General features: G+C 68.8%; 45 protein-coding genes (2 of these 45 only partly in view). 21 read left to right on the top strand and 24 right to left on the bottom strand.

From position 1 onward, the window contains the following. The 3 genes from WG898_RS09370 to WG898_RS09380 form a co-directional block, all read right to left on the bottom strand. Nucleotides 1–131, bottom strand: the beginning of a protein-coding gene (locus tag WG898_RS09370) for a transglycosylase domain-containing protein (RefSeq protein WP_339602508.1). 2,740 nt of this gene lie to the left of the window's left edge; the window shows 131 of its 2,871 coding nt (coding positions 1–131); the start codon lies at nt 129–131; its stop codon lies beyond the left edge, outside the window. A gap of 78 nt (nt 132–209) precedes the next feature. Further along, the gene (locus tag WG898_RS09375; RefSeq protein WP_339602509.1) at nt 210–1,439 is read right to left on the bottom strand and encodes a sensor histidine kinase; all 1,230 of its coding nucleotides are present in this window, start codon (nt 1,437–1,439) and stop codon (nt 210–212) included. Continuing rightward, nucleotides 1,429–2,751: a sigma-54-dependent transcriptional regulator gene (locus tag WG898_RS09380; RefSeq protein ID WP_339602510.1), complete on the bottom strand. Its 1,323-nt coding sequence runs from the start codon at nt 2,749–2,751 to the stop codon at nt 1,429–1,431. Before WG898_RS09380 ends, WG898_RS09375 begins: the two co-directional genes overlap by 11 nt. A gap of 229 nt (nt 2,752–2,980) precedes the next feature. Between WG898_RS09380 and WG898_RS09385 the strand changes: the two genes are divergently transcribed. From WG898_RS09385 to WG898_RS09395, 3 genes are read left to right on the top strand one after another with little or no spacing between them, the layout of a single operon-like run. Then, a complete protein-coding gene (locus WG898_RS09385) occupies nt 2,981–4,225 on the top strand; it encodes an efflux RND transporter periplasmic adaptor subunit (protein WP_339602511.1) in 1,245 nt (414 codons plus the stop codon). A 19-nt stretch (nt 4,226–4,244) separates the two neighbouring features. Beyond that, nucleotides 4,245–4,922 carry an ABC transporter ATP-binding protein gene (locus WG898_RS09390; RefSeq protein ID WP_339602512.1) on the top strand — a complete coding sequence of 226 codons (678 nt, stop codon included), beginning with the start codon at nt 4,245–4,247 and terminating at the stop codon, nt 4,920–4,922. A gap of 17 nt (nt 4,923–4,939) precedes the next feature. Then, the gene (locus WG898_RS09395; protein ID WP_339602513.1) at nt 4,940–7,345 is read left to right on the top strand and encodes an FtsX-like permease family protein; all 2,406 of its coding nucleotides are present in this window, start codon (nt 4,940–4,942) and stop codon (nt 7,343–7,345) included. Nucleotides 7,346–7,356: 11 nt separating this feature from the next. On the opposite strand, the gene WG898_RS09400 is transcribed toward WG898_RS09395, so the two are convergent. Further along, the gene (locus WG898_RS09400) at nt 7,357–7,818 is read right to left on the bottom strand and encodes a MerR family transcriptional regulator (RefSeq protein WP_339602514.1); all 462 of its coding nucleotides are present in this window, start codon (nt 7,816–7,818) and stop codon (nt 7,357–7,359) included. A 55-nt stretch (nt 7,819–7,873) separates the two neighbouring features. Here WG898_RS09400 and WG898_RS09405 point away from each other — a divergent pair, with 55 nt between their 5' ends. After that, entirely contained in the window at nt 7,874–8,932 is a 1,059-nt protein-coding gene (locus tag WG898_RS09405; RefSeq protein ID WP_339602515.1) for an MBL fold metallo-hydrolase, read from the top strand. A 239-nt stretch (nt 8,933–9,171) separates the two neighbouring features. Here WG898_RS09405 and WG898_RS09410 read toward each other — a convergent pair whose 3' ends face one another. Genes WG898_RS09410 through WG898_RS09440 form a run of 7 tightly spaced genes read right to left on the bottom strand, consistent with a single transcriptional unit; the run spans nt 9,172 to nt 17,015 of the window. After that, complete coding sequence (locus WG898_RS09410) at nt 9,172–10,077, bottom strand: M48 family metallopeptidase (RefSeq protein ID WP_339602516.1); 906 nt, start codon at nt 10,075–10,077, stop codon at nt 9,172–9,174. A 25-nt stretch (nt 10,078–10,102) separates the two neighbouring features. Continuing rightward, the gene (locus WG898_RS09415; protein WP_339602517.1) at nt 10,103–10,891 is read right to left on the bottom strand and encodes a lysophospholipid acyltransferase family protein; all 789 of its coding nucleotides are present in this window, start codon (nt 10,889–10,891) and stop codon (nt 10,103–10,105) included. Next, nucleotides 10,891–11,514, bottom strand: coding sequence for a D-glycero-beta-D-manno-heptose 1,7-bisphosphate 7-phosphatase (gene gmhB / locus WG898_RS09420; RefSeq protein WP_339602518.1), 624 nt, complete (start codon nt 11,512–11,514; stop codon nt 10,891–10,893). The genes WG898_RS09415 and gmhB overlap by 1 nt, the downstream gene beginning before the upstream one ends. A 55-nt stretch (nt 11,515–11,569) precedes the next feature. Next, the gene (gene glyS, locus WG898_RS09425; RefSeq protein WP_339602519.1) at nt 11,570–13,684 is read right to left on the bottom strand and encodes a glycine--tRNA ligase subunit beta; all 2,115 of its coding nucleotides are present in this window, start codon (nt 13,682–13,684) and stop codon (nt 11,570–11,572) included. 3 nt (nt 13,685–13,687) lie between these two features. After that, entirely contained in the window at nt 13,688–14,611 is a 924-nt protein-coding gene (gene glyQ / locus WG898_RS09430) for a glycine--tRNA ligase subunit alpha (protein WP_339602520.1), read from the bottom strand. A gap of 44 nt (nt 14,612–14,655) precedes the next feature. Then, nucleotides 14,656–16,131 carry an apolipoprotein N-acyltransferase gene (gene lnt, locus WG898_RS09435; RefSeq protein ID WP_339602521.1) on the bottom strand — a complete coding sequence of 492 codons (1,476 nt, stop codon included), beginning with the start codon at nt 16,129–16,131 and terminating at the stop codon, nt 14,656–14,658. Beyond that, nucleotides 16,131–17,015: a CorC family transporter gene (locus WG898_RS09440; protein ID WP_339602522.1), complete on the bottom strand. Its 885-nt coding sequence runs from the start codon at nt 17,013–17,015 to the stop codon at nt 16,131–16,133. The genes lnt and WG898_RS09440 overlap by 1 nt, the downstream gene beginning before the upstream one ends. A 119-nt stretch (nt 17,016–17,134) precedes the next feature. Here WG898_RS09440 and WG898_RS09445 point away from each other — a divergent pair, with 119 nt between their 5' ends. The 6 genes from WG898_RS09445 (at nt 17,135) to WG898_RS09470 (ending at nt 23,787) form a co-directional block, all read left to right on the top strand. Next, a complete protein-coding gene (locus WG898_RS09445; protein WP_339602523.1) occupies nt 17,135–18,187 on the top strand; it encodes a CobW family GTP-binding protein in 1,053 nt (350 codons plus the stop codon). Nucleotides 18,188–18,317: 130 nt separating this feature from the next. Next, nucleotides 18,318–19,052: an RNA polymerase-binding protein DksA gene (gene dksA, locus WG898_RS09450; RefSeq protein ID WP_444718931.1), complete on the top strand. Its 735-nt coding sequence runs from the start codon at nt 18,318–18,320 to the stop codon at nt 19,050–19,052. Nucleotides 19,053–19,097: 45 nt separating this feature from the next. Then, nucleotides 19,098–20,843: a hypothetical protein gene (locus WG898_RS09455; protein ID WP_339602525.1), complete on the top strand. Its 1,746-nt coding sequence runs from the start codon at nt 19,098–19,100 to the stop codon at nt 20,841–20,843. A 132-nt stretch (nt 20,844–20,975) separates the two neighbouring features. Then, nucleotides 20,976–21,542, top strand: a complete 567-nt coding sequence (hslV, locus tag WG898_RS09460) for an ATP-dependent protease subunit HslV (protein ID WP_339602526.1) — start codon at nt 20,976–20,978, stop codon at nt 21,540–21,542. Nucleotides 21,543–21,624: 82 nt separating this feature from the next. Further along, nucleotides 21,625–22,935, top strand: coding sequence for an ATP-dependent protease ATPase subunit HslU (gene hslU, locus WG898_RS09465; protein WP_339602527.1), 1,311 nt, complete (start codon nt 21,625–21,627; stop codon nt 22,933–22,935). Between the two features lie 69 nt (nt 22,936–23,004). Continuing rightward, nucleotides 23,005–23,787 carry a potassium channel family protein gene (locus tag WG898_RS09470; protein ID WP_339602528.1) on the top strand — a complete coding sequence of 261 codons (783 nt, stop codon included), beginning with the start codon at nt 23,005–23,007 and terminating at the stop codon, nt 23,785–23,787. Here WG898_RS09470 and WG898_RS09475 read toward each other — a convergent pair. Both WG898_RS09475 and WG898_RS09480 read right to left on the bottom strand, forming a co-directional pair. Then, nucleotides 23,779–28,629, bottom strand: a complete 4,851-nt coding sequence (locus WG898_RS09475) for a beta strand repeat-containing protein (RefSeq protein ID WP_339602529.1) — start codon at nt 28,627–28,629, stop codon at nt 23,779–23,781. The genes WG898_RS09470 and WG898_RS09475 overlap by 9 nt on opposite strands. Nucleotides 28,630–28,655: 26 nt before the next feature. Then, a complete protein-coding gene (locus WG898_RS09480; protein WP_339602530.1) occupies nt 28,656–29,429 on the bottom strand; it encodes a type III pantothenate kinase in 774 nt (257 codons plus the stop codon). Nucleotides 29,430–29,590: 161 nt separating this feature from the next. On the opposite strand from WG898_RS09480, the gene WG898_RS09485 reads away from it, so the two are divergent. Then, on the top strand, nt 29,591–31,063 hold the full coding sequence (locus WG898_RS09485; protein WP_339602531.1) for a methyl-accepting chemotaxis protein: 1,473 nt from the start codon (nt 29,591–29,593) through the stop codon (nt 31,061–31,063). Nucleotide 31,064: 1 nt separating this feature from the next. Here WG898_RS09485 and WG898_RS09490 read toward each other — a convergent pair whose 3' ends face one another. Genes WG898_RS09490 through nirB form a run of 5 tightly spaced genes read right to left on the bottom strand, consistent with a single transcriptional unit; the run spans nt 31,065 to nt 37,920 of the window. Beyond that, complete coding sequence (locus WG898_RS09490; protein ID WP_339602532.1) at nt 31,065–31,523, bottom strand: GNAT family N-acetyltransferase; 459 nt, start codon at nt 31,521–31,523, stop codon at nt 31,065–31,067. A 3-nt stretch (nt 31,524–31,526) separates the two neighbouring features. Then, the gene (cobA, locus tag WG898_RS09495) at nt 31,527–32,294 is read right to left on the bottom strand and encodes a uroporphyrinogen-III C-methyltransferase (protein ID WP_339602533.1); all 768 of its coding nucleotides are present in this window, start codon (nt 32,292–32,294) and stop codon (nt 31,527–31,529) included. Continuing rightward, nucleotides 32,291–35,047, bottom strand: coding sequence for a nitrate reductase (locus WG898_RS09500; protein WP_339602534.1), 2,757 nt, complete (start codon nt 35,045–35,047; stop codon nt 32,291–32,293). Before WG898_RS09500 ends, cobA begins: the two co-directional genes overlap by 4 nt. A 1-nt stretch (nt 35,048) precedes the next feature. Next, nucleotides 35,049–35,426 (bottom strand): nitrite reductase small subunit NirD, encoded by a 378-nt coding sequence (nirD, locus tag WG898_RS09505; RefSeq protein WP_339602535.1) that lies wholly within the window; start codon nt 35,424–35,426, stop codon nt 35,049–35,051. Between the two features lie 13 nt (nt 35,427–35,439). Beyond that, a complete protein-coding gene (gene nirB, locus WG898_RS09510) occupies nt 35,440–37,920 on the bottom strand; it encodes a nitrite reductase large subunit NirB (RefSeq protein ID WP_339602536.1) in 2,481 nt (826 codons plus the stop codon). A gap of 134 nt (nt 37,921–38,054) precedes the next feature. On the opposite strand from nirB, the gene WG898_RS09515 reads away from it, so the two are divergent. Further along, complete coding sequence (locus WG898_RS09515; protein ID WP_339602537.1) at nt 38,055–39,761, top strand: bifunctional protein-serine/threonine kinase/phosphatase; 1,707 nt, start codon at nt 38,055–38,057, stop codon at nt 39,759–39,761. 19 nt (nt 39,762–39,780) lie between these two features. On the opposite strand, the gene WG898_RS09520 is transcribed toward WG898_RS09515, so the two are convergent. Then, on the bottom strand, nt 39,781–41,064 hold the full coding sequence (locus WG898_RS09520; RefSeq protein ID WP_339602538.1) for an MFS transporter: 1,284 nt from the start codon (nt 41,062–41,064) through the stop codon (nt 39,781–39,783). A gap of 245 nt (nt 41,065–41,309) precedes the next feature. Here WG898_RS09520 and WG898_RS09525 point away from each other — a divergent pair, with 245 nt between their 5' ends. Genes WG898_RS09525 through WG898_RS09535 form a run of 3 tightly spaced genes read left to right on the top strand, consistent with a single transcriptional unit; the run spans nt 41,310 to nt 45,952 of the window. Further along, nucleotides 41,310–42,488 (top strand): efflux RND transporter periplasmic adaptor subunit, encoded by a 1,179-nt coding sequence (locus WG898_RS09525; protein WP_339602539.1) that lies wholly within the window; start codon nt 41,310–41,312, stop codon nt 42,486–42,488. Next, nucleotides 42,488–44,506, top strand: a complete 2,019-nt coding sequence (locus WG898_RS09530; RefSeq protein ID WP_339602540.1) for an ATP-binding cassette domain-containing protein — start codon at nt 42,488–42,490, stop codon at nt 44,504–44,506. The genes WG898_RS09525 and WG898_RS09530 overlap by 1 nt, the downstream gene beginning before the upstream one ends. Before the next feature lie 27 nt (nt 44,507–44,533). After that, complete coding sequence (locus tag WG898_RS09535) at nt 44,534–45,952, top strand: TolC family protein (protein WP_339602541.1); 1,419 nt, start codon at nt 44,534–44,536, stop codon at nt 45,950–45,952. Between the two features lie 285 nt (nt 45,953–46,237). Here WG898_RS09535 and WG898_RS09540 read toward each other — a convergent pair whose 3' ends face one another. The 4 genes from WG898_RS09540 to WG898_RS09555 form a co-directional block, all read right to left on the bottom strand. Then, the gene (locus WG898_RS09540; protein WP_339602542.1) at nt 46,238–46,567 is read right to left on the bottom strand and encodes a c-type cytochrome; all 330 of its coding nucleotides are present in this window, start codon (nt 46,565–46,567) and stop codon (nt 46,238–46,240) included. A 99-nt stretch (nt 46,568–46,666) separates the two neighbouring features. Continuing rightward, on the bottom strand, nt 46,667–47,947 hold the full coding sequence (locus WG898_RS09545) for a TRAP transporter large permease (protein WP_339602543.1): 1,281 nt from the start codon (nt 47,945–47,947) through the stop codon (nt 46,667–46,669). Nucleotides 47,948–47,965: 18 nt separating this feature from the next. Next, entirely contained in the window at nt 47,966–48,517 is a 552-nt protein-coding gene (locus tag WG898_RS09550) for a TRAP transporter small permease (protein ID WP_339602544.1), read from the bottom strand. Between the two features lie 218 nt (nt 48,518–48,735). Beyond that, nucleotides 48,736–49,731: a TRAP transporter substrate-binding protein gene (locus WG898_RS09555; RefSeq protein ID WP_339602614.1), complete on the bottom strand. Its 996-nt coding sequence runs from the start codon at nt 49,729–49,731 to the stop codon at nt 48,736–48,738. 182 nt (nt 49,732–49,913) lie between these two features. Here WG898_RS09555 and WG898_RS09560 point away from each other — a divergent pair, with 182 nt between their 5' ends. The 6 genes from WG898_RS09560 to WG898_RS09585 all read left to right on the top strand — a co-directional run bounded on the left by WG898_RS09560 (nt 49,914) and on the right by WG898_RS09585 (nt 56,475). Further along, a complete protein-coding gene (locus WG898_RS09560) occupies nt 49,914–51,902 on the top strand; it encodes a sensor histidine kinase (protein ID WP_339602545.1) in 1,989 nt (662 codons plus the stop codon). After that, a complete protein-coding gene (locus WG898_RS09565) occupies nt 51,889–52,500 on the top strand; it encodes a response regulator transcription factor (RefSeq protein ID WP_444718929.1) in 612 nt (203 codons plus the stop codon). The genes WG898_RS09560 and WG898_RS09565 overlap by 14 nt, the downstream gene beginning before the upstream one ends. A 295-nt stretch (nt 52,501–52,795) precedes the next feature. Next, on the top strand, nt 52,796–53,110 hold the full coding sequence (locus WG898_RS09570) for a hypothetical protein (protein ID WP_339602546.1): 315 nt from the start codon (nt 52,796–52,798) through the stop codon (nt 53,108–53,110). Between the two features lie 369 nt (nt 53,111–53,479). Then, a complete protein-coding gene (locus WG898_RS09575; protein ID WP_339602547.1) occupies nt 53,480–54,220 on the top strand; it encodes a hypothetical protein in 741 nt (246 codons plus the stop codon). A 446-nt stretch (nt 54,221–54,666) separates the two neighbouring features. After that, nucleotides 54,667–55,005: a hypothetical protein gene (locus WG898_RS09580; RefSeq protein WP_339602548.1), complete on the top strand. Its 339-nt coding sequence runs from the start codon at nt 54,667–54,669 to the stop codon at nt 55,003–55,005. A 3-nt stretch (nt 55,006–55,008) separates the two neighbouring features. Next, nucleotides 55,009–56,475, top strand: coding sequence for a hypothetical protein (locus WG898_RS09585; RefSeq protein ID WP_339602549.1), 1,467 nt, complete (start codon nt 55,009–55,011; stop codon nt 56,473–56,475). A 115-nt stretch (nt 56,476–56,590) separates the two neighbouring features. Here WG898_RS09585 and WG898_RS09590 read toward each other — a convergent pair whose 3' ends face one another. Next, a protein-coding gene (locus WG898_RS09590) for an MFS transporter (RefSeq protein ID WP_339602550.1) crosses the window boundary here: on the bottom strand, nt 56,591–57,671 show its 3' portion. The gene runs 314 nt beyond the window's last position; the window shows 1,081 of its 1,395 coding nt (coding positions 315–1,395); its start codon lies off the right edge, out of view; the stop codon is at nt 56,591–56,593.

Here is a 57,671-nt window from a genome sequence, read left to right on the forward strand (position 1 = left end):
GCCGCGCCGGCCTCGCGGCTCCACAGCGCGGATTGCAGGTTGGAGCGCTGCAACTCGTCCAGGGCGCAGGCCACCAGGGTTGCCAGCAGGGCGACCCCACCAACACGCCAGATCCAAGGCCTGCGCTTCACCGTACACCTCGCTTAACGCAGCTTCAGTCTGGCATCGCGAGGCCGCCCTGTGCAAGTGAAATAAGCGCTGTTTGCCCCCTAAAAACTCAGCACGAAACAGGCCCCGCCGGCGGGCTGCTTCACATAGCGCACCGTGCCGCCCATGCCGTGCACGAGGTTGCGCACCACCGCCAGGCCGATGCCCGCCGCGGCGCCGCCGCCGGCCTGGCTGCGCGCGCTGAAAAAGGGCATGAAGATCTGCTGCTCCAGGCCCTGGGGCACGCCGGGGCCGTTGTCGCGCACGCTGATGGTCAGGCGGCCGCCGCGCGTCAGCCGCGCCTGCAGCTGCAGGCTGGGCCGGGCCAGCTCGGCGGTGGCCTCGGCGGCGTTCTTGATCAGGTTGATGAGGGCCTGCTCCAGCTGGCCGGGGTCGGCCATCAGCGTCAGCGTGGCGGGTTCGACCTCGAAGCGCGCCTGGCCGCCGCGCGCCCGCCAGGATTCGCCCACCAGCTGCTGCAGGCGCGCGAACAGGGCCTGCAGTTCGACCGGCTCGGGCCGCGGCTCGGGCCAGTCGCTGACGCGCCGGTAGTCCGCCACAAAGCGCGCCAGCGCCTCGGCACGCCGCGCCACTGTGTCCAGCGCCAGGGTCAGGTCTTGCGCGCGCTCGGCATCGCTCTGCAGCTCCTGCGCGCTGCGCGCGAGCGAGGCGATCGGGGTGAGCGAATTCATGATCTCGTGCGTCAGCACATGCACCAGCTGGCGCCAGGCGCGCAGCGTCTCGGCCTCCAGCGCCGACTCCAGCGGCAGCAGGGCCAGCAGGCGCACCGGCTCGCCCTGCAACGTCATGGCACTGCCGGCCAGCAGCCAGCGCTCCAGGCCGCGTTCGGTGGCGATCTGCAGCAGCTCGCGGCCGGACTCGCCGCGCGCCTCGGCCAGCTCCTGCAGCAGCTGTGCGGGCTCCTGCGCGCCACCGGGCGCCAGCAGGCGGCGCGCGCGCGCATTCAGCGCCCGCGGCTGGCCGGCGCCGCAGCGGAACAGGGCCACCGGCACATGCTCCAGCTCGCCCTCCAGCAAGAGCAGGCGCTGCTGCAGCTCCTGCTGTTGTTGCTGCAGCAGCAGCGCCGGCCCGGCCGGCGGCGCCGCTGCCTGCCACTGCAGGCGCGCCAGCGCCCGCCAGCCCCAGCCGGCCAACCCCGCCATCGCCAGGCCCAGCAGCGCCTGCACGCGCGGCGAACCCGCGGCGGCCAGCAGGCCGGCGCTGCCCAGGGCCAGCAGCAGGGCCGCCAGGCAGACACAGGCGCGCAGCACACGGCTGCGTTTAGAGCTCATGCTTTTCCATGCGGCGGTACAGGGCCGCACGGCTCAGACCCAAGAGGCGCGCGGCCTGGCTGATATTGCCCTGGGCCTGGCGCAGCGCCTCGTCGAGCGCGGCACGCTCGCGCTGGTGCAGGGTCAGGCCTTGCGTGGGCTCCGGCGCGGATGGCGCCGGCCCGGCGCGCAGGCCGAAGTCGGCGCACTCGTAGCGATCGCCCTGGGCCAGGATCACCGCGCGCTCGCAGGCATGGCGCAGCGCGCGCACATTGCCATGCCAGTCATGCGTCCGCAGGGCCGCCAGCGCCGCCTCGCTGCAATGGCGCGGCGGCTTGGCGTATTGGGCCGCGTATTGCGAGAGGTAGTGCTGACACAGCAGCGGGATGTCTTCGCGGCGCTCGCGCAGCGGCGGCACGCGCAGCACGATGGTGTTGAGGCGGTAGAGCAGGTCGGGGCGAAAGCGCTGCGCATCGAACAGCGCGGCCTCGTCGAGATTGGTGGCGCTGACGATGCGCACATCGATGGCCTGTGGCTGGTCGGCGCCCAGCGGCGTGACCTCGCGGCGCTCCAGCGCGGTGAGCAGCTTGGCCTGGCTGGCCAGCGGCAGGTTCGCCACCTCGTCGAGGAAAAGCGTGCCGCCGGCCGCCGCCTGGAAGCGCCCGGCGCGCTCGCCCTTGGCATCGGTGAAGCTGCCGCGCTTGTGGCCGAACAGCTCGCTCTCGAGCGTCGATTCGGCCAGCGCGCCCAGGTCCACCGCCAGGAAAGTGCCGGCCGCGCGCGCCGACTGCGCATGCAGCTCGCGCGCCACCAGCTCCTTGCCTGAGCCCATCTCGCCCAGCACCAGCACATTGGCCTCGGTGGGCGCGACGCTCTGGATCAGCGCGCGCAGTTCCTGCATCGGGCGGGCCTCGCCCAGCAGGGCCGAGGCACTCGCAGGCGCGGCCGGCCGACGGCTCGCCAGCGCGGCGGCCACGGTGGCCACCAGTTTCGCGTTGTCCCAGGGCTTGGTGATGAAGTCGAAGGCGCCGGCCTTGAGCGCCGCCACCGCCAGATTCACCTCGGCATAGGCCGTCATCACGATCACCAGCGGCGCCTGGGCGCCGCGCCGCAGCAGCAGCTGCTCCAGCAGCGCCAGGCCCTGGGCGCCATCGGTGCGGCCGGGCAGGAAGTTCATGTCCAGCAGCAGCAGATCGGCGGCTTCGGCATCGAGCGCCGGCATCAATTCAGCGGGCCGCTGCAGCAGCCGCACCGGGCCGAAGCGGCGCTGCAAGAGCAGCTTGGCCGCCAGGCCCACGTCGGGGTCGTCGTCGAGTACCAGCAAGGAGGACATGGGCGACACCATAGCAGCGGCGCACGCCGCCTTCCAGCCGCTGTCCGCTTCCGGACAGTGGGGCGGGCCGGACCTGTCCGATTGCGGACAGCATCGCGGCCAGACCGGGCCATCTGCCGGGACATCTCCCGGGGCATATCCCAGGAAAACGGGCTGGCACAGGGCTTGCACAGATCTGGCCATGAGCCCCGCCCATCTACACAGTCTTCCACCCGTCTCGGGCGCCGCCATGGACCGCCCCCTGCCCAAGCGCAAATACCAGCGCCTGCTGCGCTGGGGCGGCACCGCCGCCGGCCTGCTGGGCCTGGGCGCGCTGCTCTTCACCAGCCTGCCGCGCGGGCTCGCGGTGCCGGCCGCCGAGCTCAGCCTCTCGACCGTGGCGGAGGGTGAATTCCTCGACGAGCTGAGCCTGCGCGCCCAGGTCGTGCCGGCGCACCAGGTGCTGCTGGACGCCACCGAGGGCGGCCGGGTCGACGCGGTGCTGGTGCGCGACGGCGAGATGCTCAAGGCCGGCGCCCTGCTCTATCGCCTCTCCAATCCGCAGCGCGAGCAGGAGGTGCTGCAGCGCTCGGCCGAGGTGGCGCAGCAGCAGGCCAATCTGGCCATGCAGCGCACCGCGCTGGCCAATGCGCAGGCCATATTGCGCCGCGACCTCAGCCAGCTGCAGCATGAGCTGACCCGGGCCGAGAACGACTGGGCCCGCCAGCAAGGCTTGGCGGCGCAGGGCTTTGTCTCGGCCGCATTGCTGGAGGACGCGCGGCTGCGGCGCGAGCAGCAGCAGCGCCTGCTGGCCCAGGCGCGCGAGGACGGCAGGGCCGAGCTGCGCACCCGCGAGCAGGCGGTGGCCGAGATGGAGCGCGCCGTCAAGGGTCTGAGCGAGGGTCTGGCGCTGGTGCGCCAGGCCGCGGCCAGCCTGTCGGCACGCGCGCCGCGCGACGGCCAGCTCAGCGGCTTTGCCCTGCAGGTGGGCAGCTCGGTCAAGCCCGGCGACCGGCTGGGCCGCATCGACGACATCGCCAGCTTCAAGCTGGCCGGCAATGTCGACGAGTTCTACCTCGGCCGGGTGCAGACCGGCCTGCAGGCCAGCCTGGAGGCCGCTGGCAAGACCTGGCCCCTGACAGTGACCCAGCGCCTGCCGCAGGTGAAGGAGGGGCGCTTCGGCGTCGAGATGGAGTTCAAGCAAGGCCTGCCACCTGGCCTGCAGGCCGGCCAGAGCCTGGATGCGCGCATCCGCCTGGGCCAGCCCAGCCGCGCGCGACTGATCGCCGACGGCCCCTTCTATGCCGACAGCGGCGGCGCCTGGGTCTATGTGCTGGATGCCAAGGGCAGCCTGGCCGAGCGCCGCACGGTGCGCCTGGGCCGCCGCGCCGCCGGCCGCATCGAGGTGCTGGACGGCCTCGCACCAGGCGAGCGCGTGATTGTTTCCAGGGTACGCCAGTACGGCGATGCCACGGTCCTGAATCTGAAAAACTAATGCACTAGGAGCATCACCCATGATCAAGCTGAAGAACCTGAGCAAGCTGCACCGCAGCGAAGCGGTGGAGACCACCGCGCTGAACTGCATCGACCTGGAGATAGCGGCCGGCGAGTACCTGTCCATCACCGGCCCTTCGGGCTGCGGCAAGTCCAGCCTGCTGAGCATCCTGGGCCTGCTGGACGCGCCCAGCAGCGGCGAATACTGGTTCGACGGCCAGAACGTGGCGGGCTGGAACGAACGCCAGCTCAGCAAGCTGCGCCGCGGCCGCATCGGCTTTGTGTTCCAGAGCTTCAACCTGATCGACGACCTGAGCGTGCGCGAAAACATCGAGCTGGCGCTGGAATACGGCGAGGTGCCGGCCAGCGAGCATGCGGCGCGCGTGGACGCGGCCATGCAGCGCCTGGGTATCGCGCACCGCGCCGGTCACCGGCCCTCGCAGCTCTCGGGCGGCCAGCAGCAGCGCGTGGCGATCGCACGCGCCATCGTCTCGCGCCCGGCCCTCTTGCTGGCCGACGAACCCACCGGCAACCTCGACAGCGCCCAGGGCGAGGAGGTCATGCGCATCCTGCGCGAGCTCAATGAAGAGGGCACGACCCTGGTGATGGTGACGCATTCGCCCACGCATGCCGCACAGGCCTCGCGCTGCCTGCGCCTGCTGGACGGCCGCATCCTTGTCGATGCACTCGCGGCCTGAACACAGGGAGTCTGGCAATGAAATTTCTGGACCTGCGTGTGGCCTGGCGTCAGCTGCTGGCCGAGCCGCTCAACGCCGCGGTGCTGATAGGTGGCCTGGCGCTGGCGCTGGCCGCCTGCTATTTGCTGGCCGTGCTGCTGGGCGAGCGCTATCGGCCCGACCCGGCGCTGCACGAGCCCGAGCGCATCGTGCTGATCGACTTCCACGGCAATATGCCGGGGCGCGAGGAGGACTGGTTCCTGGGTTCGCCCTTCGTGTTCAGCCAGGCGCTGGCGCAGGCACGCGCGCCGGTGCAACTGCTCAGTCGCGCGTCCGAGGACAGGGTGACGCTGCGCCAGGGCGAGCGCAGCCTGCATGCCAGCACCCTGGCCGCCGACGCCAGCCTGGTGGAGCTGTTCAATCTGCGCGCGCTGCAGGGCGACCTGCGCAGCAGCCTGGCCCGACCGGACACCATCGCCATCACCGAGGGCCTGGCACGCAAGCTGTTCGGCCATACCGCCGTGCTCGGCAAGACCCTGGTCTATGGCAAGCACCCGCTCAGCGTCGCGGCCGTGCTGCCCGAGCCGCACTCGCGCAGCCAGTTCCGCGCCGAGGCCTATCTGAGTTTCGACGCGCCGGCCGCGGGCATCGATCGCGACACCCGCGAGGCCTGGTTCATGATCGCCGGCCGGGTCTACGGCCGCCTGCAGCCGGGCGCCAGCGCCGCTCAGGTCGGCGTGGTGGCGCAGGCCCTGTTGGACGCCAGCCCCATCATGAAGGAACTGCCGCCGGAATGGACCGCCAAGGGCCGCAAGGCCGCCTTCATGCGCGCCCTGCCGGTGACCGAGATGCCCTTCGAGGGCCGCGAAGGGCGCTTGCGCGTGCAGGTGCTGGTGGCGCTGGCCGCCATCGCCGGCCTGCTGCTGAGCCTGGCCCTGCTCAACTTCGTCAACCTCAGCGGGGTGCGCACGCTGCAGCGGCAGCGCGAGATCGCGGTCCGCAAAAGCCTGGGCCTGAGCCCGGCCCGGCTGCTGCTGCAATTCGCCGTCGAAGCCCAGCTGAGCATCCTGCTGGCCTCGGCGCTGGCCCTGCTGCTGGCCTGGCTGCTGCTGCCATGGCTAACGAACGCCCTGCGCGTCCCCATGCCCGACGCGCTGCTGCAGCCGCTGCCCCTGCTCGGCCTGCTGCTGGCCGGCCTGCTGCTGGGCCTCCTGGTCAGCCTTTATCCGGCCTGGCTGGCCTGGCGCCAGCAGGCGGGGGCGGCCCTGCAAGGGCGCCAGGCCAGCGAGGGTCGCAGTGGCATGGCTCTGCGACGTGTGCTCAGCGTTCTGCAGTTCGGCATCGCGCTGCTGGTCTGCAGCCTGGCCCTGTTGCTGAGCCTGCAGAACCGCCATGTGCTGCAGCGCGAGCTCGGCTACCACCCCGAGGGCGCGCTGGCCCTGCCGATGCCGCCGGGCGCCAGCGCCCAGCAGGCCGAGGACCTGCGCCAGGCCCTGGCGCAGCTCCCCGAGGTCGGCGCCATGGCCTGGACCGACAGCGTGCCGGGCAGTGCGCGCCTGGATCGCAACGCCGATTTCAGCGTCCAGGATCGCCAGGCCCAGCTGCGCGTGAGCGTGCTGGACAGCGACTTCTTCGCCTTCTACAAGGTGCCCCTGCTGGCCGGGGAGCTCGCCGGCGCCGGCCACGATGCCATCGTGCTCGACGAGCCGGCCGTGCGCGCGCTCGGCTTTGCCGGCGCCACCGAGGCCATCGGCAAGACGGTGAGCTCGACCATGGTCGGGCTGAACCAGCAGCGCGAGCAGCTGCGCATCGTCGGCGTGGTGCCGGCGCTCACCCTGGAGCGCACGCGCGAGCTGCCGCGCCCGCATATGCTGCGCCTGCAGCGCAGCGAGCAGGCGCTGGCCGAGCGGCTCGGCTTCTGGGTGCTGAACCTGCGCCTCAAACCCGGCAGCGACCCGGAGCAGTTGCTGGCACCGGCCTGGAAGCGCTTCTTCCCGGACGAACCCTTCAACGTCGAGCGCGTCGAGCAGGCCATGCTGGAGCCCTACGAGACCGACAGCCGCATCGCCCAGTTGGTCAGCGCCACCGGCGCGCTGGCCCTCGCCCTGGCAGGTTTCGGCGTCTATGCCCTGGCCGCCTATCTGGTGCAGCGCCATGCGCGCGAGCTGGTGCTGCGCAAGCTGCATGGCGCCTCGTCCTTGCAGGCCCTGACCCGGCTGTTGCGTGAGTTCGCCGGCCTGCTGCTGCTGGCGGCGCTGATCGCGCTGCCGCTGTCCTGGTGGCTGGGCCAGCAATACCTGAGCCAGTTTGCCGACCGCGCCCACATCGGTCTGTGGCCACAGGCGCTCGCCCTGGCGGGCCTGCTGCTGGTGAGCCTGCTGGCCAGCCTGCGCCATGGCCTGGCGGCAATGGCGATGCGGCCCATCCTGGCGCTGCGCGACTGAGGGGCGAGGGTTCAGGCCCGCCTGGTCTTGCCGCCCGCTTCGCCCAGCAGGCTTTGGCAGCGCTCCTCATGCTGGGCGATCTCGGCCAGCGTGACCTCGATGTCGTCGAGCTGCTGCTCCAACTGGCGGCGGTGCTGCTGCAGCACCGCCAGAAAGGCCTTCAGCTGCGGCGCCGCGTCGGACTCGGAGTCGTACATATCGACCAGCTGCTTGACCTCCTGCAGGCTCAGGCCCAGGCGCTTGCCGCGCAGGGTGAGCTTGAGGCGGGTGCGGTCGCGGTGCGTGTAGACGCGGTTGCGGCCGGCACGTGCGGGCGTGAGCAGGCCCATGTCCTCGTAGAAGCGGATCGCGCGCGGGGTGATGTCGAACTCGGCGGCCAGCTCGGTGATGGTGAACAGGCGCGTGGCCGGCTCGACCGCACGTGTCGCTGCCTTGCTGCTCTTCTTGGCCGGACGGCTGGACTCGGTGCTCATGGCTACACTGGGCTCACATGACGTTAACGTAAACGTAAGTCTAAGGCAGAGCGCTATGGCCAACCCACGCGAATCGGAATTGATCTATCCCCTGGGCGGCGCCCTGCCCGAGCCCGGCGGCGTGCTGGAGCTGCAGCCCGGCGTGCGCTGGTTGCGCATGGGCCTGCCCTTCGCGCTGGACCATATCAACCTCTGGCTGCTGCGCGACGAGATCGACGGCCGGGCTGGCTGGAGCATCGTCGATTGCGGCATCCACAGCGAGGCCACCCAGGCGCATTGGGAACAGGTGTTTGCGAATCACCTGGACGGCCTGCCGGTGCTGCGCGTCATCGTCACCCATTTCCACCCCGATCACATGGGCCTGGCGGCCTGGCTGACGGAGAAATGGGCCTGCCGCCTGCATATGAGTGCGACCGACTACAACCTCGCGCGCCTGGCCAGCGGCTCCACCGTGGGCATGGGCGGTGCGAGCGCCGCCAACTTCTTCGCCAGCCACGGCCTCACCGACCCCGACTCGCAGGCCAAGATACGCGCGCGCGCCAGCTACTACCCCAGCATGGTGCCGGCGGTGCCGAGCAGCTACGCGCGGCTGATGGAGGGTCAGGTCTTGCGCATCGGCGGCCACGACTGGCGCTGCATCGCCGGCTACGGCCATGCGCCCGAGCACATCAGCCTGCACAGTGCCAGCCAGGGCCTGTTGATCTCGGGCGATATGGTGCTGCCGCGCATTTCCACCAATGTCAGCGTGGTGGATGTGGAGCCCGAGGCCGACCCGCTGAGCCTCTACCTGGACTCGGTCAGGCGCATGCTGAGCCTGCCGGCCGAGACCCTGGTGCTGCCCTCGCACGGCAAGCCCTTCCGCGGCCTGCATGCGCGCGTGGACCAGCTGCTGCAACACCACGACGAGCGCCTGGCCGAGGTGCTGCAGGCCTGCGCCGCCAAGCCCTGCCACGCGGCCGAGCTGCTGGAGCTGATGTTCAAGCGCAAGCTCGATCTGCACCAGACCACCTTCGCGATGGGCGAATCGGTGGCGCATCTGAATGCGCTGTGGCTGGCGGGGCGGCTGCGCCGCAGCCGGGATGAGAACGGGGTGTACCGCTTTTCAGCGATCTAGGCTCAACCGGTGTCCGCCGCCCCCGGGAGGGGGCGGCGGGTCGGGCCTTTTTTATGGCATCAACTTTTCGGTTCCAAGCGCGGGTCTACCGGATCCATGGGGATGCGGGGCCCTGGCGCCACCGTAAGTTCCGGGAGACTTGAAACCCTCGTGAACTCAGATGCGGGTGATGACAGCTTGCAGGCGCGAGTGTGAAGGCCACACCACGCCCGGACAAGCCCCCCCAAAGGGGGATGAGCTCAGGCCTCGAAGCTGGGCAGGGCCGCCTGGCGCAGGCGCTCGCGCGAGGCCTCGTAGTCCGGAATCACCGAACGCACCAGCGCCCAGAAGCGCGGGCTGTGGTTCATCTCGCGCAGATGCGCTAGCTCATGCGCCACCACATAGTCGATGGTGGCCACGCCGAAGTGGATGAGGCGCCAGTTCAGCCGTATCACGCCATCGGCGTTGGCACTGCCCCAGCGCGTCTGCGCCGACGACAGGCGCAGCCGCGTCATGTGCACGCCCAGCTGGGCGGCGAAATGGCGGCAACGCTGCTCGAACAAGGCCTTGGCCTGGCGCTGCAACCAGGCCTGCACGGCATCGCGCACCTGCTCGGCGCTGGCGCCCTGCGGCAGGCCCAGGTAGAGGGTGTGGCGCGCCACCGAGGCCAGCGTGGCTTGAGGGTCGGCCGCGCCGCTGTCGTAGCGCGCGCCGCCTGGGTGTTGCGCGGCGGACGGATCGAGCACCACGATCAGGCTCTCGCCCAGATAGGGCACGCTGCAGCCATCGGCCCATTGCACCCGAGCCGCCTCGACGCGCTGGGCGCGTTCGCGCTGCTCCACCAGCTTGCGCAGGATCCAGCCGGACTTGATCTGCAGCGCACGCTCGATCTCGCCCAGCGGCACCCAGCGCGGCGCGCTGACGCGCAGCCCCAACTCGCTGACGGTGAAACCGATGCTGCGGCGGCGTGCGCGGCGCAGCTCATAAGCCACGCGGTGGCCATCCAGCAGCAGCTCGCGGCTGTGCGCCGAGGGCATGGGGCGCTCGGGCCGGGCCGGCGGCGGCGGCGGCGCATTCACCAGGGGCGCAAGCTGCGGCTCAGCACCGTCGAACAGCGACAGCTGCTGCGCTTGCTTGGAAAAGAGCCCGGCCAGACGTCTCAGCATGGCCTGCGAGTGTACTGATGATTGCTCAAGCCAGCGTGCGCTGCTCGGCATGCCGGGCCGCGCTCGCGTAGGCTTCGGGATCGAGCCGCCGCATCTCGGCCTCGATCCAGGCCTCGACCTCGCGCATCAGCTCGGCCGGCTCGCGCCCCACCGAGGGGATGGGCCTGCCGATCGAGACCTCGATCACGCCGGGCCGGATCAGGAAGCTGCGTGGCGGCCAGCAGCGCGCAGACGTGGTGGCGATCGGCACCACCGGCACGCCGTTGGCGATCGCCAGGCGTGTGCCGCCGGTCTTGTAGTCGCCCTTGCGGCCGCGCGCGATGCGCGTGCCCTCGGGAAACATGATGACCCAATGCCCCATCGCCGCCAGGCGCTTGCCCTGCGCCGCCACGCGGGCCCAGGCCTCGGTGCGCTTGCTGCGATCGATGTGGATCATGTCCAGGCGCGCCATCGCCCAGCCGAAGAAGGGCACATAGAGCAGCTCGCGCTTGAACACATAGGCCATCGGATGGGCCATCAGGGTGGGGTAGGCAAAGGCTTCCCAGGTGGACTGGTGCTTGGACAGCAGCACCACCGCCGAGTTCTTGTCGGCCTTGCTAGGCAGGTTCTCCATGCCCTGCACGCGGTAATGCACGCCGCAGATCAGCTCGGCGCCGCGGATGGCCAGGCGCAGCCAGCCCACGCAGGCCCAGTAGACCTTGTCGCCGCGCGCAAACAGCGAGATCAGCAGCACCGCCATGGCCCAGGGGATCACCGTGGCGCTGAGGTAGAGCAGGAACAGCAGCGAGCGCAGCGCCGACAGCAGCGACAACATCATTCGCTCAGATCGCCCGGGCCGGTGTCGGGCGGCATGGCCTCGCCGCGCGCATCGGCCTTGGCGCGGCGCTCGTCCTGTATCAGGTGTTCGGCGAATTGGGTCAGGTCGGCATGCAGGCGCGCGCCCGGCACCTGGGCCAGCAGAGCCTGGAGCTGGGCCTCGTCGAGCTTGCCGAGGCGGTCGCTGCGCAGCAGATGCGGCACGCAGCCGGCGGCCTGGGCGGTCTGGATATCGCGCAGGCTGGCGCCCACCATATGCACCTGCGGCAGCGCCACGCCGAAGCGCTCGCCGATCTGCTCGATCAGGCCCGGCAACGGCTTGCGGCAGGTGCAGCCCTCCTCGGGCGTGTGCGGACAGAAGAACACCGCGTCCAGCCGCCCGCCCTTCTCGGCCAGCAGCTGATTCAAGCGCATATGCACCGCGTTCAGCGAGGCCATGTCCAGCAATCCGCGGCCGATGCCGGGCTGGTTGGTGGCCATCACCGTGTGCCAGCCCGCATGGTTGAGCCTTGCCACCGCCTCCAACGCCCCGGGCAGCGGTTCGAGCTCGTCGATCGACTTCACATGGTCGTCGCGGTAGCGGTTGATGGTCCCGTCACGGCCCAGAATGACGAGCTTCATGCTGTGGCTGTGGTCGGAGCGCATCGAGGGCATGGTGCTTGCGAACGAACGGTGGTTAGCTGGCCAGGCGGGATAGATCGGCCACGCGGTTCATCGCCTCGTGCAGACTCTTCAGCAGGCCCAGGCGGTTGGCGCGCAGCGCCGGATCTTCGGCATTCACCATCACGCCGTCGAAGAAGGCATCCACCGGCCCCCTGAGCGTCGCCAGCTCGCGCAGGGAGGCGGCGTACTCGCCGTTGTGGAACAGCGCATCGGCCACATGTGCGGTCATCTTCAGCGCGCCGGCCAGCTGCTGCTCGGCCGGCTCGACCAGCAGGGCCTCATTGATCTGTGCCTGCAGCGCTTGTTCTTCGCTCTTCTTGAGGATGTTGCCGATGCGCTTGTTGGCGGCGGCCAGCGCGGCCGCCTCAGACAGGGCCGCGAAGGCGCGCACCGCCTGCAGGCGCGCGCCCACATCGGCCAGGCGCTGCGGATTCAGCGCCAGCACGGCGTCGACTTCCTGGGCGCTATAGCCCTGCTCGCGCAGACTGCCGGAGAGGCGCTCGTAGATGAATTGCGCGAGCGCCTCGCTGGGGTCCTGGATCAGGCCACCAAAGGCCGGCACGGCCGCCTTCAGCAGGGTGCTCAGCGCCAGCGTGCCGGCACGTTCGGACAGCATGCGCACCACACCCAGCGCATGGCGGCGCAGCGCGAAGGGGTCCTTGTCGCCGGTGGGCAGTTGGCCGATGCCGAACAGGCCCACCAGGGTCTCCAACTTGTCGGCCAGCGCCACCACCAGGCCCACCTGGTTGCGCGGCAGCTCGTCACCGGCAAAACGCGGCTTGTAATGGTCTTCGATGGCCTCGGCCACGGCATCACCGAGGCCGTCGTGGCGGGCGTAATAGCCGCCCATGATGCCCTGCAGCTCGGGGAACTCACCCACCATGTCGGTGAGCAGGTCGGCCTTGGCCAGCTGCGCCGCCTGGTCCACCTGGGCGCTGAGTTCGGCGTCGGCGCCGAGCTGTGCGGCGATCGCTCCGGCGATCGCGCGCACGCGCTCGACGCGCTCACCCTGCGTGCCCAACTTGCCGTGGTAGACCACCTTGGCAAGACCTGGCACGCGCTCGGCCAGTCTCTTCTTGCGATCCTGGTCGAAGAAGAACTTGGCGTCCGACAGGCGCGGGCGCACCACGCGCTCGTTGCCGCCGGTCACCGCGCTGGCATCAATTGGGCGGATGTTGGAGACGACCAGGAACTTGTTGGTCAGCCTGCCTTCGGCATCCAGCAGCGGGAAGTACTTCTGGTTCGCCTTCATCGTCAGAATCAGGCATTCCTGCGGCACCGCCAGGAACTCGGTCTCGAACTGGCAGGTCAGCACATTGGGGCGTTCGACCAGTGCCGTGACCTCGTCCAGCAGGGCCTCGTCGTCGATCGGCTTGAGGCCCTCCTTGGCGGCCGCCTCGCCGAGCTGGCGCAGGATCTCGGCGCGGCGCTCGGCAAAGCTGGCAATCACGGCGCCCTGCTCGCTTAAGTAAGCGGCATAGCTGTCGGCACTTTCAATGCTCAGCTCGGGCAGGCTGGCCTCGAAGCGATGGCCGCGCGTCGTGCGGCCGGCGGCGAGGCCCAGGGCCTGCACCGGCAGCACGGCCGTGCCATGCAGGGCCACCAGGCCATGGGCCGGGCGCACGAACTTCACATCGCTCCAGCCATCGGCCAGCTGGTAAGTCATGACCTTGGGGATGGGCAGCTTGGCCAGGCTCTCGTCCAGCGCCTTCTGCAGGCCCTCGGCCAAGGTGGCGCCGGCCACGATGGAATCGAGGAACAAGGCCTCGGCCTTGCCGTCCATGGCACGCTTGAGCTGGGGCACGACGGCCGCATCGGCGCCCACCGCCGCCAGCTTCTTCAGCAGCGCCGGCGTGGCCTGGCCCTCAGCCGTCAGGGCCACGGCCACGGGCATGAGCTTTTGCTGCACGGCGCGATCCGCGGCCTTGGCGGCAACACCTGACACCTGCACGGCCAGGCGGCGCGGCGAGGCGTAGGCGGTGACGGCGGCCGCCGGTGCAGCCAGGCCTTGCGACTTCAGGCTGTCGGCCAACACGGCCGCAAAGGCCTCGCCCAGCTTCTTCAGCGCCTTGGGGGGCAGCTCTTCAACAAACAGTTCAACCAGCAGGTTCTTGTTCTCAGCAGTCATGGTTCAGGCCGCCTTTGTCTTCTTTTCGATCTGGGCAATCACTTCATCGGCCCAGTCCTTGGGCGCCATCGGGAAGCCCAGGCGGGCGCGGCTGTCCAGATAGCTCTGCGCCACGGCACGCGCCAGATTGCGGATGCGGCCGATGTAGGCGGCGCGTTCGGTCACCGAGATGGCGCCGCGTGCGTCCAGCAGGTTGAAGCTGTGGCCGGCCTTGAGCAGTTGCTCATAGGCGGGCAGGGCCAACTGCGCGCTCATCAGGTGCTGGCTCTGCTTCTCATGTGCCGCGAACGCGCTGAGCAGGAACTCGACGTCGCTGTGCTCGAAGTTGTAGGTCGATTGCTCGACCTCGTTCTGGTGGAACACATCGCCGTACTTCAGCCCGGGCGTGTACTCCAGGTCGTAGACCGATTCCACGCCCTGCAGATACATGGCCAGGCGCTCCAGGCCATAGGTGATCTCGCCGGTGATGGGCTTGCAGTCAATGCCGCCGACCTGCTGGAAATAGGTGAACTGGGTCACTTCCATGCCGTTCAGCCAGACCTCCCAGCCCAGGCCCCAGCAGCCCAGCGTGGGGTTTTCCCAATCGTCCTCGACGAAGCGCACATCGTTCTTCTTCAGATCGAAGCCCAGCGCCTCCAGCGAGCCCAGATAGAGCTCCAGGATGTTGGCAGGCGCGGGCTTGAGCACCACCTGGTACTGGTAGTAATGCTGCAGGCGATTCGGGTTCTCGCCATAGCGGCCGTCCTTGGGGCGGCGGCTGGGCTGCACATAGGCGGCCTTCCAGGGCTCGGGGCCGAGGGCACGCAAAAAGGTGGCGGTGTGGCTGGTGCCGGCGCCGACCTCCATGTCATAGGGCTGCAGCAAGGCGCAGCCTTGGGCGGACCAATATTCCTGAAGCTTGAGAATGATTTGCTGGAAGCTCAGCATGGTGGGCGCGTGGCGGTCGACATTGGGAAGCGCCCGATTCTAGGTTACCTATGCTGACGCTTCAGCCGCCATGCCAGCCCCAGACCCAGCAGCAATAACAAGCCAAAAGGCCAGAGCCCGCAGGCCGCCAGCCAGCGCGCATAGGGCGTGCTGCCCGTCCGCCCCTGCACCTCCACCTCCAGCACGCCGGCGGTGGCGGCGGGCAGGCGCGCCAGTACGCGGCCGCGATGGTCCAGCGCCGCGGTGGCGCCGGTATTGGTGGCGCGCACCAAGGGGCGCTGGAATTCCAGCGTCCGCATGACCGAAAACTGCAGATGCTGGTCCTGCACCATAAGCGTACCGAACCAGGCCAGGTTGCTGGCATTCACCAGCACGGTGGCGGCGTCTTTTTCGCCCGCCACGCTCTGCACAAAGTCCTCACCGAACAGATCCTCGTAGCAGATCAGCGGGCGCAGGCGCTGGCCGGCCACCGCAAAGGCCTGCTGGTGCTGGCCGGCGGCCTGGTCGTCCATGGGGATCTGCAGCATGCGCACGAACCAGTGGAAGCCAGGCGGGATGTATTCGCCAAAGGGCAGCAGATGGCGCTTGCCATAGCTGTAGGCTTGCTCGCCACCAAAGGCCTGCAGGGAGTTGACGAAGCCAGCGCGCTCGTTGCCCAGAAAGCTGCCCAGCAGCAGGGGACGCTCGCGCGCGCCCTGCTCCAGCGCCTGCACGAACTCGGGCGGCAGATAGGCCAGCGGCAGTGGCACCACGGATTCGGGCGTCAGCACCACTTGGCCACGGGCTGCAGAGATCTGCGCATACAGGCGCTGCAGGTTGGCGTCCATCAGCGCGCGGTCGAATTTCTGGTCCTGCGGCACATTCGGCTGCAGCAGCGAGAGCTTGATGCTGCCGCTGCTGTGGGTGAAGTCCTGCGGCAGCGCCAGGCCGGCCAGCAGGAGCAGCAGTGCGGGCGCCAGTGCAAGCAAAGCCCCACGCAAGGCCGCAGCCAGTGCCGCCGCCAGCAGTGCCGCCAGCAGGGTGATGCCATACACGCCCAGCCAGGGTGCCCAGGCGGCCAGCGGCCCGACCGTGTGCGCATAACCGCTGGCAATCCAGGGGAAGCCGCCGAACAGGGTGGCGCGCGCCAGCTCGGCAAGGAGCCAGCACAGCGCCCACGTCAGCCCATGCCAGGCCGAGGCCGAGCGACCTCGCAGCCACGCCGCCAGCGCCATCGCTCCGGCGAGGTAGAGCGACAAGAACGCCGCCAGCAAGAGCACGGCCCCGCCCGCCATCAGCCCCGGCAGATGACCGAACTCGTGCATGCTGATATAGAGCCACCACAGGCCCGCCGCCAGCCAGGTCAGGCCGAAGGCCAGCCCCAAGCGCGCGGCACGCGCCGGCGTGGCGTCCCAGCTGGCCCAGGCCAGCCAGGTCAGCGCCAGGGGCTGCAAATACCAGGCCTGGGTGGGAGCAAACGCGGCCAGGTGCAAAAGGCCGGCCAGCAGGGCCACCGGCCAGCTCTTGAGCAGGCGCTGCATCAGGCGTCGTCCGAACCGCTCTCGCGCGTGACCTTGAACCAGCGCACCGAACCGCCGCGCGTCAGCATGACCTGAAAGCGCAGGCCGGCCAGCGTCACCGTCTCGCCGCGCCGCGGCACGCGGCCATGCTCATGCGCCACCAGGCCGCCGATGGTGTCGAACTCCTGCGCCGGCAGCTCGATGCCGAACGCCTGGTTGACGGCCGCGATCTCGGCGTCGCCGGCCACGCGCTGGCTGCCGTCGGCCAGGGTGTAGATGCTGGACTCGCCGTCCTTGTCGTCGAACTCGTCCTCGATCTCGCCGACGATCTCCTCCAGCACATCCTCGATGGTGATGAGGCCGGCGGTGTTGCCGAACTCGTCGATGACGATGGCCAGGTGGTTGCGGTTGGAGCGGAAGTCGCGCAAGAGCTCGTTCAGGCCCTTGCTCTCGGGCACGAACACTGCGGGGCGCAAGAGCGTGCGCAGGTTCAGCTCGGGGGCACGCTGCAGCTTGAGCAGATCCTTGGCGAGCAGGATGCCGATGATGTTGTCGCGCCCATCCTCGTAGACCGGGAAGCGCGAATGGCCGGTCTCGATCACCGTGGCCAGCAAATCCTCATAGCCGGCGTCGATATCCAGCAGGTCCATGCGCGGCGCCGCCACCATGGCGTCGCCGGCACTCAGCTCGGCCATGCGCAGCACACCCTCGAGCATCTGCCGGGACTCGGGGGCGATCAGCGCCCGCTCCTCGGCATCGGCCAGGGTTTCGATCAACTCGGAGGTGGAATCGGGCCCGGGATGCAGGAATTCCAGCATGCGGTTCAGGAGACCGCGGGGCTCGGCGGCAGACTTGTGACCCCCACTCTTGGCGTGGGGGCTCCTACTAGGCTGGGGTTCAGACACAGTGCTGCGTGTCGTAGTTACAGGACGCACAGAATAACCGATTGACATTGCCGCCCGCTTGAAAGACAGTCAGCCGCCCTCATCTGTGGGGCTCGTTTGCTTCAGCTGTAGAGAACACCATGTCATCCGCATCCCAGGGTCTGATTCCCGCCACCATCCTCACCGGCTTCCTCGGCTCGGGCAAGACCACCCTCCTCAAGCGCGTGCTGTCGGAGGCCCATGGCCAGAAGATCGCCGTGATCGAGAACGAGTTCGGCGAGGAGAACGTCGATACCGAGATCCTGGTGGCCGAGACCCAGGAGCAGATCATCCAGATGAGCAATGGCTGCGTCTGCTGCACCATCCGCGAAGACCTGCGCACCACCCTCTCCGACCTGGCCACCAAGAAGCGCCGCGGCGAGCTGGATTTCGACCGCGTGGTGATCGAGACCACCGGCCTGGCCGACCCCGGCCCGGTGGCGCAGACCTTCTTCATGGACGACGAGATTGCCGAGAGCTTTCTGCTCGACTCCATCCTCACCCTGGTGGACGCCAAGCATGCCGAGCAGCAGCTCGACACGCGCCAGGAAGCGCGCCGCCAGATCGGCTTTGCCGACCAGATCTTCATCAGCAAGAGCGACCTGGTGGACGCGGCCAGCGTCGATGCCTTGAGCCACCGCATCAAGCACATGAACCCGCGCGCACCGCAAGAGCGCGTGCACTTCGGCGAGGTGCCGATTGCCAAGGTGTTCGACCTGCGCGGCTTCAACCTCAACGCCAAGCTGGACATCGACCCCGATTTCCTCAAGGCCGAGGAACACGACCATCACCACCACCATGATCACGACCATGAGCATGGCGAGCATTGCGACCACCCGCATCACCACGTGCACGATGACGACGTGAAGTCCTTCGTGTTCCGCTCCGACCGCGCCTTCAATCCCGCCAAGCTGGAGGAGTTCCTGGGCGCCATCGTGCAGGTCTATGGCCCCAAGATGCTGCGCTACAAGGGCGTGCTGAATATGAAGGGCACCGACAAGAAGGTGATCTTTCAGGGCGTGCACCAGCTGATGGGCTCGGACCTGGGCCCCAAGTGGATGCCCGGCGAGAAGAAGCAGAGCAAGATGGTCTTCATCGGCATCGACCTGCCCAAGGACATCCTCATGCAGGGGCTGGAAGGCTGCCTGGCTTAGTGCCACACTCAGTGACAAACTGAACAAAAAGGTGTTGGCACAAGCTGGCTACAATCCGCGGCGCCCGAGAACCGGCGCATGCTGGCAAGCAAGCGTCAACACCGTTGCGAACTGACCCCGCAGAGCAGGTATAAAGCCAACGAGGAGCGTGAACGTGAGCAAGACACCGGCCCCAAAACCCACCCCGACGCCGGCCAAGGCCGCCGCCGAGGGTCGCCCCGCTGCCAAGGCTGGAAAGACTGCGAGCAAGCCCAAGGCTGACGCGCACGAAGACTCCGCCGCAGTGGCCACCCTGGAAGTTGCAGCACCAACGCCCGGCAGCAACCGATTTGCAGACCGTTTTGCTCCCCCGAAGCCGCCAACGCGCCAAATGAGTAGCCCCGTGATTGAATCTCCCCGTACGCCGGCCAAGGCCGACCCCAAGCTCGTCAACGCCTGGAAGACCAAGGCCGGCCATGAACTGACCGATGCCGAAGTGCTCGCCATGCCCGAGAGCGAGTACATGAACGACAAGCAGATCGAGTTCTTCCGCGCCAAGCTCACCGAGCTGAAGGACGGCGTGCTCTCGAATGCCGGCGAGACCACCGAGCATCTGCGCGAAGACACCTCCATCGTGCCCGACCCGGCCGACCGCGCCACCATCGAGGAAGAGCACGCGCTGGAACTGCGCACGCGTGACCGCGAGCGCAAGCTGCTGAAGAAGATCATGCAGTCGCTGGCCCGCCTGGACACCGGCGACTATGGCTATTGCGACGAGACCGGCGAACCCATAGGCCTCGGCCGCCTGATCGCCCGCCCCACCGCCACGCTCTCGCTGGAAGCCCAGCAGCGTCGCGAGCTCAAGCAGAAGATGTTTGGCGATTGAGCCAAGGGCCACTGTTTCTGAACCCCAGCCAGCCGACGAGCGCGCATGACTGAACCGAAGGACGGCGAAAGCTTCTTCCGCAAGGTGGCGCGCTTCGTTGCCAATCCGACCACGGATTGGGCCGAGATCAATTCGCGCCATGACGACCCCGAGGGCGACGCCGCCAAGGCTGAGTTGCGTGCCATGGTGGAACGCAAGCGTCGCAACGACTTCGTGCGCAAGCGCGAGCTCGACATGCTACGCCGCATCCGCCGCGAGGGCCTCACCGCCGAACAGCTGGCGGCCCTGGGCGGATCCTCGTCGAGCATCGACGAGATCGTTCGCAACAGCGAGATCAATTCCAAGATCGACCTGGGCGTGAAGGCCAAGATCGACCAGATCGAGCAGCAGATGGTGGGCGAGAACTTCGCCCCCACCGAACGCCAGCACAGCCAGCACGGTCAGGGCTTCTTCGATACCAGCACGCGCCCCGCGCATTTCGCCCCCACCGAGCCTGCCCAGCAGGAGCTGGCACCGCGCGTGGCCGAATATGCGCCGCCCGAGGAGATCGAGCGCCTGGAGATCGCCCCGCCGCCCGCTGCCGTGGTGATGGGCGCGGGCATGTCGCCGCTCTCGGACGGCAAGCCAAGCATCCTGCCGCCGCTGGACCTGCCCGAGCCGCCGCTGAGCTTCAGGGCGGCCAACCAGCCGGCCGTCGAGGTGAACGAGTTCGTGCATGACGCCGAGCTCGACGAGGCGGTGATCGCCTTTGCGAATGCCGACTACGAAAGCTGCGAGCGCGGCCTGCTGGAAATGACCCGTCCCGGTGGCTTACGCAATCTGCACGCAGAAACCTGGCTGGCCTTGTTCGACCTTTACCGCGCCACCGGCCAGCAGAGCAAGTTCGAATCCCTGGCGGGCGACTACGCGCACCAGTTCGGACTCTCCGCGCCGCAGTTCTTCTCCCTGCCCAAGCTGGTGGCCGAGGCGGCACGCAGCGAGCGCGTGCCGCATGGCCATGCCGGCGGCGTGAGCTGGGCTGCACCCGAGTACCTGGACCTCGAGGCCGTGGCGCAGCTGCGCTCGCGCTGCGAGGTGCAGCCCATGCCCTGGGTGCTGGACTGGACCAAACTCACCCAGATCGATGCAGAAGCCTGCGCCAAGCTGCGCGAGCTGTTCCGCGCCTGGGCCAACCAGCCGCTGGACATACGCTGGCTGGCGGGCGACAACTTCCTGCTGCGCCTCAAGGAGCAGGCCCCGGTGGGCGTGCGCGACGTCGACCCGGCCTTCTGGATGCTGCGCCTGGAAGCGCTGCGGGTGGTGAACCGGCCCGACCAGTTCGACGAGGCCGCGATCGATTACTGCGTGACCTACGAGGTCTCGCCGCCCTCCTGGGAGCGTGTCAAATGCAGCGTGCGGGTGAGCGGCAATAGCCTCTCCACCAGCGCACCCGCCACCACCACCATGCATCCGGGCGAAGCGCCCAGCTCCTTCATGGAGACCAGCATCACCGACCAGACCCAGCTCGATGGCGCGGTGCAGTTGGAGCTCTCGGGCCAGTTGAGCGGCGACATCAGCGAAACCCTGCAGCTGATGACCGAGCAGCTGGGTGCCGCCACCGTCATCAACATCGCCTGCCCCAAGCTGATACGCCTGGACTTCATGGCCGCCGGCGACCTGCTCAACTGGGTGCTGGCGCGCCGCGGCGAGAACCGCGCGGTGATCTTCAGCGAGACGCACCGGCTGGTGGCGATGTTCTTCGGTGCCATGGGCATCAACGAACATGCCCGCATCAAGGTACGTCAGGTTTAGGCCCACCCCCTACGGCCTGCGGCCGCCCCCTCAAGGGGGCAACACCGGCAGCCCGGCGAAGCCGGATCTGCGGTGTTCGCTGGGCGGAACGACCACTTGGAAATGCGCAGCGCGCCCCCAACTGGAGCCCCCATGGACTCATCCTCTTCCTTCCCCAGCTACCACGGCACCACCATCGTCAGCGTGCGCCGGCAAACACCCCAGGGCCTGCAGGTCGCGATCGGCGGCGACGGCCAGGTGACCCTGGGCACCATCGTCGTCAAGGCAAGCGCGCGCAAGGTGCGCAAGCTCTATCGCGAGCAGGTGCTGGCCGGCTTCGCCGGCGCCACCGCCGATGCCTTCACCCTGTTCGAACGCTTCGAGGCCAAGCTCGAAAAACACCAGGGCAATCTGGTGCGCGCCGCCGTTGAGCTGACGCGCGACTGGCGCACCGACCGCGTGCTGCGCCGGCTCGAGGCCATGCTGGCCGTGGCCGACCGCGAGGCCTCGCTGATCATCACCGGCAACGGCGATGTGCTGGAGCCCGAGCAGGGCATCGTGGCGATCGGCTCGGGCGGCGCCTATGCACAGGCCGCTGCCAAGGCCTTGCTCAATCACAGCGAACTTTCGGCCGCGGAGATCGTCAAGCAGTCGCTGGTGATCGCCGGCGACATCTGCATCTACACCAATGGCAACCACACCATAGAGGTCCTGGAATGAGCCACGCAGCGCCGGGCCGTCCCAAGCAAGTGGCCATCCCCTCGGGGGATCGGTCGATGTACCCATCGAACGAGGGGCTCCAATGAGCAGCATGACCCCCCAGGAGATCGTCTCCGAACTCGACCGCCACATCGTCGGCCAGCAGGCTGCCAAGCGCGCCGTGGCGATCGCGATGCGCAACCGCTGGCGTCGCCAACGTGTGGACGACAAGCTGCGCGGCGAGATCACGCCCAAGAACATCCTGATGATTGGCCCCACCGGGGTGGGCAAGACCGAGATCGCGCGCCGCCTGGCCAAGCTGGCCGATGCGCCCTTCATCAAGGTCGAGGCCACCAAGTTCACCGAGGTGGGCTATGTGGGCAAGGACGTGGACTCGATCGTGCGCGACCTGGTCGACATGGCGATCAAGCAGGAGCGCGAGCACGCGATGCGGCGCCAGCGCACCCGCGCCGAAGACGCCGCCGAGGAGCGCGTGCTGGACATCCTGGTGCCTGGCAGCGATGCGGAAAACAGCACGCGCCAGCTGATGCGCAAGCGCCTGCGCGAGGGCACCATGGCCGACAAGGAGATCGAGATCGAGCTGCTCGAACCCAAGCCCACCATGGAAATCCTCGGCCCGGCCAATATGCCCGGCATGGAAGACATGGCCGAGCAACTGAAAGGTCTGTTCTCGCAGATGGGTGCGGGACGGCGCAAGACACGCAAGCTCAAGATTGCCGAGGCGATGCAACTGCTGGTCGAGGAGGAAGCCGCCAAGCTGCTCAACGAGGATGAGATCAAGGCCGCGGCCCTGCACAACGCGCAGGAGAACGGCATCGTCTTCATCGACGAGATCGACAAGGTCGCCAGCCGTGCCGAACATGGCGGCGCCGATGTCTCGCGCCAGGGCGTGCAGCGCGACCTGCTGCCGCTGGTGGAGGGCACGACGGTGAGCACCAAGTACGGTCTGGTGAAGACCGACCACATGCTCTTCATCGCCTCGGGCGCATTCCACCTCAGCAAGCCCAGCGACCTGATCCCCGAGCTGCAGGGCCGTTTCCCGATCCGCGTCGAGCTGGGCTCGCTGTCGGTGCAGGACTTCGAGGCCATCCTCTCCAGCACCCATGCCAGCCTGGTGAAGCAGTACCAGGCCCTGCTCGCCACCGAGGGCGTGACGCTGACGCTCAGCGCCGACGGCATCCGCCGCCTGGCACAGATCGCCTTCGAGGTGAACGAGCGCACCGAGAACATCGGCGCACGGCGCCTGGCCACCGTGATGGAGCGCCTGCTCGACGAGATCAGCTTCGACGCCCCCAATCTGGGCGGCCAGAGCATCACGCTGGACGCCGCCGCGGTGGACGCCAAGCTGGGCGAGCTGGCCAAGGACGAGGACCTGAGCCGCTTCATCCTGTAGGCCAGGCGCTTGACCAGCATCAACGCCGACCGGCGCCTGGGCCCCTAAGCTCGCACCATGCCACATCGCATGAGCACGCGCAGCTGGGGTCTGGCGCGGCCCTCGGCCCTGAATCCCGCCGCCACCAGGGTCGAGAAATTCTGGCGCTGGCCGGTGCTGCTGGCCTTGATCGCCACCATCCCGGCCTTCTACATCGAGCTGCTGGAAAACCTGCCCACGCCCTTGGCCATGGGCATCTACCTGTGCGCGGCGACCCTCTCGGCGCTGTCGCTATGGCGCGTGGCCCGCATGGTCAGCCACCCACGCCAGTACCTGCACAGCAATGCGCTGGACCTGGTGCTGATCGTCTGCCTGCTGGCGGCGGCCCTGCTGCCGCCCAGCGCAGAGCAGAGCTGGGCCCTGGCCGAGCGCCTGCTGGTGGCGCTGCTGACCCTGGTGCGCATGGTCTGGGCCGTCAAGTCCTGGGTCTCGCGCGGCAGCCTCGTCTATCTGCTGGCGCTCTCGCTGCTGGTGTTGGGCTTTTGCGGGGTCGGCTTCTGGGCCCTGGAGCCGCGGGCCCATAGCCTGGGCGACGGGCTCTGGCTGGCCTTCACCACCGCCGCCACGGTGGGCTATGGCGACATCGTGCCCACCACCCCGGCGGCCAAGATCTTTGCCGTGTTCGTGGTGCTGCTGGGCTATGCGGTGCTCTCGCTCGTCACCGCCGCGATCGCGGCGATGTGGGTCGAGACCTCCGAGCGTCGCATGGAGCAGGACATCCTGCGCGACCTGCACGCCCAGTTGCGCGGCTTGCGCGAGGAGGTGGCGGCGCTGCGCGAAGACCGCAAGCAGCCACCATCATCATCACGCTGAACGTCCCCTGCGTCGCCATAGCACGCCGAGGCCCAGCAGCAACATGCCCCAAGTGGCCGGCTCGGGCACCGGCTGCGCCGAGAACGAGGCGCCGCTGCCGGCGTCGAAGCTGAAGTTGCTGATCGTGTAAGCGTCGGCCCTGGCGCTGAACGTCACCCCGCCGAACAACTGCGGGTCCAGCGCCGCGCCACCTTGCTGCTGCATGAAGCTGCCGATCTGGAAGCCGCCGCCGGCCTGGAAGGCATTGGGGTCGGTCGTGCCGAGAAAGTGGAAGCTGATCTGCAAACCGCCGAGATCGGGCGCGCCGACCCCGCCGAAGATGAGATGGTCGGTGACGAAACCGCCCTGCCCGTCAGACTCGACCTCCAGCACCAGCCGCCCGCCGGCCTGGTTGACGAAGCTGCCACCGAGGGTCAGCGTGCCGGGCGAGTTGCCGGGACTGAAGATGCCGCGGTTGATCACGTCCGCGACGATCGTGCCGTTGCCACCGACATAGCCCTTGGCCCCGACCTCCAGCGTCGTTGCGGACAGCACGCTGTCGTTGACGATCAGCGTCGCGAGGCCGCCGTCGCCGGTGCGGGTGCTGCCAATGCCCACATAGTCGGCCGTCAGCGTCGAGCCGCCCAGCAAGCGCAGCGTGCCGACGGCCGAAGCATTCTGGCCGACGATGACGTCGCCCTGCGCGATCGTCAGGCTGGAGCCGCCGTCGAAGGTGGCCGTGCCGCTGCCGCCCAGGCCGACGACGACCGCGTTCATGCCCGGCTGGCCGCTGATCGTGACATGCGAGTTGTTCAGCACCTGGAGCGTGCCGCTGCCCTTGGGGGACTGGTTGATGCCGCCGAGCAGCATGCCCGCGCCGGCCGAGCCCATATTCGCGATGTTGACCTGCGCCCCGTTGCCGAAAAAGGCCGAACCCAGCGAGCCGCTGCCGTAGCCCAGCGAGAGGATCGAGCCATAGGGCGCGCCGACCCATTGGCCGCTGAGATTCAGCGTGCCGCCGTTGACGTTGAGGCTGCCGGTCGCGCCGTCGGCACCGACGTTCAGCAGCGTTGACCGGACCTCGCCGCCGTTGTTGACCGACAGGGTGCCGAAGCCGCCGCTGCGCCCGACATAGGTGATCGGATCCACACCGGCGACGCTCAGCAGCGAGCCGGCCCCGCTGACGACGACGTTGCCGCTGCCGGTCACGCCGTTGATCGCCTGCCCGATGGTCAGCCTTGTGCTGCTGATCGCATTCGGCGCCGAGCCGCCTTGCCCCAGCAGCGTCAGTTGGCCGCCGTTGACGATCTGGACCGAAGCGCTGCCGCCCCAACCGATCTGTCCAGTCGGATTGGCCCAACCCGAGCCGGCCGCGAAGGCTGGACTCTGCAGCGCCACGGTGCTGCCGGCGCCGTCGATGCGCAACGTACCCGAGGCGCCGTCGGCACCCGAGCCGTCGCCGACATAAAGCCGCGTGAAGGCATTGCCCTGCAGGTCAACGCGACCGCCATGCAGCACCTGGGCCGAGCCGAAACCGCCCTGCCGGCCCACATAGAGGTCAGCAAAGCTGCTGCCATAGCTGATCGCAGTACCGACGCCGTCGACCAGCAGCGAGCCGGTGGCGCCGGTGTTGCCGACCTGCACCCGGTTGACGCCCTGGATCTGGCCGCCGTTCATCAGCTTGACGCCGGCGATCGCGCCATTGCGGCCTATCCACAGGCCCGCGTTGTTGTTGTCGCTGTACACGACGGCCGCGCCGGGCCCGCTGACCAGCAGGCTGTGCATGCCGCCGTCAATGCCCAGCTGGATCCAGGCAGCATGCGAGCCGTCGGCATGCAGGCGCAGTTGCGCGCCATCGCGCACCTGGATGTCGCTCTGCGTATTGGCGCCGCCGCCGGTGCCGGTGAAGAAGTTGGCCTGCCCACCGTCGCTGGAACCACCGCGCACATCCCAGACAGAACCATTCCCCCTCATGAGCACCGAAGTCTGGGCCGACTCTGCCCCGGTCGGGCTGACACCCTGCGGGCCCCGCGACATCTGGACGCCCTCGGTCTCGAGCCGCCCACCATTGAGCACTTCGATCCGTGTCCGGGTGTTCGCGCCCGGGATGCCATAGGTATAGGGTGCGGCCGGCGGCGCACCGACGCTGGGCGTCGAGACGAACATCGTGCTCAGCAGGCTCACCCGCGAGCCCGGATCGCTGATGGTCAGCGTGAAGTCATCGCCGGCGTCATTGGCGACAAAGCTGCCGCACCAGCGGCCGTTGCATGCCGCCTCGTTGACGCGACCGTCGAGCACGGCGCCCTGGCTCACGACCAGACTGCCATTGTGCAGATTGAGCCGGTGCCAATCGACGGCGTCGAGCTCGATGCGTGACCCCAGCCCTTCGACTCGTACGTCACCACGAGAGGCTCCTACGGCCTGCCCCACCTGCAGCGAAAACGCCGACGCCGCGCCACCGTTGCTGACGGTGAGCTTGCCGCTGCCGTGCATACCGATATTGAGTTGGCCCACGAAGCTGCCATTGCGGTCGGTGCTGAGCAGGCTGCCAGCGCCGTCGATCAGGGCAGTGCCGCTGCCGCCGGCGCCAATGTCCGCGCGTCGAGCGCCAACAAGCTGGCTGCCCGACAGGACGGTCAACTCCCCTGCGCCCTGTGAATCTCCCAATGTCAGCGCGCTGTCGAGCGTGCCCTGCAGCCGTAGGCTGGCCCCTTGCGCGAGATGCATGCGGCCGCTGCCGCCTTGCGCGCCCAGCAAGACCCAGCTGTTCAAGCCACTCAGCTGCACCGTGGAGCCGCTACCTTCAACCGTCATGCTGGCTTGTCCGCGCCGCCCCAGTTCCAGCACCGCGCTACGCCCTGCCGGCGCCTCCATGAGCAGGGCACCACCGGCACTCACCGTCCAGTCGGCGAAGCTGCGCACATTGTTGGCCAGGTCGGCGCGCGCATCACCGCCATCCAGAGCGCTGCCATTGACCACCCAACGCGAGCCGGCACCGGTGATCAGCGCGCTGGCAAAGCTGCGCTCCTCCCCATTGGAGGCCTTGGTGTCCCAGACACCCGCGTGTATCTCCCGGCTGATCAAAAGTCCGCCGTCCAGCACCTCAACACGCCCATGCGTGCTGGCGCCAACCCTGCCAGTCGTCCACCCATCCAGTTCCTGTGTGGCCAGCTGTGTGCCCGCCACATGGAAACCGCTGATGAAACGCGCCTCACTGCCAAGGCCGGTGACGGTCAGAGTACCCGTGCTACCGGCAGCATGACCGACCATGGCCCCGCACCACTTGAATGCGCAATCGGCTTCATTCACGCTGGCGTCCAGCAGCGCGCCGCCGGACACGATCAAGCTGCCCTGATCCCAGTCGCCCAGGGCCAGCCGGTGCCCGTTGACGCGATTGAGTTGCAGCACACTGCCCACACCGTCGACCCGCACCGTTCCACGGGCATCCAGCCCCGAACCCATGTCCAGCGATCCAGTCTCAAACCGAGAGGCTCCAAGGATTTCGAGTTCCCCGCGGCCGCCAGACCTGCCCACCACGGTATAGCCAAAGTTGCTGCCGCCTTGACGCCACAGCGAACCATTCGACAGGCTCAGCGTGCCCTGCCCGCCCTCAATGCCCAGCCCCAGCGCCGACCCGAGGCTGGCGTCCATCAAGAATTGCGAGTTGTTGATTGACAGCTTGCCCACGCCCTGGCCCTGTCCGATCTGGGTGTCCATGCTTTGCCCCTGCATATGGACCACCGCGCCACTGCGCAGCGAAGCGGTGCCTTGCGACACGCCCTCCCGCCCAAGGCCGAAGAAGTTGTGCATGCTGGCCAGCATCTCGATCCGTCCGCCATCGACGGCCAACTCTGCCTGCGCGCCTTGGGTCGCGAGATCCAAAGTCGCATCGGCGCCGCCTGGCTTCAGGCGCAGTACACCGCCGGCCCCTACCAGGACTTCGGCCCGCGCCTTGCTGCCCGAGCCCAAATAGGCGTTGGCACGCCCCGTACCCAAGTCCCGCCCATTGATCTCCCACAGCGAACCCGCACCGGCTATCTCCACAAAGGCCAGGCTCCGCTCCTGGCCGTTAGCGGACGGTCCCGACCAGGACACCCCGGCCGACAAGTCGTCGCTGAACAGGCGCGCGCCGTCCAACACCTGCACACGCCCGGTGGTCGTGCCGCCTGCTACGCCGAAGCCGATGTTGTTGACGTTGATGTTGGCAATGATGAAGCCGTTCTGGAAGCGCGCCTCGCTGCCACTGCCGGTGACGATCAAGTGGCCATCAGAACCCGCGGCATTGCCGACGAAGCTGTTGCAGTACTGCTTGCCTTGCAGGCACTTCCAGCCTTCGGCACGACCGTCCAGCAGGGCACCGCCGGAAACGGTCATCACACCCGCGCCATTGTTGCCGACCTCAAAGCGATTGCTATTGCCATCGGCACGCAGCACCAGCACGGTACCCACACCGTCCAGCACAGCGGTGGACTGGGTGCCCATCGTCTGCCCAATCGAGAGCATCGCCAGATCCACAACGCTGCCCGCCAGTGCGGAAAAACTGGCATTGCCACCCGTGCCCAGCCACAGCTTGCTATTGGGCAGGCTCAGGTTGGGCCCATTCAACGGCGTCGGGCTCCACGGATCAAGCCCATAAGGCCCCGTCACCGTCACCGCCGCCTGGCCCAGCGGTGCGGTCAGACACAGCACGGCCGCCTGAGCCAGGGCCTGGCCAAGGCGGCGCGGTGTCCAGATGGAGGCAGAAGCTGACGATGAGCGGCGGCGAGTTCTCATGACGATTCCTCTCGGCAGTCCGGGCCGGCGCAGGCATGGCTGCACAGGCATGAAAGTGCCGAGCATCCGAGCCGCGGCCCGGATGCGCATCGTCAGAATTGAGGATTCCGCCCCGGCTACAACGCCAGCCGGTGCGACTGCAGCGCCAGCATGCCGTCGAAGATCAGCGACTCGTGCAGCTCATGCGCGATCTCCAGCGTGGGTGCCACCTTCCAGCCGGCGCCGCCTGTCATGAAGGTCAGCGGCGCATGGCCGGCGCGCTTGCTGAGGTGGCGATGCATGCGCTCGATGGCACCGGTGATGGCGTAGGTGCCGCCGCTGGTGAGCGCATCCGAGGTGTTGGTCGGGAACTCGCGCACCTCGCCGGTGGGCACGCGCAGGCCGGCGGTGCCGCCCTCCAGCGCGCGCAGCATGATGCCGTGGCCGGGCAGGATCAGGCCGCCAAGAAAATGGCCGCTGGCGTCCAGCGCATCCACCGTCACCGCCGTGCCCACCATCACCACCAGGGCGGCAAGGTCGCCGCCGCAGCGCTGCAACACATGCGAGCGCGCGCCTATCAGAGCCACGAAGCGATCGGCGCCGAGGCGGCCGGGGTAGTCATAGCCGTTCGTGACGCCGCCGGCATGGGCGCTGGAGACCACCCAGCGCGGTTCCAGGTGATCCCACAGCTCCAGCTGTTCCTCGACGCGCCGGCGCACCGCATCGCCGGCCACATTGCAGCCCAGCATGCTGTGCGGCGGGCTCAGGTCTTTCCATTCGGCCTCGGCCAGCTGGTCGATGTTCTCCAGGAATACCGCACCATGGGCAAGCAGCACCGCCCCGGGCTGGGGCGAGGCATAGACGGCCCATTTGAGGCGGGTATTGCCGATGTCGATGGCGAGAAAACTCATGGAGTTGGCGGCTGCGGCTGCGACAGCGCACAGCCTAACAGCAGTTGCGCTGCGGGCAGATTGGACAGCCCACTCTAGCAACACCCGTCAAGTCGCCATGGCAGGCACCGATAGCATCGAATGGCGCTGCTGCGACACAACAAATCAACGAGACAAGCCTCATGAAATCCCTCTCGATCTCCACCAAGCTCTGGATCCCGGTCATGGTGATGGCCCTGTTCATGGTCCTGATGACCACGCTGGCCGCCACCCGCACCAGGCATCTGCAGGCATTGGCCAGCCAGACGCAAAGCCTGCAGCAGCGCAAGCTGGAGCTGGCCCATGCCTGGGCCGGGCAGGCCGAATCGATAGACCCGCGCAGCGCGCAACGCATCGAGGCCATGCAGCAGGAGTTCGAGGGCCTGGCCAGCAGCGCCGATGAGCAGGCCCTGCTGCAGCGCCTCGCCGGCATGCGCGAGGCCTTTGTGGCGGCACGCCAGGCGCTCGCCAAGCAATGGGCCGAGGGCGGCCAGGCCGAGGCGCCGCCCGCCCCTCCGGTCTATCGGGCCTATCTGGAGAGCCAGCAGGCCATGGTCAAGCTGCAAAGCGGCAAGGCCAGCGAGTTGCGCGAGGCCGCTGGCGCCGAGCGCATGCGCACGGTCTGGAGCGTCGCCGCGGTGAACGCGCTGGTGGTGCTGATACTGGCAGTCGCGTCGCACTATCTCGTCAAGCTGGTGTCGCAGCCGCTGCGCGAGCTGGTGGGCACGGCCGAGCGCATCGGCGCGGGCGACCTCACCGGCAGCATCGCCACCGAGCGCCGCGACGAGATCGGCGATGTGCAGCGCGCGCTGTGCCGCATGAAGGATGCGCTGAACCAGGTCGTGCGCGAGGTGCGCCATGGCACCGACAGCATCCAGACCGCCAGCGCCGAGATCGCCACCGGCAACACCGACCTGAGCCAGCGCACCGAGCAGACCGCCTCCAATCTGCAGCAGGCCGCCAGCTCGATGAGCCAGCTCACCGGCACGGTGCGCCAGAGCGCCGAGAGTGCCGCCACCGCGAACCAGCTCGCCAGCAGCGCCGCCCAGGTGGCGCAGCGCGGCGGCGCGGTGGTCGCGCAGGTGGTCAGCACCATGGACGAGATCAACACCAGCTCCAAGAAGATCGGCGACATCATCGGCGTGATCGACGGCATCGCCTTTCAGACCAATATCCTGGCGCTGAATGCCGCGGTGGAAGCGGCGCGCGCCGGCGAGCAGGGCCGCGGCTTTGCGGTGGTGGCCAGTGAGGTGCGTTCGCTGGCGCAGCGCAGCGCCGAGGCCGCCAAGGAGATCAAGAGCCTGATCGGCGCCAGCGTCGAGCGCGTGGAGGCCGGTGCCCGCCTGGTGCAGGACGCCGGCAGCACCATGAACGAGATCGTTGCCAGCGTCGGTCGCGTCAGCGACATCATCGGCGAGATCTCGGCCAGCACCGTCGAGCAGAGCCAGGGCATAGGCTCGGTGAACGGCGCGGTGGTGCAGCTCGACCAGATGACGCAGCAGAACGCCGCGCTGGTGGAGCAAAGCGCCGCGGCGGCCGAGTCGCTGAAGGACCAGGCCGTCAAGCTGGCCTCGCTGGTGAGCAGCTTCAGGCTCGGCGCCGGCGAGACGCGGTGAGCTACAGCAATTCTTTTTGCATGAACACGCTCAGCGGGTCGTCGCGGTAGCTGCCGAAGGGGCCGCGGCGCTGGTAACCAAGCGCCGCATAGAAGGCCAGGGCCTCGGGCTGGTAGGGCCCGGTTTCGAGCGTGAGCAGGCCGCAGCCGCGTGCCGCCGCGGCCGACTCCAGCGCCGCCAGCAGCCGCCGCGCCACACCCAGACCACGGCTGTGCGGGCTCACAAACATGCGCTTGAGCTCGCCGTAGTCCGGCTCCAGCACCACCGCGCCGCAGCCTATGGCCCGACCGGCGCCATCCCGCGCCACCGCGAACAGCACATGCGCCTGCTTGAGCGAGGCCAGGTCCAGCGCATAGCGGCACTCGGGCGGATAGAGCTGGTCCTGATAGGCATCGAGCTCGGCAATCAGCGCGATCACCTCGGGCTGATCGGGCGATTCAAATGAAATGTTTGCCGCCATGGCTCAGGCGCTCCTTTGCAGGCCCAGCTCGGCCTGCAGGCCCTGCCAGGCGGCGCTCAAGCCCACCACCTCGCCCACCACCAGGATGGCCGGGCTGGCGAGCTGCTCGCGCCGCAGCATGGCGGGCAGCTCGGCCAGGCTGCAAAGACGCTGGCGCTGCCGCGGCGTGTGCGCAGCCGCGATCGCTGCGACCGGGGTCTGCGCCGGCAGGCCGCCGTCGACAAGAGCCTGCACGATGGACTCGGCGCGCGCCAAGCCCATATAGATCACCAGGGTCAGCCGGCTTTGCGCCAGCGCCGCCCAGTCTGGCGCCACCCCACCCTCGCCGTTATGCCCTGTCACCAGGGCCACGCCCGGGGTGCAGCGGCGGTCGGTCACCGGCACGCCGATACTGGCCGGCGCGGCCAGGCCGGCGCTGATGCCGTTCACCAGCTCCACCGCGATGCCGGCGGCCCGCAGCGCATCCGCCTCTTCGCCGCCACGGCCGAACACACAGGGGTCGCCGCCCTTGAGCCGCAGCACACGATGGCCGGCGCGCGCCTCGCGGATCATCAGCTCGTGGATAAAGCGCTGTTCCGTCGAGATGCAGCCACCGCGCTTGCCGACGCGCAGCACGCGGGCCGCCGGATTCGCCAGCGCGAGCACGCGGGCATCGACCAGATCGTCGGTCAGGATCACCTCGGCGGCCTGCAGGCGCTTGAGCGCCTTGAGCGTCAGCAACTCGGGATCGCCGGGGCCGGCACCGACCAGGCAGACAGGGACTGTGTTCATGATGATGAGACCTCCTCGGTTTGCGCGGCCACCAGCCGCCGTAGCGCGGGCAGGCAGGAGCCGCATTGGGTGCCGCAGCGCAAGGCCGCCTGCAGGCCCGCCAGGCGCTCGCTGGGCGTGCCACTGCAATGGCCAAGCTGGCTGCGGATGCTGGCCTCCGACACGTCGAAACAATTGCAGACCTGGGGGCTGCGCGGCACCGTGGCCAGCACCGCGTCCGGCTGTTCGGGCGCGAGCAGCCGGCTGCCATGGGGTGCCACCGGCAAGGCCTCGCGCCACAGCGGCAACAGCCAGGCGGCGCTGCCGCGCTCACCCACCAGCAGTAGGGCCTGCAGGCGCGCCTCGGCACCCTCGCCGCTTAGGCGCAGCAGGCGGCTGCGGCCGCGCCGGGTGTCGGCATAGCGCAGCACCCCCATGCCACGCAGGCCCAGGGCCTCGGCCAGGCGCGCCACCAGGGCGGCGGACGGCGCCTCGGCGCAGGCAGCCTCGAAGCTCCAGCCCTCGCGCTGCGCCGGCCCGGCCACCGGCACGCAGTGCGCATAGGCGAACTCGGCCAGCAGGGCGCGCAGGCGGGCACGCATGGCTGCGCCCTCCCCGCCATCGCACCAGGCCGCGCCACTGATCCGCCAGGGCAGTTCCAGGCGCTGCAGCGAGATGGCGGCGTACTTCAGCTCGGGCTGCTTGGACTCGGGGCAGAAGCCCGGCTGGGTGAGTGCGTTGACGCCAAGTCCGGCAACGAACTCGCTGCCCCAGTGCATGGGCAACCAGGCCTGAGCCGGCGCCACGCTGGCGTCGGCGCGCAGCGGCAGCGTCAACTCGCCCTGCGCCGAACGGAGCTGCAGCAGATCGCCCTCGGCCAGTCCGCGGCGTGCAAGCTCCTGCGGGTGCAGGCTTAAGCCCGGCACGCCCTCATGGCCGAACAGCCTGGGCACCACGCCGCTGCGGCTCATGCCATGCCATTGGTCGCGCAGCCGGCCGGTGCTGAGCGCCAGCGGATAGTTCGCATCCGCCGGGGCCAGCGGCGGCGCATAGGGCTTGGGCGTGAAGCGGGCACGGCCGTTGGCGGTGGCAAAGCGGCCGTCTTCGTAAAGCCGCGCCCGGCCCTGCAACGCGCCCTCGGGAAAAGGCCATTGCTGCGGGCCGGCGCGGTCCAGCAGCGCATAGCTCAGGCCGCTGATGTCCAGGTCGCGGCCGCGCGTGGCCTCGCGGTGTTCCAGCCAGAGCTGCTCGGGCCGCTCGAAGCGGCCAAAGCGGTGCGGCAGGCCCAGCTCTCGTTCCAGCGCAGCGGCGATGTCGCTCGCGATCCGCCAATCGGCCCTGGCCTGGCCGGGCGGCGGCACGGCGGCGCGCACGCGCGAAATGCGGCGCTCGCTGTTGGTCACCGTGCCCTCCTTCTCGCCCCAGGTGGCGGCCGGCAGCAGCACATCGGCATAGGCGGCGGTGGCGGTGTCGGCAAAGGCCTCCTGCAGGATCACGAACTCGCAGCGCTGCAGCGCGCGGCGCACCAGGGCCTGCTCGGGCAGCGACTGGGCCGGGTTGGTGCAGGCTATCCAGAGCGCCTTGATCTCGCCGCGTGCGGCTGCCTCGAACAGCTCCACCGCGGTCTTGCCCGGTGTTTCTGGCAGCGCATCGACGCCCCAGAGCCGCGCGATCTCGGCGCGGTGCTGGGCATTGGCGGGGTCGCGATGGCCGGGCAGCAGGGTGGCCATGCCGCCGGCCTCGCGCCCGCCCATCGCATTGGGCTGGCCGGTGAGCGAGAACGGCCCGGCGCCCGGGCGGCCGATCTGGCCGGTGGCCAGGTGCAGATTGATCAGCGCGGTGTTCTTGGCGCTGCCGCTGCTGCTCTGGTTCAGGCCCATGCAGTAGAGCGAGAGGCTGGCGGGCGAGCGCGCAAACCATTCGGCCGCACGCAGCAGATCGGCCTCGGCAATGCCGCAGATGCGCGCCGCCGCGGCCGGGCTCATGCTGCGCACCAAGGCCTTCAGCGCATCGAAACCCTCGGTGTGCGCGGCGATGAAGCCCTGGTCTATCCAGCCCTCCCAGATGCAGGCATGCAGCATGCCCTGGAACAGCGCCACATCGCTGCCGGGCTGGATCTGCAGATGCAGGTCGGCGAACTCGGCGCTCTCGGTGCGGCGCGGGTCCACCACAACAATCTTCATCTCGGGCCGCTGCGCACGCGCCGCCTCGATGCGGCGGAACAGGATGGGGTGGGCCCAGGCCGGATTGGCGCCGGCGATCAAGAGGCAGTCGGCCAGCTCCACATCCTCATAACAAGCCGGTGGTGCGTCAGACCCCAGCGTCTGCTGGTAGCCCACCACCGCCGAGCTCATGCACAGGCGCGAGTTGCTGTCGATATTGTTGGTGCCCAGCACCGCGCGCGCCAGCTTGTTGAAGGCGTGGTAGTCCTCGGTGAGCAGCTGGCCCGAGATGTAGAAACCGATGGCGTCGGGGCCATGCTCGGCGCGGATGGCCGCCAGCCGCGCAGCGATGCGGTCGTTCGCCTCGTCCCAGCCTAACGCCTCGGGCGCCGCAGCGCGCTCGCGCCGCCATTGCGGCTGCAGCAGCCGGCGCGTGCGCAGCACCTCGGGCGCGGCCGTGAGGTGCAGGGTCGAACCCTTGCTGCACAGGCGGCCGTAATTGGCCGGATGCTCGGGATCGCCGCGCACGCCGGTGATCTGCGCGCCCGCGCTCTCGATGATCACCCCACAACCGACGCCGCAGTAGGGGCAGGTGCTGCGTGTCTCGGCCATTTCAGCAGGCCCGGGTGCAGGGCCCCGCCTTCACGGGCAGCAGCTCGATCGCGATGGTGTCGAGCTCATGCTGATTCAGCAAGACCTGACCCTCGACGACCCGCACGCTGAAGCTGGGCGTACTGCCCTCATCGGGTTCGCGCGCGCAGCCGCTGTCGAGCGCGATGGTCCAGTTGTGCAGCGGGCAGGCCACGGCCTTGCCGAACACGATGCCCTGACTCAAGGGCCCGGCCTTGTGCGGGCAGCGATCCAGCAGCGCAAACACCTGGTCGTCGGCGGTGCGGAACAGCGCGACTTGCGGCCCATTGGAACGCTGCACGCGGCGGGCGCCTAGCAGCGGGATGTCGCTCACGGCGCAGATGGCTTTCCAGTCACTCATGAATAGCTGCTCCTCAGACGGCTTCAAATTGACGCAGATCGACCTTGGCGCGGTCGAAATCGAACCAGGGATCGGGCTCACCAGCGAGCGCGAACTGCAACTCGGCCCACAAGGCGCGGCGACCCTCGTGGTCGTCGAGGATCCTGGCCGTCACATGGTCCAGACCGACACGGCTGACGTAGTGCACGGTGCGCTCCAGGTACCAGCCCTCCTTGCGGTAGAGCTGCATGAAGGCACCGGTGTACTCCAGCACCTCCTCGACGGTCTTGAGCTTGGTGAGGAAATGCGCCACCTCGGTCTTGATGCCGCCGTTGCCGGCGATGTACATCTCCCAGCCACTGTCCACGCCGATGATGCCCACGTCCTTGATGCCGGCCTCGGCACAGTTGCGCGGGCAGCCGCTGACCGCGAACTTGACCTTGTGCGGTGCATACATGCGCCACATCGCACGTTCCAGGTCCTTGCCCATCTGGGTGCTGTCCTGCGTGCCCATGCGGCACCACTCGGAGCCCACGCAGGTCTTCACCGTGCGCAGCGCCTTGGCATAGGCATGGCCCGAGGGCATGCCGATGTCGCGCCAGACATTCACCAGATCCTCTTTCTTCACGCCTAACAAATCAATGCGCTGGCCACCGGTGACCTTGACGGTGGGAATCTGGTACTTGTCCACCGCGTCGGCAATGCGGCGCAGCTCCGAACTATTGGTCTCGCCGCCCCACATGCGCGGGATCACCGAGTACGTGCCGTCCTTCTGGATATTGGCGTGGCTGCGTTCGTTGATGAAGCGGCTTTGCGGATCGTCCTGGGCCTCCTTGGGCCAGGAAGAGATCAGGTAGTAGTTGAGCGCGGGGCGGCAGCTCGCGCAACCGTTGGGCGTCTTCCAGCCCAGGGTCCGGTAGACCGCATCCAGGCTGGTGAGGTGCTCGGCAAAGATGGCATCGCGCACGTCCTGGTGGCTCAGCTCGGTGCAGGCGCAGATCGCCTTCTTCTTGGGTGTGGCCGAGTAGTCGCCGCCGGCGGTGAACATCAGCAGCTGCTCCACCAGGCCGGTGCAACTGCCGCAGGAGGCGCTGGCCTTGGTGTGCTTGCGCACCTCCTCCAGCGTGAACAGGCCTTTTTCCTTGATGGCCTTGCAGATGGCGCCCTTGCTGACGCCGTTGCAGCCGCAGACCTCGTCGCTGTCGGCCATGGCGGCCGCCTTGTTGTGGCCCTGGTGGCCGGCGTCGCCGATATTGGATTCGCCGAACATCAGCTTGTCGCGGATGTCGGCCACCTTGCGGCCCTCGCGCAGAAGCTTGAAGTACCAGCTGCCGTCGACGGTGTCGCCGTAGAGGCAGGCGCCCACCAGCTGGTCGTTCTTGATGACGAGCTTTTTGTAGACCCCCGCGAAGGGGTCGCTCATGACGATTTCCTCGGTGCCCTCGCCGCCCTGGAAGTTGCCGGCCGAGAACAGGTCGATGCCGGTGACCTTGAGCTTGGTGCTGGTCTGGCTGCCCTGGTAGCGACCGATGCCGAACTCGGCCAGATGGGTGGCGCAGACCTTGCCCTGCTCGAACAGCGGCGCCACCAGACCGTAGGCAATGCCGCGGTGCGCCGCGCATTCGCCCACCGCGTAAATGCGCGGGTCGGTCACGGTCTGCAAGGTGTCGCTCACCACGATGCCGCGGTTGCAATGGATGCCGGCCGACGCGGCCAGCTCGGTATTGGGTCGGATGCCGGCGGCCATCACCACCAGGTCGGCCGGGATCTCCTTTCCGTCCTTGAACTGCACGGCCCGGACACGGCCCCGGGTCGTGTCCTCCCCGTCTGCGCGCCCATCCTTGCCGCCGATGAGGGCTTGCGTCTGCGCCCCCAGCAGGAAGCGCAGGCCGCGCTGCTCCAGCGATTTGCGCAGCAGCTCGCCGGCCTGGTCGTCGAGCTGGCGTTCCATCAGCCAGTCGCCCAGATGCACCACCGTCACCTGCATGCCGCGCAGCATCAGGCCGTTGGCGGCCTCCAGGCCCAGCAGCCCGCCGCCTATCACCACCGCATGGCGGTATTTGGTGGCGGCCTCGATCATCGCGTTGGTGTCGGCGATGTCGCGGTAGGCGATCACGCCGTCCAGCTCCTTGCCGGGCACCGGCAGGATGAAGGGGCTGGAGCCGGTGGCGATCAGCAGGCGGTCGTAGGCCGCTTCGGTGCCATCGGCGGCCACCACCTTGCGGCGGATGCGGTCGATCTGCGCCACCGGCTTGCCCAGGTGCAGGGTGATGCCATGCTGCGCATACCAGTCCAGCGGGTTGAGGATGATCTCGTCCAGCGTCTGCTCGCCGGCCAACACCGGGCTCAAGAGGATGCGGTTGTAGTTCGGATGCGGCTCGGCACCGAACACCGTGATCTCGTAGAGATCGGGGGCGATCTTCAGCAGCTCTTCCAGCGTGCGCACGCCGGCCATGCCATTGCCCACCATCACCAACTTCAGCTTCTTTGCTTCTTGCGTCGTCGTTTTCGTCATCGCGTCATCTCCGTTGCCCATCCAGCTATGCAAGCGCCGTGCCTGGCTTCATGCACCAGCCTGGGGTTGGTTTCATCCCACAGTGGCGCCATCTGCGGTCGCGCGCGGCCCGGCCGCTGATGACAATCGCGGCCATGAGTTTTGACATTGCCATCGGCCTGGCCAGCGCGCGCGGCCCGCGTGCCGATATGGAAGACTGCGCCGCGGTGCAGCGCGATGCCGCACGCGGCTGGATTGCCGCGGTGGCCGATGGCGTCTCGGCCGGCGGCGGCGGCCGCATGGCGGCGCGCACCACCGTCACCAGCTTGGTGCAGGACTTCTTCGCCGCACCCCCCGACTGGGATGTCAGCGTGGCGCTGGATCGCCTGATCGGCGCGCAGAACACCTGGCTCTTCGGCCACAACCGCCGCCAGCGCCAGGCCGCGCATGCGGAGCCCGCCGCGCTCACCACGCTCAGCGTGCTGGCCCTGCATGGCGACCGCTACACCCTGGCCCATGTGGGCGACACCCGCATCTACCTGCTGCGCGGCGACGCCTGCCTGCCGCTGACACAGGACCACAAGACTGAGGATGGCGGCGGCTCGCATTTCGCACGCCTGACGCGCGCCATCGGCCTGCATGAAACGCTGCAGATCGACTACGCCAGCGGCGCGCTGCATGCCGGCGATCGGCTCTTGCTGTGCACCGATGGAGTGCATGGCGCACTCAGTACGAAAGTGCTGAGCCAGCTGCTGCGTGACGGCGACGAGCCCCAAGCCTGCGCCGAGGCCCTGGTGCAGGCCGCGCTGGCCGCGGGCAGCCACGACAACGCCACCGCCCTGCTCCTGCAAGTGCGCGGCCTGGGCACCGATGGCAGCAGCCTGCTCGACACCGACCAGGGCCTGCCGGTGCCGCCGCTGCTGGCGCCGGGCGCGCAGCTCGATGGCCTGACCGTGCAGGCCCTGGTGGCCGACAACGGCGTGCACCGGGTCTACCGCGTGCAGCGCCGCGCTAACGGCCAGCTGCTGGCGCTCAAGACGCTTTGCGAGGGCCGCGCCGGCGACCCGCAGGAGCGCGCCATGCTGGCCCATGAGGGCTGGCTGGGTCAGCGCCTCGCCGGTGCCGGCCTGGTGCGCGTGCAGCCCCAGGCCGGCGCTGCTTCCTGCTTCTACCTCTTGTTCGACTGGCAGGAGGGCCAAACCCTGGAGCAGCTGATGCAAGGCGCCGAGCGCCCGGCCCTGCTGCCCTTTTTGCAGGCTGCCAGCGCCCTGAGCACGGCGCTCGCGCGCCTGCACCGCGCCGGCGTGGTGCATCGCGACATCAAGCCCGCCAATCTGCAGCTGGGCGCCGACGGTCAGTGGCGCATCCTCGACCTGGGCGTGGCGCTCTCGGGCCGCGAGCCCGAGGCCCTGCGCGATCTGCATGCCGGCACGCCCAGCTATATCAACCCCGAGCAATGGGCCGACCCGCCGGCACCGCCCGATGCCGGCAGCGACCTCTACGCCCTGGGCGTGACGCTCTACCAATGGCTCACCGGCCACCTGCCCTATGGCGAGATCGAGCCCTACCAGATGGCGCGTTTCCGCCGCGACCCGCGCGCGCCCTCGCGCACGCGGCCCGAGGTGCCGATCTGGCTGGACCATGTGCTGCTGAAGGCGGTGGCACGCGAGGCGGCCCTGCGCTTCGAGACCGCCGAAGAGCTGCTGCTGGCGCTCGAACGCGGCGCCGCCCGCCCCCTGCCCGCCCCCGGCAGCACGCCGCTGGCGCGCCGCAACCCGCTGGCGCTGTGGCAGATCGCGCTGGGCCTCTCGCTGCTGTTTAACGCACTATTGATCTACTGGCTCTTGTTCCTGCCGAGGTAGGCGGCCGCAGGCCGCTTCGTCACTCATGCTGGAGCCCCCTCCCGGAGGGGGCTCGGGGGAGCCCCATGTCACGCCCAGCGGGCGCGCCAGGCGCGCCAGGCCTGGCGCGCCCGCCGCGCTCTGCCCAAGTTCGGGTCCAGCGGATCTGCACCACGCGCAGCATCGCCAGCATCACCAGCGCGAGGACCGCAAAGGCCACGAAACCCCAGAGGTAGGTCGCGCCATGCTGCTTGGACAGGCCCATGGCATTGGGCAGAAATCCGCCGCCCAGCGCGCCGATCTCGCCGATCATCGAGCCCGCCACCGCCGTCGTCAGCGGCCAGCGCAGCGGCACCAGTTGGAACAGCGCGCCGTTGCCAGCGCCCAGGGCCGCAAAGCAGAGCATGAAGAGCAGGGTGGTGGCCACCACCGACTGGCCGCTCAGGCCGCACAGCAGCAGGCTGGCCGCCACCAGCAGCAGCACGCCGCTGAGGGTGTTGACGCCGCCGATGCGGTCCGAGATATAGCCGCCCGCCACGCGCACCGCCGAGCCCATCAGGGTGGCCAGCATGGTGAGCTGGCCGGCCTCGATCTTCGTGACCTTGAACTGGTCGTAGAAATAGGTGGGCAGGAAGCTGGCCAGGCCGATGAAGCCGCCGAAGGTGACGATGTAGATCAGGCTGAAGGCCCAGCCGTCCTTCTCCCACAAACAGGCCAGGTGCTCGCGCAGGCTCTGATGCTCGCGGTCGGGCGGCTCCTTGGCGGCGAACCACATCACCGCCATCGGCAGCAGCATGGTCAGTGCGGCCAGGCCGTAGACCGCCTGCCAGCCATAGGCCGCGGCCAGCGGCGGCGCAAACAACACGGCCAGCACCGTGCCCGAATTGCCAGCGCCCGCCAGGCCCATGGCCAGGCCCTTGTAGCGCGGCGGGAACCAGCCGCTGCCCAGCGACAGCGCCACACCGAAGCTGGCGCCGGCAATGCCCAAGAGCACGCCCATCAGCAGCACCTCGTTGTAGCTGTCCACCATGGTGTAGCCGAAGGCCAGGGCGGCGACGATCAGGCTCATCTCCACCATCGCCGCGTTCTTGCGGCCTATGTATTGCGAAAGCACGCCGAGCGGGAAGCGCATCAGCGCGCCCGCCAGTATGGGCACCGAGATCATGAAGCCCTTCTGCGCGGCATTGAGCGAAAAACTCTCGCTGATGAAGGGCGCCATGGCCCCGTTCAGTACCCAGACCGCAAAGCAGAAGTCGAAGTACAGGAACGAGGCCAGCAGGGTGGGCCAGTGGCCGGAACGCACAAAGGTCTTGAAGCTGGACATGCGGGGTTCGCCAGGTTGAAGGATGGAAGGAAGAAATCGAGCAGAGACGCCCTGCTCGTTGCAAGCCCCGTGCCAAGGCCATGCCCCGGCGCCCCGGGCGGGGCCACGCCGCGCTTTGGTGCAGGGCGCACTGGAACAGGTGCCACCAGCACGGGGCCGTGCATGGCGGTGCAGCCCATATGACCAAGGGCAGGCCCCGACCGCCCGGCTATATTGCGCGGCCGACCATCGCGAGGGAGCCCGGCTTGAGCCAGACAGCGAAAACGAAGAGCAAGAACAACGCACCCTGGCGGCGCCGCTGGCGTGGCCGCCTGGGCCTGGCGGCATTGGCGCTGGCCGGTGCGGCCGGCTGGCTGTACTGGCATCGCCCCGCACCGCCGCCCGCGCCACCCTCGGCGATCGTGAGCCTGGCCGATGTGACGCAGACGGTGCAGGCCGGCGGCGTGCTGCAGGCGCGCACGCGCGTGGAGGTAGGCGCCCAGGTGAGCGGCCAGATCCAGGCCCTGCATGTGCAGCTAGGCCAGGCGGTCAAAAAGGGCGAGCTGCTGGTGAGCCTGGACCCCGAACTGGCGCGCAGCGATGTGGCCCAGGCCGAGGCCGCGCTGGCGCAGCAGCGCGCCATGCTGGACGGGCGCCAGATCGATCTGCAGACGGCCAAGCGCGAGCTGGCACGCCAGCAGCGCCTGCTGGCCGGCCAGGCCACCGCCGCCACCGAGGCCGAGCGCGCCGAGACCGAGCTGGCCAAGCTGGAAGCCGATGTGCGCGGCCAGACCGCCACCGTGGCGCGCCTGCAGGCCGACCTGGCGAACCGCCAGCTGCGCCTGGGCTATACGCGCATCAGCGCGCCGATGGACGGCACGGTGGTGAACCTGCCGGTGCAGGAAGGCCAGACCGTGATCGCGGTGCAGGTCACGCCGGTGATGCTGACGCTGGCGAATCTGGACACCATCACGGTGCGCGCGCGCGTGCCCGAGGCCGACATCCAGGCCATCCAGGTGGGCCAGCTGGCGCGCTTCAACACCCTCGCCGGCGAGGGCAAGCGCTACGAGGGCAGGGTCAGGGTGATACAGCCCATCCCCGAGCGCACCGGCAATGCGGTGTTCTACAACGTGCTGTTCGAGGTCGAGAACCGCGACCGCAAGCTGTTCTCGGACATGACGGTGCAGGTCGACATCGAGACCGGCAGCGCCCGGCAGGTGCTCAGCATCCCCACCGTGGCGCTGGGCGAGCGCGGCAAGGACGGCCGCTACACCGTGCAGCTGCTGGACGCCACCAACAAGCAGACGCCGCGCCAGGTGCGCGTGGGCCTGCAGGACGGCGCCCGGGTGCAGGTGCTGGAAGGCCTGAAGGCGGGCGACAAGGTGTTGCTGGCGCCGCCCTCGGCCGAGGCCGCGGCATCGGCGGCATCCTCCGGAGCCGGCTGATGGCCCTGATCGAGCTGCGCGAGGTCGCGCGCCATTACCGCCTGGGCGAGATCGAGGTGCCGGCGCTGGACGGCGTCAGCCTGGCCATCGAGGCGGGCGAGTTTGTCGCGGTGATCGGCCAGTCGGGCTCGGGCAAGAGCACGCTGATGAATGTGCTGGGCTGCCTGGACAACCCCACCCAGGGCCAGTTCCTGATCGACGGCCACGATGCCAGCGAACTGCGCCCCGACGAATTGGCGGCGCTGCGGCGCGAACGCTTTGGCTTCATCTTCCAGCGCTACCACCTGCTGCCGCATCTGGATGCGCGCGCCAATGCCGCGCTGCCCGCCGTCTATGCCGGCGTGGGCGCGAGTTCACGCGCCGCACGCGCCGCCGCGCTGCTGGAGCGCCTGGGCCTGGGCGATCGCATGCAGCACAGGCCTAACGAGCTCAGTGGTGGCCAGCAGCAGCGCGTGTCGATCGCGCGTGCGCTCATGAACGGCGGCCAGATCATCCTGGCCGACGAGCCCACCGGTGCGCTCGACTCCGGCTCGGGCGCCGAGATGCTGCGCCTGCTGCGCGAGCTCAACGAGCGCGGCCACACCGTCATCATCGTCACCCATGACCCCAGCGTGGCGGCGCATGCGCGCCGCATCATCGAGCTCAAGGACGGCAAGCTGCTGCGCGATGGCGGCACCCCCGCCGGCCACCGCGCGCCCGCGCAGCCCGAGAGCGCCGGCCCGGCCCTGCAACAGGGCGGCCTGCTGCACCGCCTGCAGGTGCAGTGGCGCGAGGCCCTGCAGACCGCCTGGCTGGCCCTGCAGGGCAACCGCCTGCGCACCGCGCTCTCGATGCTGGGCATCAGCATAGGCATCGCCTCGGTGGTGAGCATCGTGGCGCTCAGCAGCGCGGCGCGCAGCTCCATCGAGGGCGATCTGGGCTCGCTGATTTCGGGCCGCATCCCGGTCTGGCGCGGCAACCCCAACCTGCCGCCCGGCGCCGTGGCCAAGGCCTTCAGGCCCTATGAAATCGACGCGCTGCGCGCGCTCGGCGGCGTGAAGGGCATCACCATCAACCGCGAGACCCAGCTGAGCGCGCGCCACCAGTCGCGCGACGCGATGCTGCAGGCGGTGGGCAGCGACGCCGCCACGCTGAAGGCGCGCAAGCTCAAGGTCGCGCAGGGGCGCTACTTCAACGCCATTGACTATGAACAGCATGCCCAGGTGCTGCTGCTGGACGAGAAGGCGCGCGACGCGCTCTTCAAGCCGGGCGTCTCGCCGCTCGGCCGCACCGTGTTCGTGAACCCTGCCGCCGGCATGCCCGATGCGGCCCAGCTGTTGCCGGGCGCCCCGCCGCCGGCGCCCGGCGCGGCCATGCCGTTCACGGTGATCGGCGTGCTGGCCTCGGAGGGCGGTGCCTTCAGCTTTGGCGGCTGGCTGGGCCAGCTCTACCTGCCGCACAGCACCTATGCGCGCAAGCTCGACACGCGCGCCGAGGTCGACAACTTCGATGTGCTGCTGGACATGAGCGTGCCGCCCGCCCAGGTGCGCGAACAGATCGCCCACCGCCTCAAGGCCCTGCATGGCGCCGAGGACTTCGGCAGCTGGAACGGCGAGGAGGAGTTCCGCAAGTTCCAGAACATCACCAGCGTGATGGCCCTGGTGTTTGCCGGCGTGGCCGCGATCTCGCTGCTGGTGGGCGGGGTGGGGGTGATGAACATCATGCTGGTGTCGGTGTCGGAGCGCACGCGCGAGATCGGCATCCGCATGGCGGTGGGCGCGCGCCAGGGCGATGTGCGCCTGCAGTTCCTGATCGAGGCGGTGCTGCTGTGCTGCCTGGGCGGCATGGTGGGCGTGCTCTTGAGCTGGCTGGCCGCACAAGGCATCAACGCGGCCCAGCAGCAGCTCAAGGTGGAGGTGAGCTGGGCGGCGCTGGCGGTGGCCTTTGCCGTCTCCAGCGCGGTGGGCCTGCTGTTCGGCACCCTGCCGGCGCGGCGTGCCGCGGCGCTCAGCCCGGTGGATGCGCTGGCGCGCGAGTGAAAAGCAACAACAACCGAGAACTCATCCATGACCCGCTATGCCCTCGGCCTGCAGCTATCCGTCCTGCTCCTGCTCGGCGCCTGCGCCGCGCCGCCCCTGCCCGGCCCGGCGCCGGTGCAGGATCTGCCGGCGGCCTGGCAGACCCTGGGCGAGGGTGCCGCCCCCGACTGGGCCGGGCTGCTGGACGAGCAGCTCGCGGCCCTGCAGGCCCAGGCCCTGCGCGCCAACCGCGACATCGCCCAGGCGGCGTTGCGCTGGCAGCAGGCCCGGACCCAGGCCGCGCTGGGCGATCTGCGCCTCGCACCCAATGCCGGCCTGAATGCCTCGGGCAGCCATGCGCTGGAGCGCCAGGGCGATACGCGCCATGTCGAGGTGGGCGGCGTCAACCTGCCCGTGCCCGGCAACCGCGGCTGGAGCCGCAGCTACGGCGCCTCGGTCGGCGTGAGCTATGAGCTCGACCTCTGGCAGCGCCTGGCGCAGCAGAACGCGGCCCAGCTGGCGCAGGCCGAGGCCGCGCGCACCGACATCGCCGCGGCGCGGGCGCTGATACGCGCGCGCGTGGCCGAGTGCTACTGGACGCTGGCAGCGATTGCCGAGCAGCGGCCGCTGGCGCTGCAGCAACAGCGCATCAACGAGGAGCTGCTGCAACTGATCACGCTGCGCGTGCGCGAAGGCAAGCTGCTGCCGATCGAGATCGACAAGGCCGCCGGCGCCCTGCAGCAGGCGCGCGTCCGCCTGGGCGAGCTGGACGCCGATGCGCGCATCCAGGCCAATAGCCTGGCCCTGCTGCTGGACCAGGCGCCGCCCGGCCCGACGCTGCAGGCGCCGCGCCTGCCCGGCAGCGCCCTGCCGCGCTGGCAGCTGGGCGCACCCGCCGAGGTGCTGGCGCAGCGCCCCGACGTGCAGCGCGCGCGCCTGGGCGTCGACGCGGCCCTGGCCAGGCTGAAGGCCAGCGATGCGGCGCGTTATCCGCAGCTCAGCTTCAGCGCCAGCGCCAGCAGCGGCGGCACCGCCTGGCGCGACTGGTTCCAACAACCGCTGGCCTCGCTGGGCAGCAATCTGGTGGTGCCGCTGATCGACTGGCGCCGCCTTGATCTGCAGCGCGACATGGCGCGCAGCGAGCTGGAGCTGGCCGCGCTGGCGCTGCGCGACAGCTTGCACAAGGCACTGGCCGAGATCGAGGCCCAGGCCGGCGATGCCGTGCGCTTGCAACAGCAGCTGGACGCCAACCAGAGCCGGTTGCATGAGGCGCAGCGAGCCGAGGCGCTGGCGCGCCTGCGCCTGGAGGTGGGCACGCTGGCGCGCGCCGACTGGCTGCAGACCCAGAGCGCCCTGCTGGACGCCGAGCAGGGCCGCATCCAGCTGCGCCTGCGCGCCTGGCTGGCGCAGGCCGCGCTGTTCAAGGCCCTGGGCGGCGCGGCGGGCGCCGAACCCCCGGGCGCGTGAAGAAACTAGGGCCTGTTAACACTACGTTTGCCCGTGCGAACGGGGCCGGCAGGGCCCAGGTCTAGGCGGACGACGAAGCCCAGGCTGGCTGCCTGGGCGAGGAGTTCAACGACGAGATGGGCCCTGCCAGCCCCGTTCCCTTCGGGTTGCCACCAGAAAAGCCGTGCACGTCGTTGCAAATCCTCGCCGGGGGAGTCACCCCGGCTTCGGTTTGCGCCTAGTTCACGGCTTTTCTGGTGGCAACGCATCGGGCAAACGTAGTGTTAACAGGCCCTATAGGCCGCCCTACTGCTTCAATATCCAGCGCGCCATCAGCTTGGCCTCGGCATCGCTGACCAGGGGGCGCTCGCGCTGGTCGGGCATGGTGGCCTTGTTCCAATGCGGCCCGCCGGTGGCATCGCTGCCCTTGCGTATGGTGGCCACCATCGCCACTTCGGCATTACCCTTGCCCTTCCAGAACTTGGCGATCTTCTGGAACGAGGGCGCGGCCCCGTCCTCCTTGATGGCATGGCAGCCCATGCACTGCTTGTCCTGCACGAGCTTCTCGCTCGCCATGGCCGAGCCGGGCCCGACCAGCATGGCGGCGACGATCAGCAGCAGCGGCAATGTCTTCATAAGCGACCTCCGTTCAAACAGCCCCAGTTCGAACCTTAGCCGCCGGCCGCCTGGCCGCATTGCGCGAGCGCAAACCCGGGCCGCATGCCCGGGCCGGCCTCACTTCATCAGCAGCTGCGGCAGCCACAGCGAGATGCTGGGCACATAGGTCACCACGCCCAGGAAGATCAGCATGGTGAGCAGCCAGGGCCAGACCGCCACGGTCAGCTCGCTGATGCCCATCTTGGTGATGCCCGAGGCCACGTAGAGGTTCAGCCCCACCGGCGGATGGCACATGCCCACTTCCATGTTCACCACGATCAGGATGCCGAAGTGGATCGGGTCTATGCCCAGCTTGATCGCCACCGGGAACAGGATGGGCGCGAGGATCAGGATGATGGACGAGGGCTCCATCACGTTGCCGGCCAGCAGCAGCAGGATGTTGACCACCAGCAGGAAGGCCACCGGCCCGAAGCCCTGGTTGATCATCCAGTCGGCCATGGCCTGGGGCACGCCCTCGCTGGTCATCAGGAAGCTGAACAGCACCGCGTTGGTGATGATGTAGAGCAGCATCGCGCTCATGCTGGCCGAGTCCAGCAGCACCTTGGGCAGGCGCTTGAGGTCGAGGTCCTTGTAGATGAACACCGCCACCACAAAGGCGTAGACGGCGGCCATCGCGGCGGCCTCGGTGGGCGTGAACACGCCGCTGTAGATGCCGCCCATCACCACCACGATCAGCATCAGGCCCCAGACGCTTTCGCGGAAGGCGGTCCAGCGCTCGCCCCAGCTGGCCTTGGGCAGGCGTGGGTAGTTGTTCTTGCGGGCGATGCGCCAGGTGGTGAAGCCCAGCGCCGCGGCCAGCATCAGGCCCGGCACCACGCCGGCGATGAACATCGCACCCACCGAGGTGTTGGTGGAGACCGAGTACATCACCATCGCGATCGAGGGCGGGATCAGGATGCCCAGCGAGCCCGAGGTGGTGAGGATGCCGGCGCCGAACTTGTTGGGGAAGCCCTGCTTGACCATCGCCGGCAGGATCACCGAGCCGATCGCCACCACGGTGGCGGGCGAGGAGCCCGACACGGCGGCGAACAGCGCGCAGGCCATCACGCCGGCCAGGCCCAGGCCGCCATGCCAATGGCCGATCATGGACGAGGCAAAGCGGATCATGCGCCGCGCCACCCCGCCATGGGTGAGGAAGTTGCCGGCCAGGATGAAGAAGGGGATCGCCATGATCTCGAACTTCTCGATGCCGGTGAACAGCTTCAGCGCCACCGACTGCACGGGCACGTCGGTCATGGTGAAGAGAAAGGTCAGCACGGTCAGGCCCAGCGAGATGCTGATGGGCATGCCCGTCAGCATCAGGACGATGAGCAGGACGAAGATGATGGAAGCATTCATGTTCTGGGTCTCCTGCGCTCAGACGGGGCCGGCGTCTTCAAGGCCGTCCACATGGCTGTGGTCGTGGTGCGGCAGCTCGCCGGTCTGCAGGAAGCTCCAGGCCACCTGCAGGAAGCGAAAGCACATCAGCGATGAACCCAGCGGCACGCACAGATAGACCCACCACATCGGAATCTCGAGGTCGGCCGAGGTCTGGTCGGTCTCGGACATATGCCAGACGAAGTTGCCGCCCAGCACCGCCACCGTGCCGGTGAAGAGCGCGCCCGAGAGCAGCCCGATCACCACCAGGGCGCGGTAGGGCTTGCCGCTGAGCTTGCGCAGCACCACGTCCACGCCCACATGGATGCCGGTACGCACACCATAGGCAGCGCCGAACTTGGCCATCCACACGAACATGAAGATGCAGAGCTCCTGGGCCCAGCTCATATTGATCTGCACCGTGTAGTCCTGGATCACCGGAATGCCCGAGACATAGCGATGCACCACGGCGGCAAAGATCACCAGCGTGGCCGCGCCGATGAGGAAGGCGATCAGCCATTCCTCCAGGTGGTTGAGAATTCGATTCAGCATGAGCTTTCCTCGGAAGCAGAAGGTCGGGCGGCAAGCGAGCGCAGCGATGCGCCCTTTCCAGCGGCTGCCGCGGATCTGGCTCTGCCAGTCCGCCGGCAGCGCCCCCTTGAGGGGGCTGAGGCCGGACATCAAGGGCAAGCCCTTGATGCCTGCTGAAGAGCCAGGCCGCTGGACTGGCGCGGCCTGCAAGGCCGGCGCAGCCGGTACGGGGTGGGCTTTTACTTGGGGGCGGTGAAACCGGTGGCCTTGTAGACCGCCTCGATGGTGGCCTTGCCGACGCGCGACTCCATCTCCTTGTGCACCGGCATCAGCGCCTTCTTCCACTCGGTGAGCTCGGCCGGCGTGGGCAGATAGATGGTGGACTTGCCGCTGTTCTTGATGGCGGTCAGGGCCGCGGCGTTCTCGGTGCTGGCGATCGCGTTGGCATAGGTGCTGGCGTCCTTCATTGCGCCTTCCAGCTGGCCGCGCACATCGGCCGGCAGTCCGTCCCAGAACTTCTTGTTGACGATCACCGCATAGGCCAGGTGGCCATGGTTGGAGAGGGTGATGTGTTTTTGCACCTCGTAGATGCGCTGGGTGTAGAAATTGGAGGCCACGCCCTCGGTGCCGTCCACCACGCCCGACTGCAGGGCCTGGTAGAGCTCGCTGAAGGCCATCACCTGCGGGATCGCGCCGAGCGCGCGCATCTGCGCGTCCAGCACCTTGCTGGACTGGATGCGCATCTTCATGCCCTTGAAGTCGGCCACCGCATGCAGGGGCTTGTTGGCGCTCATGATGTGGAAGCCGTTGTCCCAGTAGGCCAGGCCCTTGATGCCCTTGGGCTCCAGCTTCTTGAACAGCTCGGCGCCCACCGGCCCGTCGGTGACGGCGCGGAAGGCATCGGTGTCCTTGAACACAAAGGGCAGATCGAAGACCTCGAACTCCTTCACGCCCAGCGGCCCGAACTTGGCCAGCGAGGGCGCCAGCATCTGCACCGAGCCGAGCTGCAGGGCCTCCAGCTCTTCCTTGTCCTTGTAGAGCTGGCTGTTGGGGTAGAGCTCCACCTTGACCTTGCCGCCGGTGCGCTGCTCGGCCAGCTCCTTGAAGCGCTGCGCGCCCTTGCCCTTGGGCGTGTCGGGCGCCACCACATGGCTGAACTTGATGACGATGGGCGCCTGGGCCAACGCTGCCAGCGGCAGGGCCAGGGCGGCGCCCAGCAGCAAGCGACTGGACATGCGGCGGGTCAGGGCGGTGAAGCGTGGTGTCATGGCGGTCTCCTGGTGGATGGTCGGCAGGCTGGTGCGCAAGCCGCTTTGGGGCGATTGTGCGAAGCCGGCTCCCCGGCGGGTAGTTGTGGAGTTCCACATTTGTGCCGGCGCGCCGCGATCCGGGGCGCCGCCGTCCGTAGACTGCGGCCATGCTTGCGACGCTCCCCTCGGCCGCCCCGCCCTCGCGCCTGCGCCACGCCTGGCGCGCCTCGCTATGGGCCTTGCCGCTGGTGCTCTCGCTGCTGTTCGTGGCCGGCGTGCTGGCCTGGGCGCGCGCCAACGACGCCGAAGAGCGCGAGCTGCAACGCCTGACCCTGATCTCGGATGCCCTCAGCGCCGAGGCCCAGCTGCGCGCCCGCCTGGACGAGGAGCTGCAGCAGGTGCGCCTGCTGGCCGCCAGCCTGCAGGCCGCGCATCCCAGCAGCGAAGCCCTGGCCGCGCGCCCCGAGGTGAACGCCGGGCTGCGCCGGCTCTGGCTCTCGGCGGTCTGGCTGGACGGCCGCAACCGCGTGCTGGCCCAGGTGCCACTGCCCGGCGTGCACGACCCCGCCATGGCCGAGGACGGCCTCTCGCTGCACCTGGTGGCGCCGGTGGGCGCGCGCGGCGAGGGCGGCACCCTGGTGGTGCGCTACGCCCCCGCGCTGCTGCTCAAGCGTGGCATCCCCTGGTGGCTGGCGCGCAAATACGATGTGCAGATGGTGGACAGCGCCGACCAGGTGATCGCCTCCAGCACCGAGGGTCCGGGCCGCATGGCGCAGGGGCCGCGGCCCAGCTACCGCGTCGCCTTCGTCGGCCCATTGCGCGCCGGCCCGCTGGCCGAGGCCGCGCTCAGCGATGCGGCCCTGGAGCTGACGCTGCGCGAGCCCGGCGCCACCACCCTGAAGCCGCTGGCCTGGGTGCTGATCGCCGGCTTCCTGCCCCTGATCGCGGTGGCCAGCTGGCTGCTGCGCCGCCAGGTGTGGCAGGTGCGCCATGCCGAAGCCGCCTGGCGCACCGAGGCGGCCTGGCGCCGCGCCATGGAAGACTCGGCCCTGGTGGCGCTGCGCGCCCGCGATGCGCAAGGCAAGCTGCTCTATGTGAACCGCACTTTTTGCGAGATGGTGGGCCTGCGCGCCGACGAGCTGCTGGGCCTGGCGCCGCCCATGCCCTACTGGCCGCCCGACACCCTGGACGAGGTGATGCAGCGCAACCGGCGCAACCTGGCCGGCCAGGCGCCGCGCGAGGGCTACGAGGCACGCTGGCGCCACCGCGACGGCCATCTGCTGGACGTGATGGTGTTCGAGTCGCCGCTGGTCGACGCGGCCGGCAAGCAGGTCGGCTGGATGGGCTCCATCGTCGACATCACCGCGCGCAAGCGCCTGGAGGAACGCGAGCGCCGCCAGGTCGAGACGCTGGCGCACAACGCCCGGCTGACCATGCTGGGCGAGGTGGCCTCGACCCTGGCGCATGAGCTGAACCAGCCGCTCACCGCGATCGCCAGCTACAACGCCGGCATCATCAACTCGCTGGCCAAGCTGGGCGTGGACGACGGCCCGGTGCTGGGCGCGCTGCAGCGCCTGGGCCAGCAGGCCGCCCAGGCCGGCCGGGTGGTGCAGCGCATCCGCGAGTTCCTGACGCGGCGCGAACCCCAGCACGAGGCCTGCGCGCTCAATGCAGTGATCACGGCCGCGGTGGAACTGCTGCCCAAGGAGCTGCAGCGTGGCCAGATCCAGCTGAGCCTGCAGCTGGCCGACCCGCTGCCCGCGGTGCTGGCCGATGCGGTGCTGGTGGAGCAGGTGGTGATCAACCTGGTGCGCAACGCCGCCGATGCCCTGCAGGCGCAGCCGATCGATACCCAGCGGCCGCGCCGCATCGAGATCCACAGCCGTCTGATTGCCGGCGAGGCACGCGACTTCGTGCGCGTGGACGTGCTGGACAACGGCCCCGGCCTCGGCGGCCTGGGCGTGGAGACGCTGTGCGCGGCCTTCTACTCGACCAAGCGCGAGGGCATGGGCATGGGCCTGGCGATCTGCCGCTCCATCATCGAGGCCCACCATGGCGTGCTGGATGCCGGCGAGGCGCCCGGCGGCGGCGCGCGCTTCTCCTTCAGCCTGCCCCTGCATGGCGACGCAACGGAGCATTCGCATGATGAATCATGAGGCCAAGGTCTATCTGGTCGACGACGACCCCGATGTGCGCGACGCGCTGAGCTTTCTGCTCGGCTCGCGCGGCCTGCCGGTGCAGGCCTATGACAGCGGGCCGGCGCTGCTGGCGCAGCTGGATGCGGGCCTGCGGCCGCAGGGCGTGTTCCTGCTGGATGTGCGCATGGAGCCGATGCCGGGCACGCGCCTGCACGACGAGCTGCTGCAGCGCGGCCTGCGCAACCCCGTGCTCTTCCTCACCGGCCATGGCGACATCCCCATGGTGGTGGACGCGCTCAAGAAGGGCGCCTTCGATTTTCTCGAGAAGCCCTATAGCGACAACGCCCTGGCCGACCGCATCGAGCAGGCCCTGGCGGTGGATGCGGCGATGCGCGCCGACGGCGCCCAGGCCGCCGAGCGTCAGGCGCGCCTGGCCAGCCTGACCGAGCGCGAGCACGAGGTGATGCTGCGCGTGGCCGCCGGCAAGCTCAACAAGGTGATCGCCGACGAGCTGCATGTCTCGGTGCGCACGATCGAAGTGCACCGTGCCCGCGTATTCGCCAAGTTGGGCGTGCGCTCGGCGGCCGAGCTGGCGACGCTGCTGGCGCAGGGGTGATGGCGCAGGCACGCACGCCACGCTAAAGCCGCCAGCGCGAGCCAGCTTGGCCAGCGCCGCGAGGTCGCCATTGATGCTGCCGCCATGCCGAACCCCGGTGTCCAGCCCGACGTGCAAGATGCTAGATTTGCTGCTCATGGCCCGCCTTGTCGCAACAAACTCGCAACGCCCCGGCAGCCCGTCCGACGGTTGCCTTGCTGTAGCTCTGCAGGCCCGGCGCCCGCAACCTGCAGCATCGCAGGAGTCGGGCCACCCGCGTTGGCGAAGCCATCTTGTCTAGAGGTGAGAAACCGGCATGCGTCCTGCGATCGTGAATTGCATTCTGGGAGCCACGCTTCTCGCCGTCCCGGTGTGCACCGAAGTGCTCGCCAGAGACTCAGTTCAATTACAGAGCGCCGGTCTGGGAGTTCTGCTCTACGAGCCATTTCCCTGGGCGTATCCACTACTTTCCGCTGTATTGTTCGCGGCGCTCAATGCGCGGTTTTCGGTGCACGCGGCAAGCAGTTGGTGGTTGGGTGCGAGCAAAGGTGCTTTGCTCTCGGCTGTTTGGTTTGTAGCTACGTTTTTCGCAGTCGTTCAGATTCACCTAAAGCTTGGCGGCGTGCTATGAGAAGCCTCACCCCTAACCGGTTACAGGGACTCCCCGCCGCGTCAACACCGTCGCATTGAATTTGTTCCCATCAAGACCTGACCCCGGCTTATGAGCCCGTGCAGCGACCTGTCCAGCGCCGCGAGGTCGCCATTGATGCTGCCGCCATGCCGAACCTCGGCGTCCGGCCCGACGTACAAGATGCTAGATTTGCTGCTCATGGCCCGACTCCTCGCAAACTTGCAACGCCCCGGCAGCCCGTCCGCCGGGTGCCTTGGTGTAGCTCTGCAGGCCCAGTGCCTGCAACCTACGGCATCGCAGGAGTCGGGCCACCCGAGTTCGCGAAGCCATCTTGTCTAGGCCAATCTAGGACCAATCTGCATTGTCGGTATGTACAAGCACAATAACTCCGCTGCCCGCATTCACGCATTACTGACCAAGGCAATGAGCCAACCCGACAAGGCGCTCTACCAAGTGCTTGCGGATGTCTTTGACGTGCGTGGAGCCGACGATGCGGCGACAGGCCAGCTAGTCCTGCCCCGCTTGAATTGGTTCTACGTTGAGCTTGACCTCCTAGAGGCGCAGGTTCGATCAACTCAGATCAGCCCGCACCTCTATGACGGTGCATTTGCCAGAGTGCGAATGGTGATTTCGCCTATCAATCTCGCGGCAGGATGGCAAGGCATGCGAGGAAACTTGACGCCAGACGTGTTGCTGGCTCTAGCCTTCCTGAGTGAGTTGCTTCCGGACGAGGAGACAGCAATCCCGCCTGGCGAATTGGAGGGCATTGCGGCCGAGGTGGAGGCCCTGGCTGAACTCGTAAGAGAAGCAGCTCTTCCCGAAGCGCTCCGACAACTGATCGAACACCAACTTCTCCTCATTCGGCTGGCTCTTGATCAATATCCGATCCAGGGCGCGAAGGCCTTCCGTGAGGCTGGGCGCACAGCGCTTGGCGAGATCATTGAGGCGCGGGAAACGAGTAATGCTCCAGCCAAGGATTCGGAGGAACTGTCGCGCCTTGGAAAACTATGGAAACGTGTCAATACGGCCACCGATGCCGCGCTCAAGATTGAGAAAGTTGGGCAGCTTGGGTATCGAGCCTGGGAGGCGCTAAGCGCATGGCTGCAATAGCCGGCGGAGCCTAGCCTAACTTCCCGCCGCGTCAACACCGTCGCATTGACGTTTCCTCATCAAGACCTGACCCTTGCCAAGGGCCGTCGTGCACGCCGACGTATTGAATAACTGAACAGAGAACAGACTGCCGCTCTACAGACGGCCTTGTTGCATGCCTGTGCGCATGCGGACCCAGAGACGAACCGCTCAGCGGGGCGCCATTCCGTTCACGTGGACTTGGGCCCAAGGGTGCGCGCCAAGCCGATGCCTTGGCCCTGCATCAGGCATGAACAGTCCCCCGGACTCTTCATGTCCGGACTCAGCCCGCTGCCGGTCTGACCTGTCGGTGCATCTGCTGCTGCACACGTTCGGGTCGCGCTCCTCGAAGCTAAGCGCTATGGACTTGCGCCCGCAGGACGCGCAACATCGCCCACTCGGCCTTCAAGTGCCGATGGGAGACGACGATGGATGCAGCGGCACGCCCCAACTATCTGAAGTTCACCGCACTGAGCCTGGCGCTGGCGGGCCTGTTCGGCCCGGCCGAGCTCGCGGCGGAACCCGGCGCCTACGACCCCCTGCTCTCCGAACCCGGCAATCTGCTCTGCACGCCGGCGGTGGCCGGACGCCCGCCGCTGCTTCAACAGCTGGTGCTGGCGCAGGCCGGGACGAAGAGCGAGACCAAGCCCTTCAAGCCGCAAGCGATGCAGGCGGCCAGCGGCGAGGTGCCGCTCTACAGCGACCTGGGCACGCTGTCGCTCAAGGTGGGGACGCGCGATGCGAAGGCGCAGGCCTATTTCGACTAGGGCATGCGTTGGGCCTTCGCCTTCAACCATGCCGAGGCGCAGCGCGCCTTCCAGGCGGCGCAGAAGGCCGACCCCAGGCTCGCGATGGCCTGGTGGGGCGAGGCGCTGGTGCTGGGGCCCAATATCAATGCGCCGATGATGCCCGAGGCGGTGGCGCCGGCAATGGCCGCGCTGGCCAGGGCGGTGGAGCTGGCCCCCGGCGCGCCGCCCAAGGACCGTGCCTTGATCGCGGCGCTGCAGCAGCGCTATTCGGCGGATCCGAAGGCCGATCGCGCCGCGCTCGATGCCGCCTTCGCCGACGCGATGAAGGCGGTGGCCGCAAGCTATCCGGGCGACGACACCGTGCTCACGCTCTATGCCGAGTCCATCATGGACACCCAGCCCTGGGACTATTGGGAGGCGGCGGGCGCCAAGCCCAAGGGCCGCGCGGGCGAGTTGCTGGCTGTGCTGGAGCGGGTGCTGGCGCGCAAGCCGAGTCACCCGGGCGCGATCCATCTCTACATCCACGCGGTCGAGGCCTCGACCCGGCCCGAGCGCGCGCTGCCGCATGCGCGCCGGCTCGGCGCCTTGATGCCGGGCGCCGGGCATATCGTGCACATGCCGGCCCATATCTACTACCGCGTCGGCCTCTACAAGGAATCGCTGGAGGTCAACAAGCGCGCCATGGCCGTGGACGAGCAGTACTTCCGCAGCTCGCCCTCGGACCCGATGTACCGCTCGGCCTACTACCCGCACAACATCCACTTCGTGCTGGTCTCGGCGCAGATGGGCGGCGACGGCCCGACCGCGATCGATGCGGCGGCCAAGCTTGACGCCGCGCTCTCCGACGCAGTGATCGCGCAGTTCGCGGTGCTGGAACCGATCAAGGCCGCGAGCTATCTGGCGCACGCGCAATTCAGCGCGCCCGAGCTGACCCTGGCCCTCAAGGCGCCGCCGAAGGAGCAGCTGCTGGTCGGCGCACTGGCCCACTATGCACGCGCGCTCGCCTTCGCCACCAAGCAGGACATGAGTGGCGCCCAGCGCGAGATCGACGCCATCGCGGCGCTGGAGCAGCAGGCCGATTTCAAACCCTATGCCGACTGGGGCGTGCCGGGCAAGGAGATCGTGCAGACCGCGCGCCTGGTTGCCAGCGCACGCCTTGCCGACGCGCGCGGCGACCTGGCCGGCGCGGCGCGGGCCTATGAGGCCGCGGTGGCAATCGAAGATGCGCTCGCCTATATGGAGCCGCCCTACTGGTACTACCCGATACGCCAGTCGCTGGGCTCGGTCTATCTGCGCCAGGGCAGGCTCGACGCCGCCGAGCAGGCGCTGCGCGACTCGCTGGCCCGCGTGCGCGGCAACGGCTGGGCGCTGGCCGGGCTGGCGGAGGTCTACAAGCGCAAGGGCGACGCGAAGGCCGAGTCCCTGGCGCGCCGGGCCTATGCGCGCGCCTGGCTCGGCGGCGCGCCTCCCGACATCGCCCGGCTCTAGGCCGCGGGCGTGCTGCCGCCGTCAGGGCCTGGCCCAGGCCTGCGCCACGGCATCGTCGGCGTCCCAGGCCTGCGCCACGGGCAGCGGAGCAGCGGCACGCAGGCTAGCAGCAGGGTCAGGCCGGCCGCGGCCGCAGCAGCAGGCTCAGGCTGCCGGCTGCCAGGCTCAGCAGCGCCGCCGCCATGAAGGCCGCCGCGCAGCCCGCCAGCAGCCCGGGCGCTGCGGCATGGGCCAGGGTGCTCAGGCAGGCCAGGCCCAGCGCCGCGCCCAGCTGGCGCGCGGTGTTGAACAGGCCCGAGGCCAGGCCCAGGTCGGCGGCCGGCACGCCGTCCAGCGCGGTGTGGGTGGCGGTCATCAGCATCAGGCCCAGACCCAGGCCGGTGACGACGGTGGGGCCGGTGAGCGCAGTCTCCTGCAGCCCCAGGGCCTGCAGGCGCCAGCTCAGCCAGGCCAGGCCCAGCGCCCCCACCACGCCGCCGTAGAACGGCAGATGCCGCACGCCCGCGTCCATCAGCGCGCGCGAGGCCATCGCCGCGACGGCCAGCGCCAGGCTCATGGGCAGCAGCTGCAGGCCGGCCTGCAGCACGCTCTGGCCCAGGCCCTGCTGCAGCACCAGCGAGCAAAAGTAAGTGGAGGCGGTGAGGCAGGCGCCCAGCCCCATCACCACCAGATTGCCCAGGCTGACATTGCGCTCGGCAAACACGCCCAGGCGTATCAGCGGCCTGCTGCTGCGCGACTCGATACGCCAAAAGGCCAGCAGCAGCAGGCCCGCCGCGGCCAGCGCGCCCAGCACCGACACCGAGCGCCAGCCCAGGCTGGCGGCCTGCGAGATGCCAAGCATCAGGCTGCCCGTGGCCGCGGTGACGCTGACGGCGCCCGGCAGGTCCAGGCGCGGCGCGCTGGCACCCGGCGCCGGCCGCGCCAGCGCGCGCCGCACACCCCAGCACAGGCCCAGCCCGAGCGGCACGTTGACGAACATGACCCAGCGCCAGCCGGCCCAGGCAGTCAGCACGCCGCCCAGCACCACGCCCATCGCCACCGCCAACGCGCTGGAGGCCGCCCACCAGGAGATGGCGCGGCCGCGCGCCGGCCCGCCGGGATACACCGCCACGATCACCGCCAGCGTGGAGGTGGCCAGCGCCGCGCCGCCCAGGCCCTGCAGCGCACGCGCCGCCAGCAGCAGCGCGGGGCTGTCG

The organism is Paucibacter soli (assembly GCF_037482845.1).
GTDB lineage: Bacteria > Pseudomonadota > Gammaproteobacteria > Burkholderiales > Burkholderiaceae_C > Paucibacter_B > Paucibacter_B soli.

Coding starts and splice junctions, on each gene's coding strand:
- gmhB (WP_339602518.1), bottom strand. CDS start 11,514: ATGAAGCTCGTCATTCTGGGCCGTGACGGGACCATCAACCGCTACCGC.
- WG898_RS09580 (WP_339602548.1), top strand. CDS start 54,667: ATGGATGCAGCGGCACGCCCCAACTATCTGAAGTTCACCGCACTGAGC.
- WG898_RS09585 (WP_339602549.1), top strand. CDS start 55,009: ATGCGTTGGGCCTTCGCCTTCAACCATGCCGAGGCGCAGCGCGCCTTC.
- WG898_RS09560 (WP_339602545.1), top strand. CDS start 49,914: ATGCTTGCGACGCTCCCCTCGGCCGCCCCGCCCTCGCGCCTGCGCCAC.
- WG898_RS09530 (WP_339602540.1), top strand. CDS start 42,488: ATGGCCCTGATCGAGCTGCGCGAGGTCGCGCGCCATTACCGCCTGGGC.
- WG898_RS09410 (WP_339602516.1), bottom strand. CDS start 10,077: ATGCTGAGACGTCTGGCCGGGCTCTTTTCCAAGCAAGCGCAGCAGCTG.
- WG898_RS09415 (WP_339602517.1), bottom strand. CDS start 10,891: ATGTTGTCGCTGCTGTCGGCGCTGCGCTCGCTGCTGTTCCTGCTCTAC.
- WG898_RS09485 (WP_339602531.1), top strand. CDS start 29,591: ATGAAATCCCTCTCGATCTCCACCAAGCTCTGGATCCCGGTCATGGTG.
- lnt (WP_339602521.1), bottom strand. CDS start 16,131: ATGCAGCGCCTGCTCAAGAGCTGGCCGGTGGCCCTGCTGGCCGGCCTT.
- nirD (WP_339602535.1), bottom strand. CDS start 35,426: ATGAGTGACTGGAAAGCCATCTGCGCCGTGAGCGACATCCCGCTGCTA.
- WG898_RS09500 (WP_339602534.1), bottom strand. CDS start 35,047: ATGGCCGAGACACGCAGCACCTGCCCCTACTGCGGCGTCGGTTGTGGG.
- WG898_RS09480 (WP_339602530.1), bottom strand. CDS start 29,429: ATGAGTTTTCTCGCCATCGACATCGGCAATACCCGCCTCAAATGGGCC.
- WG898_RS09520 (WP_339602538.1), bottom strand. CDS start 41,064: ATGTCCAGCTTCAAGACCTTTGTGCGTTCCGGCCACTGGCCCACCCTG.
- nirB (WP_339602536.1), bottom strand. CDS start 37,920: ATGACGAAAACGACGACGCAAGAAGCAAAGAAGCTGAAGTTGGTGATG.
- WG898_RS09545 (WP_339602543.1), bottom strand. CDS start 47,947: ATGAATGCTTCCATCATCTTCGTCCTGCTCATCGTCCTGATGCTGACG.
- WG898_RS09455 (WP_339602525.1), top strand. CDS start 19,098: ATGACTGAACCGAAGGACGGCGAAAGCTTCTTCCGCAAGGTGGCGCGC.
- hslU (WP_339602527.1), top strand. CDS start 21,625: ATGAGCAGCATGACCCCCCAGGAGATCGTCTCCGAACTCGACCGCCAC.
- WG898_RS09375 (WP_339602509.1), bottom strand. CDS start 1,439: ATGAGCTCTAAACGCAGCCGTGTGCTGCGCGCCTGTGTCTGCCTGGCG.
- WG898_RS09475 (WP_339602529.1), bottom strand. CDS start 28,629: ATGCGCATCCGGGCCGCGGCTCGGATGCTCGGCACTTTCATGCCTGTG.
- WG898_RS09470 (WP_339602528.1), top strand. CDS start 23,005: ATGAGCACGCGCAGCTGGGGTCTGGCGCGGCCCTCGGCCCTGAATCCC.
- glyS (WP_339602519.1), bottom strand. CDS start 13,684: ATGACTGCTGAGAACAAGAACCTGCTGGTTGAACTGTTTGTTGAAGAG.
- WG898_RS09540 (WP_339602542.1), bottom strand. CDS start 46,567: ATGAAGACATTGCCGCTGCTGCTGATCGTCGCCGCCATGCTGGTCGGG.
- WG898_RS09575 (WP_339602547.1), top strand. CDS start 53,480: ATGTACAAGCACAATAACTCCGCTGCCCGCATTCACGCATTACTGACC.
- glyQ (WP_339602520.1), bottom strand. CDS start 14,611: ATGCTGAGCTTCCAGCAAATCATTCTCAAGCTTCAGGAATATTGGTCC.
- hslV (WP_339602526.1), top strand. CDS start 20,976: ATGGACTCATCCTCTTCCTTCCCCAGCTACCACGGCACCACCATCGTC.
- WG898_RS09535 (WP_339602541.1), top strand. CDS start 44,534: ATGACCCGCTATGCCCTCGGCCTGCAGCTATCCGTCCTGCTCCTGCTC.
- WG898_RS09390 (WP_339602512.1), top strand. CDS start 4,245: ATGATCAAGCTGAAGAACCTGAGCAAGCTGCACCGCAGCGAAGCGGTG.
- WG898_RS09515 (WP_339602537.1), top strand. CDS start 38,055: ATGAGTTTTGACATTGCCATCGGCCTGGCCAGCGCGCGCGGCCCGCGT.
- WG898_RS09385 (WP_339602511.1), top strand. CDS start 2,981: ATGGACCGCCCCCTGCCCAAGCGCAAATACCAGCGCCTGCTGCGCTGG.
- WG898_RS09380 (WP_339602510.1), bottom strand. CDS start 2,751: ATGTCCTCCTTGCTGGTACTCGACGACGACCCCGACGTGGGCCTGGCG.
- WG898_RS09400 (WP_339602514.1), bottom strand. CDS start 7,818: ATGAGCACCGAGTCCAGCCGTCCGGCCAAGAAGAGCAGCAAGGCAGCG.
- WG898_RS09490 (WP_339602532.1), bottom strand. CDS start 31,523: ATGGCGGCAAACATTTCATTTGAATCGCCCGATCAGCCCGAGGTGATC.
- WG898_RS09405 (WP_339602515.1), top strand. CDS start 7,874: ATGGCCAACCCACGCGAATCGGAATTGATCTATCCCCTGGGCGGCGCC.
- WG898_RS09395 (WP_339602513.1), top strand. CDS start 4,940: ATGAAATTTCTGGACCTGCGTGTGGCCTGGCGTCAGCTGCTGGCCGAG.
- WG898_RS09550 (WP_339602544.1), bottom strand. CDS start 48,517: ATGCTGAATCGAATTCTCAACCACCTGGAGGAATGGCTGATCGCCTTC.
- cobA (WP_339602533.1), bottom strand. CDS start 32,294: ATGAACACAGTCCCTGTCTGCCTGGTCGGTGCCGGCCCCGGCGATCCC.
- WG898_RS09565 (WP_444718929.1), top strand. CDS start 51,889: ATGATGAATCATGAGGCCAAGGTCTATCTGGTCGACGACGACCCCGAT.
- WG898_RS09555 (WP_339602614.1), bottom strand. CDS start 49,731: ATGTCCAGTCGCTTGCTGCTGGGCGCCGCCCTGGCCCTGCCGCTGGCA.
- WG898_RS09570 (WP_339602546.1), top strand. CDS start 52,796: ATGCGTCCTGCGATCGTGAATTGCATTCTGGGAGCCACGCTTCTCGCC.
- WG898_RS09445 (WP_339602523.1), top strand. CDS start 17,135: ATGTCATCCGCATCCCAGGGTCTGATTCCCGCCACCATCCTCACCGGC.